A 57,671-nucleotide genomic window follows, 5' to 3' on the forward strand; every position below is an offset into this window, starting at 1 on the left:
GATCGTGTCGGACTCGGGGCATAACGGAGGGTACAGCCTACTTAAGCCATTCACAGAGGCTCCATTGTTTTTCAACACAGAGGAACAGAAGGCCTTAACCCACGCGGCTCTCTTCGCTGCGGAATCGTCAGGCTATCCCTATGGGGAGGAGCTGAGCCGTGCGGTTACGAAGCTGCGCACCTATACGAGCGTGGAGCAGCTGGACGAGATTAATCGGTATATGGACGGCTTCGATGTCATCTCGCCAAGGGTCGATCCTCAGCATGATGCGACGCTGGCTCAGCTGGAGCAGGCCGTTGCGAGAGGACAGACGAGCATCATCGGGTACCTGAAGGAGCGGGATACGATCATTAGGGAGAGGTTGATTGATCCTTATGGTATGGTCTATTGGAAGGGGAAGTGGTATGTCGTCGCACACTGCCACGGGAGAGAAGCCATGAGGAGCTTCCGAGTCGATCGTATACATGGGGTGGCCATGACGGAGGATGTGTTCACCCGGCCAGTAGGCTTCTCTGCGAAGGAGCATCTGCTCAGCAGTCTGCTGGACAACCTGTCCCGCGGTGGAACTGGGAAGCGGGTAACGGTGTGCCTTGAGGGGCATCGGGAGGTTATGGATTCCATTAGTGAACATTGGCTCATCGGACAGTCCGTGGAGGAGAAGACGGAGGACAGCCTGCGGTTCACGCTAATGGAGGAGCATCTGTACGTCATGATTCCTCATTATCTGATGACCTATGGCCGCTCGATTCGGGTGGTGGAGCCGGCTCTCTTAATTGAGCGAATGATTGAGATGACAGGCCGTATCCGCGGCCACTATGAGCAGTCGCTGGCCGCTGCTCGGGAGCGGGAGCAGGAGCAGAAGCAGAAGCGAGTGTAAGACATGTTAAGAGGCCATTCGACAACAATCGTAACGACAGACTGGAGACCTTCGTAGGATTGCTTAACGAAGGTCTCTTTTGTTACATTAATCCATAATTCTCTTGATTTACACAATCTATATCGAATCTTGACGTCGCACTGACACTTGGTTGCTACCTTGGAACAGGATGGATGACTGGATTCAAGCGCTGTCCGTTCCGTTGCCATTCAGAGAGGAGATGATGGAATGAGTCGAAGTCGTTATTCCTTAATTCAGAGGCAGCTGTCTATGCTGCTTGCAATCGTCCTGTTGTCGAGCGGTGCTTGGGGAACTGGCAGCATGTCGGTGCAAGCGTCGCCAAGCCAAGATAACGTCATTATCTCGCAAGTGTACGGTGGAGGAGGCAATTCAGGGGCTCCTCTCCAGAATGACTTCATAGAGCTCTACAATCCTACTAACGCAGACATCATTCTGGATAACTGGTCTATTCAATATGCATCTGCTGCTGCAACAGCTTGGACTGCAACTGCGACGACGGTAATGACTCTATCGGGAACCATCAAGGCCGGGAAGCATTATCTAGCTCAATTAGCAGCTGGAACGAACACGGCTCCAGCTCTCCCAATTCCTGACGCAATAGGAGGGATCACACTTGGGAGTTCAAGCGGCAAGGTTCGCTTGCTGAACGCCTCCTCCGCTGTTGTCGATCTCGTCGGCTATGGAACAGCGAACGAGTTCGAGACAGCAGCAGTCGCTGCACTTACGAACTCTACTGCTGCGATTCGCCAAGGGAATGCGGCAGGGGATCGTGCAGCGGATACCGACAACAACCAAGCCGACTTCCAGACGGGAGCGCCACAGCCCCGCAATTCTTCCTACGGAATGGCTGTTGAGCCGGTACAAGCACTGCCAGCCGCGGGAGCGGTTGCTTCGGGAACAGAGATCACATTAGCCTCTAATACCGTAGGTGCTAGTGTCTATTACCGTGTAGATCCGGCTGCTCCGTTCGAGCTATACTCTACTCCTATAACGGTAACTGCAGCAACGTCGATTGAAGCCTATGCTTCTAAGAGCGGTCTAGCAGACAGCGCCAAGAATACGTTCAGCTACACGCTCGCAGGCGCACCTGTCCTCGTTCCAATCGGAGACGCACGTGAGCTTGCTGTGAACGAGACTGCACTTATCCAGGGAATCGTCACCTACCGGGAGAATACCGGTGCTTATGACAATCTGTATATCCAGGACGGAACGGCCGGCATCGTCGTTCGGGCGAGCAATGGCAGCCTGAATGCAGCGCCTGGTGACAAGATTGAAGCCTATGGTCCAATCACCGTCTACAACGGCCTAGTCCAGCTGGAAGTGAACAAGTCCGGCTTCACAGGCGGCTATCTGAATGTCGTTCAACCGGCACTCCCTCTACCAGCACCGGTGGACCTCACCTCGAATGACTTCGTGCCTGGTACAGGTGGATCGAAGGGTTCCGGCGGGCAATATGAAGGCCGTCTCATCGCTGTCAATAACATCACGGTGACAAGAGGCAGCGGAAGCACCTTCTATGCCGAGGATGCAGCAGGCAAGGAGATTACGATCTACGCCAGATATGCACAGAACGCCTTCACGGTTGGCAGCTCCTATGAGCGGGTGATCGGAGTCATGACGTATCACACGACCTATGGCCTCGAGCTAATGCCGCGCAGCAGCTCGGACATCCTGCAGAACTTGCTATCCGTGCAGGCAAGCGTACCGCCGGGTGGGATCGTCCAAGGCGAAGCGGTTGGGCTGACGACACCAGTCGCGGGAGGAACCATCTACTATACGCTGGACGGGTCTGAGCCGACGGTAAGCAGCACTTTGTACAGCCAGCCGATCCCCGTGAATGCTAACTTGACTATCAAGGCGATTGTCGTCGCTGGAGGAGCAGCAAGCAGTGTGTATTCCTTCACATATCAAGTGCTTCAGCAGGTGGACGGCGTCTCCATCCATGAGCTTCAAGGCGCAAGTCACCAGTCCCTCTACAAGGGCAGCGCCGTGAGCAATGTTGACGGAATTGTAACGTCCATTGTGAATGCGGACAGCTTCTATCTTCAGGAGCCGGATGCGAGTGCGGATAATCTGGCAGCAACCTCGGAAGCGATTCTAGTTAACAGGACGAATCACAATGTGAAGGTCGGTGACCTCGTTAAGGCTGCGGGCAAGGTGAATGAATATACAGGCAGCGCCGCGGATCTGACCGTTACCCGTATCGATGCCAGCACCGTGGAGGTTGTATCCAGCAATCAGCCGCTACCGGCTCCGATCGTACTGGGCAAGAGTGGCAGAGTCATTCCACGGATTATTGATACGGATAACCTGGCTACCTACAACCCGGATGTGGATGCGATTGACTTCTTCGAGAGCTTGGAAGGGATGCGCGTGCAAGTGAGCAATGCCGTCATTACCGGTCCATACTCGGATGCCCCAGGATTGTCTGTTGCGATCGATAATGCTCCGAACAATGCCGTACGTACGCCAGCAGGAGGGGTTATCCTAACGGCAGATGTCCTGGACAAGCCCTTCGAGAGCAGCCTTAATCCCTTGATAATCTACATCAACCGCAAGCCCTCCGTCGCCGTCAAGACGGGCGATCTGCTGAACGGTACAATTGATGGGGTAATGACCTATACACAAGGCTATTACAAGCTGAATCCGGACGGCGCGCTTCCGGCGGTTACGGATGGCAAGCTAGCGCAGACGGTGTCCTCCATCGTCAAGGCGGATGATAAGCTGACGCTGGCTACCTTCAACGTGGAGAACTTCCATGCGAGCCAGACGGATAAGGCAGCGAAGATCGCTGCCATTATGGTGACGAACCTGAAGTCACCCGATATTATTGGCTTGATGGAAGTACAGGACAACAACGGCGAGACGAATAACGGAACGACGGATGCGGCGGGCAGCTTCCAGACGTTGATCGATGCCATTAAGGCGAAGAACGGTCCTACTTACGCCTATACTGATATCGCTCCCCAGAATAACCAGGATGGCGGGGCGCCAGGCGGCAACATTCGTGTCGGCTTCCTGTACAACACGGATCGCGTCACGTTGAAGGCTGGCAAGAGCAAGGGCGATGCGGTTACTCCTGTAGTCGTAGAGTCGAACGGAAGCCTGTCGCTGAATCCGGGCAGAATCGATCCTCAGAACGAGGCGTTTAATTCTTCGCGCAAGCATCTCGCGGCGGAGTTTGTTTTCCAAGGGGAAGAAGTGGTTGTGGTGGCGAATCACTTCAACTCCAAGGGCGGCGATCTGAAGCCATGGGGAAGCACACACCCGGTTACGCGGAGCAGCGAAGTACAGCGCGCGAAGCAAGCGGCGATCGTGAATGGATTCGTTCAGTCGCTGCTGGCGAAGGACAGCCGTCGCAACGTGGTGGTGCTTGGTGACTTGAATGACTTCCAGTTCTCCGCTACGCTTCACACCTTGAAGGGCAATCAATTGACTAACCTGGTAGACAAGCTTCCAGAGAATGCCCGCTATTCCTATGTATACGACGGCAACTCCCAGACGCTGGATCATATTGTGGTGGACAAGCAGCTGGCCGACTATGCTCAGATTGAAGTCGTCCATGTGAATGCGGACTTCGCGGAAGAGCATGGCCGCGTCAGCGACCATGATCCTCTGCTTGCCCAGCTGGATCTGGGGCAGAAGAAGGAAGACAACACCGCAGCAGCCTTCAATCTGCGCGTGCTGCATTCGAATGACACCCATGCCCATCTGGACACAGCACCCAAGAGAATTACCGCCATTAAGGAGCAGAGAACGAGCTCTTCCTTGCTGCTTGATGCAGGCGATGTGTTCTCCGGCACGCTCTACTTCAATCAATACCAAGGGCTAGCTGATGCATGGTTCATGAACTATGCGGGTTATGATGCGATGACGTTCGGCAACCATGAATTCGATATGGGGAGTCCGGTGCTGAAGCCGTTCATTCAGGCCGCGAACTTCCCGTTCGTCAGCAGCAATGCGAACTTCACAGGGGATGCCTCCCTTGCTCCACTGTTCAAGAGCATAGTAGGGGAGCCAGGTGATGTGAAGCAGATCTACCCTGCCCTCATCAAGGAAGTGAATGGACAGAAGGTCGGCCTCATCGGACTTACAACGGAAGATACGGCATCTCTGGCATCTCCAGGGGCGGTGACCTTCAACAGCTACAAGACGAGCGCGGAAGCAGCCGTCAAGCTGTTGAAGGATAAGGGCGTGAACAAGATTATCGCACTCTCACACTTAGGTTATAGCGTGGACAAGCAGCTGGCTGATGAAGTGAGCGGCATCGATATTATTGTAGGCGGGCACTCGCATACCCAGCTGCTTCAGCCCGATGTTCGGCATGAATCGATGGAGCCTACGGTCATCGTTCAGACAGGGGAATACGGCAACTTCCTTGGCCAGCTTGACGTGACGTTCAATCCGGCTGGCGTGCTGACGAAGTGGCAGGGACAGCTCATTGATGTGCTTCCTAAGGCAGATGATTCGGGTGCGGCCGTTCAGCTCGCGAAGTATAAGCTGCCTCTGGATGAACTGAAGAAGACCGTCGTCGGCAAGACGAGCGTTGATCTAGACGGCGAGCGGAACAATGTGAGGAAGAAGGAGACGAACCTCGGCAACCTCATCGCAGACGGCATGCTGAAGAAGGCGCGAAGCCTCGTGAATATGGCAGGAGTCGAGGGATACGTAACGATTCAGAACGGCGGTGGGATCAGAGCGTCTATCCTGAAGCAGGCGCCAGGCAAGACGGACGGGGACATTACCCTTGGGGAAGTCATGACCGTCATGCCGTTCGGCAACAATCTAACCGCGCTGAAGATGACTGGAGCAGAGATTGTTGCAGCTCTGGAGAATGGCGTCAGCGGCGTGGAGTCCGGCCAGGGCAGATTCCCGCAAGTATCCGGCATGCGATTCACTTATGACTCCTCGAAGAAGCCGGAGATTGTGGATGTGGCAACTTCGAAGATTACCCAAGCAGGGGAGCGGATTGTGAAGGTGGAGATGAAGCAGCCGGATGGCAGTTACCGGCTAATTAAGCCAGATGCCTACTACTTCGTAGCAACGAATTCCTTCATGGCCGATGGCAAGGACTTCTATTTATCCATGAAGCAAGCGAAGAATGACGGCCGCCTGTATGAGCTTAATCTCGTAGACTACGAGGTGTTCAACGAGTATCTGAAGAGCTTCACGACGGTCAATATTGGCGTGGAAGGCCGGATCACCGATCTGAAGAGCAGCCAGCCCCCGACGTCGACACCGGGACCTGTGTCACCGGGTGGAACAACACCAACACCTTCGCCGACGCCATCACCGACTCCGTCGCCGAAGCCGACACCGAAGCCAACGCCTAAGCCGACACTTGGCGGCGATGGCGACGGGCCGAAGGACATCGTGAAGCACTGGGCAGCGGAATATATTAAGCTGGCCCTCGAGATCGGCTTCATCAAGGGATACGGAGACGATACGTTCCGACCTGACAAGCCTGCAACGCGGGCAGAGTTCATCACAATGATAGGACGCTTGCTGGTGGATGAGGAGGAAGAAGAGTCGGAGACCGAATTCACCGACAGCACGGACATCCCGGTCTGGGCCCGTTCCTTCGCTTCACAGCTAGCGGATCTGGGCATCATTAAGGGATACGAGGATGGGAAGCTCCGGCCTCAGGAGCTCGTCTCCCGCGAGGAGATGATCGTCATCCTCGTAAGGGCAATGGAGATGGAGATTGATCCGAAGGCGAAGCCAACCTTCTCGGATGCGGCCCAGATCTCTGAGTGGGCACTCCCTTATGTCGCAGCAGCACAAGAGGCAGGACTCATTCAAGGCAGAGGGAACAACACCTTCCACCCGAAGGGGGAGGCTACACGGGCTGAGATTGTAAAGGTTATACTTCTTGCTATAGAAGAGCAGCAATAGCTATAGAAGCAGTAGGGAACAGGGCGATGCCGGATGCGGTATCGCCTTGTTCTATGATCGCCTCCAGCACGCATCAATTGTCACCCTCCTCCCCCTATGTCATAATAGGGACATTATTGGGAATTGATGGAGGTTCAATCAGGTGAGAAGATTCAGGTTAACAAGTGAATGGGTTCTAGTCGCAGCAGCAGCCGTTATCATGTTCATCATTCTATTCATGAAGCCGCTAGTTGGCGTGGCGGACAATGGAGACTTCCTACGGGTTATGATTACCGGGGGCATCAACTATATGGACGATGGGGAGTCGTTCCAGGATCGCTACTTCGGCTTCTTCCACTCCAAGTATGCTTATGTTCCGTTCTCAACAGGAGGCTATGTGTCCTCCCAGATTATTTTCATCGTATTGGCAGGGTTAATTGGGCGAGTCGTTCACCCCGAGTTCTTCGACATTCGGCTGCTCTCGGCGCTGTCTGCCTTGCTCATGCTGTCTGCGCTCTATGTCATCATGAGATACAACAAGTCGAAGTCTATGATCATTAATCTCGTATTCCTTGCAGTCTTATTGTTCATATTCCTGGACGTAGCGTATATGGCGTACTTCAACTCCTTCTTCGGTGAGGCGATTACGCTCATCTTCATGCTCCTCACGTTCGCTCTTGCTCTTGCTATTGTGAGATCAGATGGTGAACCATCCATGAAGCTGCTCACCCTGTTCTACGTCTCGGCACTATTCCTCATTGGTACGAAGCTGCAGAATTCGCCGATCGGCCTGCTGCTACTCGTCGTTGGACTCCGATTCTGGACCCTTAGACAGGACCGGGTATGGCGCAAGCGAATCGTGGTCTGGTCTTCCGTCCTGCTGCTGTTCACCGTCGGCATGTATGTCGCCGCTCCGAAGGAGCTGAAGCATATTAACCTGTACCAGACGGTGTTCTATGGCATACTGAAGGATTCTCCACATGTGGATAAGGATCTGAAGGAGCTTGGTCTGCCGCAGGAGCTGAAGGCGAATGCGGGGACGAACTTCTTCCAAGGGGATACGGTGTACAAGCAGAATGATCCTCTCATCCAGAAGTATGTGTACAACAGGCTAGGTCACAAGGATGTGGGGCTGTATTACTTGAAGCATCCGTCGCGCTTGCTGCAGAAGATGGAGCGGGCCGCGGCGAACGGCATGAGCATTAGGGCCTATTACTTAGGCAATTATGAGAAGGCGGAAGGGAAGAAGTCAGGAGCCTTGTCCTTCGCGTACAGCGGCTGGAGCGAGTTCAAGAATACGAAGCTGCCGAAGAGCTTGGCATTCCTTGCTGTCGTGTACGCAGCTTACTATGCCGTGCTTGCTGCCGAATATGTCCGCCGCAAGGCAGATGCAAGGCGTCAGGTCATGCTGGAGATCTTCGCAGCCATTGGATTGATTGGCATCTTCGCCTTCCTCATTCCGCTCATTGGGGACGGAGAGGCGGACCTAGGTAAGCACTTGTTCCTGTTCAATGTCTGCTTCGATATGATGCTGGTGAGCGGTGTTATCTACGTCACTTCCAAGGTTGTCCAGCTTATCCAACATGCAACTAACAGGCGAGCTGCAGCTTCCAGGCAGTAGGGAACCATTTATCCACAGAGTTGTACACATTACCAACAGGGTATTTAGCCTTATTTTCAACGTTTATACGATAGTTATACACATACCCACAGGGTGGTTTATCCACATTATTTTACGAAATGTTCACAAGCTGTGGTTCGCATACTCCAAATATCCTGTTGACTCTAACGTAACGTCATCCTCTAGGATGAATGTAAGAGGTGATCAAGATGTACCGAATTAATGAGGTGGCGAAGCTGGCAGGGGTAAGCGTCCGGACGCTGCACCACTATGACAGCATCGGGCTGCTCGAGCCGGCTGAGGTGAAGGACAACGGCTACCGGCTGTACAGCGATGAGGACTTAAGCAAGCTCCAGCATATTCTGTTCTTCAAGGAGCTGGACTTCCCCCTGACTCGAATCAAGGAGATCGTAAGCGACCCCGGGTTCGATCAGAAGCGTGCGCTGCACAGTCACAAGGAACTGCTGCTGGAGAAGCTGAGGCGGCTGGAGCGTATCATTCAGTCGGTGGATCTCACCCTTACATCCCTTGAAGGAGGAACAACGATGGACAATAAGGATAAGTTCGAGCCGTTCGATATGAAGAGAATCGAAGAGCACCAGCAGAAGTATGAGCAGGAGACGAAGGAGAAGTACGGGAATACAGACGCGTACAAGGAATCAGCAAGACGCACAGCTGGCTACAAGGAAGAGGATTGGAAGAGAATCCATGACCGCAATGAGGAGCTGTATCGCCAGCTCATTGCGGCAATGCCCAAGGGGCCCGAGGATGAAGAGGTGCAGCAGATAGTTGGAGCTATGCGCCAGCATATTACCGACAACTTCTACGAGTGCTCCACCGAGATCTGGCGCGGGCTAGGGGAGATGTATGTGGCGGACCCAAGGTTCACCGCGAACATCGATAAGGTTCAGGAGGGGCTCGCCAGCTTCCTGCGCGATGCCATCGTCATCTATTGCGACCGGCTGGAAGGAAAGTAAGCCTGAAGCTTGAACACCTTTTCCAATGACCAGATGGTCTAGGAAAGGGTGTTTTTTGTTGTTTTTCAACATGTTATAATGGGGGCTTGGGGAAGGGAATGATGGATCATGTGGCTTACATACTCCTTGCTGGCTGCGGTCGTGTTCGGACTGCGCGGCATTCTATATCATTGGACGAGTCAGCAGCGAATTAATCGGAATCTGCTCCTGTGCGGAGCGTTCTTCATCGGAGCGGTCATCGGGCTGGCAGCGACAATACTCACCGGACAGCCTTGGCATGCCAATGCGCTCATTGGTATCCAGATGGGGCTGTTCTCCTTCGGGGCGAATGCGAGTATGTTCAAGGGCTTCGCCGTGGGCAAGGTATCGATTGTCGCCATCCTGACGGCGCTGCCTGCTGTATTCGTCGTTGCAGCGGCCTTCGTGCTGTGGGGAGAGCAGCCGACGCTGCTGCAGGGGCTTGCCTTCCTGGTCATTCTCGGCGGTGTGCTGCTGGTCCGCTACTCGAATGACATTACCTGGAGCAATATGCAGGGTGCAGGCTGGGCGATGCTGGCAACGGTGCTCTTCGCCTGCAATGACTTGTCAGGCAAGTACTCTACGATAATTAACGGTCCGCTGTTCCCGACGTTATTCTTCATGTTCCTTACTGGAGCGGTATGCTTCGGAGGCTGGTACGTGTATGATCGCCGTCATCACTCAGAAGTTGTGCATAACTGGTCTGTACGGCGTACCTTCCTGACCGGAATGGGCGTAGGGACAACCAACGTGCTCGGCATGGTGCTGCTGCTGAATGCGTTCGAGCTGGGTACGACAGGGCTCGTCTCTGCCGTCGCCGCTTCGAGTGTCATCGTCGTGCTGCTCTATACCCGCTTCGCCATTAAGGAGCCATTCACCGTTCCGGAGACGGCTGGTATCATCACGGCCTTCGTCGGTATTCTCATGATGAGGCTGTTCGGGCATTAAATGTTGTATAATAACGTTGCTAATACGTAATATGACACAATATCTATCCGCTCTACATATACCATTCCTGCTCACTGGGATGTTAAGGGGTGCCATGCTTATGAGTAATCAGCCTATTATTCGCTTCGATGGAGTGTCGAAGCAATATGACAATGATCCCCCTGTCCTGCAAGGGGTCTCCTTCGAGATTGAACGGGGCAAGTTCTATACGCTGCTCGGACCGTCCGGTTGCGGCAAGACGACGATCCTCCGTATGATTGCAGGCTTCACGGAGCCATCGCATGGGGATATCTACTTCAACGGCAAGCGAATTAATAATGTGCCTGCGAATCAGAGACAAGTGAACACGGTATTCCAGGACTATGCGCTGTTCCCGCATCTGAACGTGTTCGAGAATGTCGCCTTCGGCTTGCGGATTAAGAAGATGAAGAGCGCGGATATTACAGCGAAGGTCACCGAAGCGCTGCGCTTCGTCAACCTGGCGGGCTATGAGTCCCGTGAGATTACAGAGATGTCTGGCGGTCAGCGCCAGCGGGTGGCTATTGCCCGGGCAATCGTCAACGAGCCGGAGATCCTGCTGCTCGATGAGCCCTTGTCAGCGCTGGACCTGAAGCTTCGAACCGAGATGCAGTACGAGCTGCGCGAGCTGCAGCGCCGCCTGGGCATTACGTTCATCTTCGTAACGCATGACCAGGAAGAGGCGCTCGCGATGTCCGACGAGATATTCGTACTGAACAAGGGCGTCATCGAGCAGAGCGGAACGCCCATCGACATCTACGATGAGCCGATCAACCGGTTCGTCGCTGACTTCATCGGCGAGTCGAACATTGTCAGCGGGCAGATGCAGGAGGACTTCCTCGTCGCGTTCGCAGGCAAGAGCTTCGAATGTGTCGATGCGGGCCTGAGGCATGGCGAACCCGTTGAGATTGTGATCAGGCCGGAGGATCTGGAGATTGTCCCGCTCGATCAGGGCAAGCTGCAGGTTAGAGCAGATTCGCAGCTGTTCCGCGGGGTCCATTATGAGATCTCCTGCTACGATGAGGCGGGGAATGAATGGCTGGTCCATTCGACGAAGCGAGTGACGGTTGGGGAGCGGATTGGGCTCTTCTTCGACCCGGAAGCTATTCATGTCATGAGGTTCGGAGAGACGGAAGAGGAGTTCGACAAGCGTCTGGAGGCTTATGCCGAGCAAGAGGATGGCCGGGATGAATAGCACCGCTGCCCGCACACGCAATGTATACCTGATCCCGTATATGCTCTGGATTGTGCTGTTCGTCATTGCACCAATCGTGCTGATTGTCTATTACTCGTTCTTCGATGTGGAGGGGAACTTCACGCTAGGGAACTACGTGAAGTTCTTCACACCGACGTATATGCGGATGACGCTGAGCTCATTCTGGTACGCGTTCCTAATTACGGCCTTCTCACTGCTGATTGCTTATCCGACGGCCTATCTGCTGACCAAGACGAAGCATAAGCAGCTGTGGCTGCTGCTCATTATATTGCCAAGCTGGATTAACCTGTTGTTGAAAGCTTACGCATTCCTCGGCATCTTCGGCACCTACGGCTTCGTGAACAGCTTCTTCGAGCTGGTCGGCATCGGGAACAAGCAGATCCTGTTCACCGACTTCAGCTTCGTCTTCGTGTCGGTCTACATCTTCATCCCGTTCATGATTCTGCCGATCTTCAACGCGCTCGAAGAGCTGAATCCCTCGCTTGTGTACGCCGCACGGGATCTTGGCGCTTCGCCGTGGACTGCGTTCCGGCGGGTCATCTTCCCGCTGACGCTGAGCGGAGTGAAGTCTGGCTGTCAAGCGGTCTTCATCCCGGCGCTGTCGCTGTTCATGATTACAAGGCTCATCGCCGGCAACCGGGTCATTACGCTGGGTACGGCAATCGAGCAGCATTTCCTCGTGACGCAGGACTGGGGGATGGGTGCGACGATTGCGGTGTTCCTCATTATCGCGATGGCTATTATTATGGTGCTCACGGGCAATCGGAAGAGGGGGATGAAGCGTGAAGCAGGGCATTAATGAGGGCAGAAGCATGGAACAACGGCTGTCGAGCCCATTCAGATTATCGAATCTGTCTAACCTCTATCTGGTCGCCGTCTTCGCCATCCTGTACGCTCCGATTGTGTACCTGATGGTGTACTCGTTCAACAGCGGCGGCACGATGACCGGCTTCGACGGCTTCACGCTGGAGTGGTACGGCGAGGTATTCGCAGATACACGGCTGCTTATTATTGTATTGAATACGTTCGTCATTGCGCTGCTGTCTGCCGCGATCTCGACGGTGCTTGGAGTTGTTGGCGCGCTGGCGATTCAGCAGGTGCGGAGGAGGCGGCCGCAGAATACGCTGCTGACGCTGAACAATGTCCTTATTGTGAGCCCGGATGTTATTATCGGCGCTTCGTTTTTGATTTTTTTCACCATGCTGGGCATTAAGCTCGGGTTCACGTCGGTGCTGCTGTCGCATATCGCGTTCAGTGTTCCGATCGTCGTCATCATGGTGCTGCCTAAGCTGGAGGAGATGAGCTCGACGCTGCTCGATGCGGCGCGTGATCTCGGGGCTAGCCGCACGGACGTGCTGACGAAGGTGGTGCTGCCGTACATCAAGCCGGGCATCTTCGCGGGCTTCTTCATGGCGCTGACCTATTCCCTGGATGACTTCGCGGTGACATTCTTCGTGACGGGCAACGGCTTCTCCACGCTGTCTGTCGAGATCTACTCGCGGGCCCGTCAGGGCATCTCGCTGTCGATCAATGCGCTGTCGACGCTGATCTTCCTTTTCACGGTCGTGCTCGTCATCGGCTATTACTTCATTAATCGGCGTGCGGCACGGACCCCTGGAATGGAGGCAAGACCATGAAGCAGCTCGTGCGGATGTTCGTTGTTGTGGTGGTGGTTGCGGTTGGGCTCATGTATCTGACTGCTTACTTGAATTCATCTCAGGGTTACACAGGCGGCAATACGCTGACCATCTACAATTGGGGAGATTATATCGACCCCGAACTCATTGCGGAGTTCGAGGAGGAGACCGGCATCAAGGTCATCTACCAGACGTTCGACTCCAATGAGGCGATGCTGACGAAGATTGAGCAGGGAGGCACGACGTTCGATATCAGTATCCCTTCAGAATATGCCATTAGCAAAATGAAAGAAGAAGGGCTGCTCGTGCCGCTCGACAAGTCGAAGCTTCCGAACCTGAAGCATATCGACCCGGCGTTCTTGAACCTGTCGTTCGATGAAGGAAACGAGTATTCCATCCCTTACTTCTGGGGAACGGTAGGCGTCGTGTTCAATCCTGATATGGTAGACGGATTGACATTCAATAGCTGGGAGGATCTATGGGATCCGCGGCTTCGGAACAAGATTCTGCTGCTGGATGGTGCTCGTGAGGTGATGGGGATGGGGCTCAATTCGCTCGGCTACTCGCTTAATGATACCGAGGAGTCGCATCTGCAGGAGGCGAAGAGGAAGCTGAATCGATTGACGCCTAACGTCAAGGCGATTGTCGGCGATGAGATCAAGATGCTGCTTGCGGGTGAAGAGGCAGCGGTTGGGCTGGTATGGTCTGGCGATGCGTCGGAGATTATGGGGGAGAACGAGAAGCTGGACTACGTGGTGCCTAGCGAAGGCTCGAACCTGTGGTTCGACAATATGGTTATTCCTCGGACGGCAAGGAATATCGAGGGCGCGCATCTGTTCATGAACTTCATGCTAGACCCTGAGGTTGCAGCGCGCAATGCAGAGTACGTCGGCTATTCGACGCCGAATGCGAAGGCGCTGGAGTTCCTGCCGGAGGAGATCTCCGGTGACGAGCGGTTCTACCCGAGCCGCGAGCTGACGGGCAAGCTCGAGGTGTACGAGAACCTAGGCAAGCGGATGCTCGCGCACTACAACGAGCTGTTCCTCGAGTTCAAGATGCACCGGAAGTAGGGAATTTCACGTTCACCTCATATCCTCTGCCCACACTTCTACCAGCTCGGCTCGGCTGACATCTCTATTCAGTATCCATTCATCTTCCTCAACGCCTGTATACGGATCAACGGGTACAGCCTAAAGCTACCACGCTGCCGAGACGTCATCACGCCGGACACGTGCCGCAATTGTTACTCCTCGTAAATGATAAGCCGGACGGTATGGCGGTGCACCTGCAACCTCACCAGAGCAGAGTTGATCTCATCCAGCGTCAGATTCCTAACACATTTCTTAAGCCATGACTTGGTATTTACTGGAAATTTTGAGCTAAATTAATAAACAAAAAGCGAAGGTCCACATTAAGGGAGCTTCGCTTTTTGTTTAGTTCACTTAATTAAAGGCACTATCCTTGTAAATTTGAAAGTGGTGTATCATAGTCATAAACATATTGCGCAATTCCAAGGGTAGGAAGGGTGTTATAGAATGCAGCACATGCATAGGTTGAACCTGAACCTCCGGAAATTAAACCGATTGCTGCGTTATCTGTTGTTCTAAAAACAATTCCGCCACTGTCTCCTACTGTACTAAAATCAGTACCGGAGACACGAATTCCGCCCGTGACACTAACAATAACATTATTAGATGTAGTAAAATCTGTATATAACCTCATGTTATAATTATAATTAACCTCGGCGATTGTACCAATTTTAAATCCAGTTGTTGCTCCCACTTTTGCTATCTGTGTACCAACTTGAGGAGTTGCATATGCTTTGATCTTTGAAACTGTATCTGCTTGAGCATGACTATACCATTGTGCATTTAGGGCTAAAGAAGTATTTGTAAGTTTGATAAGACCGATATCTTTATCTTTCCCATCTTGTAACGCTTGGCTATAATGCTGCCAACCAATCCAATTATATTCATTTGAATCCAATTTTCCATTACTATTTGAGTCAAGACCACCATCAGCATACCCACTGCCACCTGTGGTACTTGCATTTGAATGTGGGAAAAGTACACAATGCCCCGCTGTAACCATAAAGGCTTGACTGCTTTTAGTACCCATTAAGCCAGATGTGCAATAACTGGTAGTTTTATATGTACCAGAAGATGGACTTGATTTTTCAGTTGCACTAGTATCTGGAAGAATTTTAATCCCTGCACTTAAAGTTTTAAAGGGATAGTCCACTGCATATTGAGGATTTACTAACGGTTCTGCAGGCATAAAGTTAAACACATCTCCGTAAGTATTGACCAATTGATCTTTCTCTTCAGTAGACAGATCAGCACGAATATTAATCACTTCATTTGCAGTATTTATACCCGTGGAAACGTTCTGTTTATCCTTTAATTGTCTAAAAACAGCGTCATTAATACTGGCTAAATCTTTAAAAGCGTGCTTAGCTTCCTTGAACTTAATTTTAGTCCCCAGCTTATCAGACAATTCCTTTTTTAACTCTTTAATTTCCTTTAGATTATCATTTGAAACTAGAAATACAACTTGCTCATTTTCGTTATCAATGTAGAATGTTGCTTGATCATTTAGAGCTGCATAATCTGGAACTTCAATTTGCAATTCTTTAGTTCCATTGTTTACCGTACGATTTGTCTTGAAGACTTTCATGACTTCCTGATCAATTACAGGGGTAACCTGGGCTTGAAAATTTTCAACTCTTGTATTAACGTCCTCATTTGCGCTTGTCTTTTGGCCGGGAAGATACAAGCTTCCTAAAACTAAAGTAGACGTTAGTCCCATCAATAATGCTTTTCTTGGTTGCAAGTTATTCTCTCCTCACTCATAGTTGAATAATACATACTATAATCTACCTTATGATGAAAAGACTTGTACAGTAAATAAATGTTAAAAATTGATTTTTTAAAATTTTTAGTTAACACCATTTAAAACCCGCAACTTTATATGTTCTCCTACGTCTAATATGTGGTAAGTCTCATTAGGATGACCTGCTATATCGTTTACATTCAATTAATGAGATACGAGAATTACAACAAGAGGAGGAATATTACATGTTTAAAGCAGCGGTAATTGGTGGATTATTTTGCTCCGTGGTAATTTTTGGGCATTTTAATATCCATTCAACGAAAGTTAATGCAAACGAGACTGAATTTAAAAAAAATCAAGAACTTCAATCACAAGTAACTCCAATAATAGATGGAGAGATAATAAAATTCTTTAAAGAGAATAAGACAATTAACAACGTAGGAACTAACGTTCCTAACTACGAAGAATTTAGTAATTTTGCAACGATATACTATGATAATGAAAAGTCCCAAGTTGTATTTAATGTTATAAAAAACACTTCTGAAATGAAACAAATAGAGATTGATCTAACAGATAAGTTGGGTTCAAAAGTAAAGTTTACTAATGCAAAGCATAGCTTTAAAGAATTGGAGGAGATCAACACAGAAATATTCGAAAAGTTAAAAAATAGAGGAGACGTATCTACTGGAATTGATACTAAAAATGAAGTTGTAAATATTCATGCAAACCTAAGTATTGCAGAAGAAAAAGAGTTAGTTGATCTATATGGTGATACTATAAATATATTGCCGTCTGATGGGATTATAGAAACTAGGTAACCCTCTTACGCGCCTTTGTGCGGTCGTTGTTAACGGGGAACGTTAGTTGAATTACAACTGCGGCAGTCTAAGGCTTTATTTTTCAAGTCTTGGCCTGCCGCTGTTTCTTTATGGATCAGTCTAATACTTATTTTGTAAATGCTGAAGATCCTTCAATTCAAAAACCGCGGTAATTCAACGACTTCAGTCCAATACTTTAACTTCAACTGACAGCAACACTGATTTTAGGGAACAAAAAAGTCGCGTATGGCGCCCGATCTTTATTGGCGGTTCTTGTAAGAACAAGGGATGTTCCCGGCGGTTACCCCTAGTCATCCCTTCCCAATGCGTATACACCTATTTGAGAACAGGATTAACAAAGGCTGCGCCTTTACCTTTCTCTAGCTCAAATGCGATCTTTAACTTTTTCACGCTCTTAACTTCAACTTTGACCTTGACAACATCCCCGGCCTTCGTCTGTACGCTTCGGTACAGTTCCTTATCGTCTCCAAAAATAATCAACGCGCATGAAGTATCGCGATCCTTATACTTGTCATCAATACCGAACTCACCTGCTAACACATCATATTTGCCCTCCAGATTGTAATCCACCTCATAAAGTTTCCCACCGGACCAATCAGCGCTAAAGTAAATGCCTGTACTGTAGATTTTGCCAGATAGTGCCGTTTGCATCGGCTTAGTAGCATTATAAACCTCTATATAATTGTCTGCTCTCGCATAATATAAAGCAGTTAGAGGGGTTTCGTTGGGGTTTTTGCCAATGTAGACGCTGTTAGCAGTCCCATCCCAAGTTACACTGCTTTAATTTTCTTCGATACTGGCTCAGCAAACACCGTAGTTACTGAATCGTGCTACCTTCCCGCAGAGCCAAGCCCAGTTCATTGAAGTGTATTCGGATCGTGTCGAGATTGAACGAGTGGCGTTCAACGCGGATTCTGGTTCAACTTATGTTGGCGGAGTGTGGCAAGGGGGCGGCAATGCTCCTTACAGCAGCGCGGGATCGCTGGCAGGCGATCGCTGGGTAATTAGCTTAGATGGCAGCACGATAGAGGAGATTAAGTATAACTTCGTCTATACGAACGCACAGCGTAACAAGGCTGCGCCTCAATTCCCCGCCGAAGCTCAAGTTAAGGTGACGTTAGGGGAGGATAACGTTCCGCAGCTGGCCTTACGGCAAGCCCAAGACGATCAATCCATGCACCATTATAAGATCAAGGTGTTGAACGCACGTACGAGCGCGGTTGAGAAATCGTATAACGTATTATCGGAATACTATGTGTCACCTACGCCTAATCAATTGAGTTTTCCTATGGATGGTCTGAAGGAGGCAACGAGTTACATCCTTACCGTAACGGCGGTGGACGCTTATGGTAACAGAAGCGATAAGGTTCAAACGAACTTCAGAACAGGCGGTACGGAACCGGAATTAAAGCCTATCGACCCGAGAACATGTGGAAAGGCCTCGTATCCGATATGAAATTCGACGACAGCCTGAACGAGTCAGCGGCAGACTCTCAAGGAATGGCGGCTATGGCCGGCAGTGTATCCTACATGGAAGGCAAGGTTGGGAGAGCGGTCAGTATCGGCGCAGGCAATGACAATTATATTGATCTGGGCAATAGACCGGATCTGAAGTTCGGGAACGACAGCTTCACCGTATCCTTCTGGCACGCAGGTAATCTGAAGGGCGATCAGACCATTATATCCAATAAAGATTGGAATTCTGAAGGGAATATCGGCTGGTACATCGGGCCAAGGGTTGCGAATGCGATGTCGTTGAACATGGGCAACGGCTCGGGGGGACGCATAGACATGGATGCCGCCAGCGTTGGAACCGAATGGCATCACTTCACAATATCCGTTGATCGTGCCGCAGGTTCAGCCCAGATCTATGTGGACGGGACCGAACAAGCATCTATCAGCCTCGCCCCAATAGGTACGTCAAGTATGGACACAGCGAATAACATCATCCTGGGGGCGGACGGCCGGAAAAAATACGGAGACGCGTCGGTGACGCTTGATGAACTGAAGATATGGAATCACTCGCTGTCAGACGAAGAAGCCGTGGCACTGTCCGATTCGTACAAGGCGGAGACTGTCTATTATACACATGAGCAACTATCGCCGAAGCAGAGGACTTCACTTCCTCTATTCAGAACACGGCAGGCTTGTCATTAACGCCTCCAGTCCTGAATGAATTGACGGTCCGCCTGGCCGAAGCCAAGGTACTTGACGCTGACGGCGAGGTGAAGGCAATCGACCAAGCTTATATTAATCTTATGTGGGCACTGAAGTCCGCACAGGAATCCGTCATCTATACCTTTATCCCAAAATCGTCCTTTGCCATTGAATCGTACAGCTCTTATGACGATTATGAGGGTAATATGCCGCAGTACATTCTGGATGGGCTGCCTTCAACCATCTGGCATACGAAGTGGCTGCAGCCCGTACCTGACTTCCCGCATTGGATCATCATTGACATGCAAGAGACCTTCAAGCTCAGCGGTATTCAGAGAATGAGCCGGCTTAATCATAACGCAAAGGAATTCCCAAAACCATTCGAGCTTTACGCTTCGGATAACCTGGCCGACTTGAGCGACCCGAATTACCTCGGCGACGAGACGAACCGGGCAGCGGGGACCTTCGGACAGACATGGTCCGGGTCGGTCTACCGTGACTTCGCCAAACTGAACAAGCCGGTGACAGGCCGCTATGTCAAGCTCGTTATCAACAGCACGTATGGCACAGCCGGAACGTTCACCAGCATGAGTGAAGTTGATCTCACCGGTGAAGCTGTTCGACCAGAGCTAAGCGGGAACGTATCATTCGCCTTCGACGGCAATACGGACTCTGATCTGTCTGTCACCGAGAAGGGAACCCTTCACTATGCTGAAGGCCGAATTGGACAAGCCCTTCAATTCCAATCGACGAGCGAAGCGACTGCGCCGTACATCGACTTCGGCCAGACGGACCAGTTGAGATTCGGAGAGAATCAGGACTTCTCCGTGGCGTTCTGGGTGAAGACTCCTGGCGTTAACGCTGACCCTGCCATTATATCGAATAAAGACTGGGCAAGCGGAGGCAATATTGGCTGGTATATCGGGTTGAACGGGACGAATTTCCTATGGAACTACCGTACATCCGGAAGCACCCGCCAAGACATCTCCATCCCGATCGGGGACAACGTGTGGCATCATGTCGCCATTACGCATGATCGTGATGGCTACGCCAGAATCTATAAGGATGGCAAGCTTACCCAAGAAAAATCCATTAGCAATAGCAAAGGTACAATCGATACGAGCTATACGACAAAAATCGGAGTCGACGGAAAAGGGACGTTATGGGGGAACCGATTCGACGCCTTGCTTGACGATATGCATATTATCGGGAAGCCATTACGGCAGATGCGGTACAAGAGCTGTATAAGAAGGCGCCAAGAGCTAGTTAACGTTACACCGCTGGAAGCAACGAATAAGTCGTTCACTTCTCAGAGCAGTAACCCTAAGGTGGCGGACGTACAGAATCAGAACGGAACGTTAATCACTCAGGCGAATGAGACGGGAACAACCACCATATCCGTGACGTCAGAGGATGGGAGTCATGTCGCGGAAGCTATCCTTACGGTTGAGAATTTGATTGATGTGAATGCAGATGGGCTTCTGACCAAGGAAGATATGGAGTTAACCGGGAAGCTGAGCGGCTCCAAGCTGGCCGATCAGAGATGGGAGGAAGCGAAGAAGGCGGATCTTAATCTGGATGGCAAAGTCAATGGCCTCGATGTCCAGATCATTCATGCCGAGTTGAAGAAGTTCGACAAATATCCGTTATTCAAGCATGTATTCGTCATTGGCTTGATGGTGCAGGCAGCTTTGTCCAGCAAGCCAACGCGCCGCGCATGAATTTTTCGCGAGGGTGCTGTCACTTATGAAGCGAAAACAGAAGTCCAGTGGTCCTTCCTGGGGGGCAATGCTTCACGGGGTATGCTACATTACGCACAAGGAAGATAACGGTACACTAGGCAATCCGTTTGCGGAGAATGCTCCATATCCATCGTTCATGAAGCTGTTGAAGCAAGAGCGTCCAGCATCGACAACAGCGGCGCTTCTCAATTGGAACCCCATCTACCACGGTCTGATTGAGCGCTCGGCTGAAGCCTACTTCGACACGGCTGGCGATGATGCCATTACGCAGAAAGCGGTAAATTATATCCAAACAAAAGGGAAGGAAACGCAAGTAACGCTCATCCACTTGGATGAACTCGATGGGGCGGGTCATAGTACCGACTACGGCAGTGAAGCCTATTACAAGCAATATGAGAAAACAGACAAGAACGTAGGGATTATTCTGGATGCCATCCGCGACGCTGGATTAATGGAAGACAGTCTTATTATAATGACGACCGATCATGGCGGCCATAACTATACGCATGGAACAGCAGTTCCAAGGGATACGACGATCTTCTGGGCCGCTCGCGGCAAGGGTATCAACCCAGGAACCATGCTCACGTCTCCTGTGCAGATTAAGGATACGGCAGCGGTCATTGTTAATGCGCTTCGTCTAGAAACACCGGCCGCGTATGAAGGCCAGATTCCGAACGGGCTGTATCAAGGGAAGAAAGGCAAAGATGACAAATAGGCAGCCATTCCTTTCTATGTAAAACAAGCTCCCGGGAATTCCGGGAGCTTGTTATTTTGAGAGAAAAAAATCAAACAATTACTCTTCCCCGTCATTCGGCTCCGGGCGATCCGGCAGCTGGCTCACGTAGCTGTCGCTCAGATGGAGCAGCTCCAGCGCACGATTGAACTCATCTTCCGTGGATGCGGAGGCTTCGGTGATGTCGCTTCCGGACAGCGTATAGTGCTTGCCGTCCTCGAAGCCGCTGCCTGGCAGGAACAGCTCTTCGTTGTTCACGAATGAGCCTGTAGGCAGGTAATAACGCTGCGGCAGCAGATTGTATTGCTTCTGATTGAGCAAGTCCTGCCCGAAGTGAATCTGATCCTTCATCGATACGCCGAGCAGGTTAGCCAGCGTCGGCAGAATATCGACCTGACCGCCAAGCTGCTTGAATTCGGCAGCTGTCGTTACGCCCTGTCCCGCAATAACGAATGGCACGTTAATCATGTCTCTCTCCAGATAAGTGCGGCCGAAGATCTCCTCCAGCAGTACACGATCGTCCTCGTCAAGCGAGAAGACCGGCAGTCCGCGGTGATCCCCATAGAACATCAGGATACTGTCCTCCAGCAGCCCTCTCTTCTCCAGGTCAGCCAGGAATAATCCAAGGCAATAATCCGCATAATTCTGAGATTGAATATAATTGCCAACATAAGTGTCAACATACCGCTCTGGCAAGGTCATCTTGTACTTCTCTTCCGGCAGCTTGAACGGGTTATGAGCCGACATCGAGATGACATGAGCGTAGAACGGCTGCTCCTTCGCATCCATTCTCTGAAGCTCTTCCGCAGTCTTGCTGTACAGCACTTCGTCGGAAGGCCCGAACCACAGCTCATCATTGCCTTCGCCGTAGAAGGACTTGTCATAATATCGATTGAAGCCTAGACCATCGTACAGCTCCCCACGGTTCCAGAAGTCCACTTCATTCGTATGGAAGGTAGCCGTATCATAACCGTACTTCTCCAGTAATCTCGCGATGCTCGGCAGCTCCTTCTTCGCATAGATCTGTGTAGCCGGGCCGTTAGGTGGTACGTAGAAGGAAGTGTTCACCACGAACTCCGCATCCGACGTATTCCCCTGCCCAACCTGCTGATAGAAGCGTGGGAAGTAATAGTTGCTATGAGCGAGCTTGTTCATAACCGGCGTAATCTCTTGACCGTCAATCTTCAGATCAATTAAGAAGTTCTGGAATGACTCCATCTGCAAGATAATGACATTCTTACCCTTCGCCTTACCGAACATAACCGGTGCAGCTGGTTCCTTAATTCCCTTCACTCCGTTAATGGAGGATTGGGTAATGAGATTTTTCTCAATAGGTGTATTCTCATTGTTCGCCAGCAGACTGTAAGCTTCGTAGTTCAGAATGCCCATCTGCTCCGCCTTCACCGTCTCATTAATACTCCCTGTATGGGGCAGAATATTGAGCATGCAGGCGAATAGGGCAACAGAGAATACTGCGGCAACCGTCTTGCGGCTCGTCCTTGCAGCGAAGGCGAGCTTCCACCCTACGGCAATTTTACGGCGCAGCAGCACATAAGCGAGAATCAGGATGTCCATATAGATCAGCAGATATTTCGGATGGATGACGGAGAAGATGCTTTTCTTAACCGCCCCGACCTGATTGGCTTGCTCGAGAACATGATAGGTTGGAATAATGCCGAAGTGCCTGTAATACACAATCAAGGTGAAAAACAAAATCGTAATTAACAAATTCACAATGAGATACATCAGCAATTTGTTTTTTGTAGAGAACCATTCAATTACACAGAACACAATTAAAATAATCGGCAGCTCCTTCAGCCAGATCGTCCAGAACGAGCCTTCCTCGAATAGAACGGTCCAGGTAAGGTAGCTTTTCACTAACATAATCAGGGAGAAGACCAAGATTGACTTGGTACTCCACTTCCGGGGCAAACTAAGAGCCATATACGATCTTCCTCTCCGTACGTCTAACAGCAGTGCTGAGACCATATTTGCATACCTCTTACGCTTCCATCCACTCATCGAGCCTGCTTGTTAGACTAGTTATCATCTTCGCCATCTCATGAGGAGTCTTCGTCATTCCCGTCTCGAACCAATGCTGGATCATGCCAAGATTGGCGGAGAACATATATGCAATGAGGTAATCACGCGAGATGGGCGACTCCGGGTGCTGCTCTTGAACAGATGTCTTGTTATAGAAGGTACTCTGCAAGTAATGCTTAAGCTTATACAGGTACGCGGGATCGCCCTTAGGCCCTAGCAGCATACTGAAAAACCGCCGGTGCTGTACAAGGTACTCGAATACTCCAATCAACACGGGATGCGGCTCTCCATCCTTGAGCAATGAATCCTCCATAGACAGCTCTGCGGATAGATTGAGCAGGCCTTGCATCATCTCTTCCTTGCTCTCTTCGAGCAGATGATCCATGTCACGGTAATGCAGGTAGAAGGTTCCGCGGTTGAGTCCAGCCTTCTCTGTCAGATCACGGACCGTTATTCCTTCGAAGCCATTCTCCTCGATCAGCTCAATTAGCGCATGGCCAAGCAGCTGCTTGGTGCGCACGATTCTACGATCTATTACAGGGTTCAATCTCGTTCAACACCTCTCATAACTAGCAAGGGCTGCTACTCTATCTCATCTATTTAATAGACATATCGAACATTAATGAACACAACGTTGATTTTATAACATTATGTAAAGACAAAGCAACCCCTAGAAGATGGCGATTCCAGCCATATGCTAGAACTCGTCCCCCCCCATTGGTAAAAAAATCACTCCTTCATGATCTGCCTCCGCAGAGGGAATACTATGGGCACGGAAGACAGTGAAGGAGGCGATAGGCGACATGAATCAAGCACTAATTACCGCATTAGTTGCGGTGGGGGCTGCTCAATTGCTGAAGGTTCCGATTCAGTATGCGAACACGAAGGAATGGAAGCCGGACAAGCTAGTGGGGACAGGCGGCATGCCAAGCTCACATTCCAGCGGCGTAGCGGCGTTAGCTTCTTATACCGCACTTAAGTACGGCATCCGAACACCAGAGTTCGCGATAGCCTCTATGCTTGGCATCATCGTCATGTACGATGCGATGAACATACGTAGGCATGCAGGGGAGATTGCGATGCAGGTCAATGACCTGGACGTCGATGTGGAGAAGCTGGCCGGCGGACAGCCAGGTATCTATCACGTCCGGCGCAAGGAGAAGCTGAAGGAGTCGCTTGGTCATCAGCCTGCTGAGGTTGCGGCGGGGGCAATACTAGGTGCAGCCATCGGAGCAGCAAGCGCGCTTGCGGTGAAGTCTGGCTACTCATGAGGTTCAGCTATTAATGAAGGGATTCTCGCAAGGCGGCAGGCTCCTCTGAACGGTACTTCGGGGGAGCTTATTCATACGCGGATATTCGGTGATAAGCGAAGAGAGTGATCTATGCTAGAATAGAAGCATTCATCGAATCTACTAACAGGAGACCAGTCACCATGCATCGCAAAAACTTCTACACCCTCCTAGGCACCCAGACGATGGCGAATGCCGCGGACATTATGTACATAACGGCTCTGGTTGCGTTAGTTCTATACCAGACCGATTCGGTCGTATCAGCGGTTCTTGTTCCTCTATTAAGAGTAGGCGCGCAGATGATAACCAGCTTCTTGGCACCGCTGCTGCTGGAGAGATTCCAGCTTCCCTACCTATTGTTCATGTCGCAGGCAGGTCAGGTCGCCCTATTCGGTGTGCTTGGTGTCTACTTGTGGACGCTTCCCACCGGCGAAGCGCCTCAGCTAGTGATCGTGCTCGGTCTCGTATTCGCGATGTCGCTGCTAGACGGATGGACTACGCCTGCGAGGAATGCGCTGGTGCCGAGAGTGGCAGGGCGTGATGAGCTGGTGAAGGCGAATACGCTCATCTCTATCAGCGACCGAATCGTTCAGTTCGCTGGCTGGGGAGTGAGCGGGCTGCTCCTTGCGCTGCTAGGCTCATCCACGATGCTGCTGCTCGCTGGCAGCTTCTATGTGTTATCTCTGGGCTTCACGCTGCTGCTGCACGATCCGCTTGAGCACAGCGGACATTACCTCCGGCATCCGAAGACGCAAGTAGGCATTGAGCAGGGAGCGGAGGCTGTGCACAAGCCAGCTGCTTCAGACTCCCCAGACGCTTCTTCGGTGTCCGCCGCTTCAGAGATACCAGCTGGCTCACCGGGCTCATCAGGCACGCCGGGTAACAGACTGCATCTGCTGCAGGAAGGCTTCAAGCGCATACGCTTGTCGCGCCGCCTAACAACACTCACATTCATGGATGTTGTCGATATGCTGGGAGGCTCCGTGTGGGTCGGAGCCTTCACCTTAGCTTATGTTCAGCAGGTGCTGCACCGGGGTGAGGAATGGTGGGGGTTTATTAATGGGGCTTATTTTGCCGGAACGCTGGCTGGGGGAATGTTGGTCCTTGCTTATATGGGCCGGATCCAGACGAGACTGTTCCCCGCTATGCTGCTAGGGATGGGGGCTTACGCCGTGCTTACAGCGTTATACGCCTTCAATGTATCCCCGGCTGTGGCGCTCATCATCATCATACTGACCGGCCCGGCAACCGAGCTGTCTGCGATCACGCGCCGGACGCTCGTCCAAGAGAGTGTGAGTGATGCAGAGCTTCCTAAGGTACTGTCCGCGCAGAACACGGTTCTGAATCTCGTCTTCTGTCTATCCCTGCTCCTGCTCGGCTGGGTTGCAGACCGGTTCGGCGTCGTGCCAGCCTATCTCGTTACAGCGGCGCTGTCGGGCAGTGCGGTGTTGTTCGGTTACATGCGTCGAGAGGCGTTTCGTCGCCCTGGACCTAGCCTTGAAGAATATTAGTAATCCATGATGTAGTGAGCTTTCTAAGGAGGGTGAAGATGTATGGTTCTAGAAGCGAAGGGCTATAATACCTCTGAGGGAGTGACCTTGGAGGTGATTGGGGGCAAGTGGAAGTGCTTCATTCTGTTCCACATGATGAATGGAAATGGCTAATATCTTATATCTGTTGATAGTTATATATTGATCATGCTATGATTATACTTAATTAAGGGAACGGTGCTGGTACACCGCTCCCAGCGCAGGTAGCCGCTTTTAAGGGCGGTGGCTTGGCAATATGGGCTAGAAGAGTAGACCGTCACCCCATCGACTAGGGCGGTCTACTTTTTGTTTAAGTAGGTGAGCAGAGCTAGGATGAACATTCCGAACAAGAACATCAGTTGGAGTGCATCCTTAATCTCGATCACAGGCATCACCTCCTCTCAGGAGGCAAGCCTACCGCCCTTACAGCCAATCTATCAACGCGTACACAAATTATATCAGAATTATGCTTGTGAATACTAGGTTTTTGTTATTGCCTATAGTCATCATTTTGCTCTATATGCTTACACTAGAACCTCTAACAATCAGCTTCGAAGGCAAGATGATGCGCCTCGTATCCTCTCTCTCTCCGGCAATACGGGCAACCAGCAGCTCAACCGCTATAGCTCCGAAGTCGTAAGACGGCTGGGCTGCCACCGTCAGGAACGGGTCGATGACGTAGTCGGAAGCCATATCGTCGAAGCAGACGACGGAGAAGTCGCCGGGTATGCTGAACCCCCGATCGCGAAGTGACCTCACAGCGGCAAGAGCAATCGTATTATTTGCTGCAAAAATCCCCGTAGGCCGATCCGTTCCCAGCTGAGCAATCTTATCCATCGCCTCGCTCGCATTCGACTCCTTGAAGCCAATCTCAGAGACCAGCTCTTCATCATAAGCGATCCCAGCCAGAATGAGCGCTTCCTTGTACCCCTCCAGCCGCTGACGCGCCGTTGAAGTATTCAATGATCCATTAAGGAACGCAATTCGTCGATGCCCGAGCTCCAACAGATGCTCCGTCAGCTTGCGAGCTCCTTCCTTGCTGTCTCCTAGAACCGTATCCGTCTCAATACCGGGAACGTCCCGGTCAATGAGCACGAAGGGAATGCGGTGCTGCTGCAGCTGCTGGAGCTGGCCTGCGGACTGATCGCCTACCGGCGCAATAATAACCCCATCGACTCTTGCGCCCCTCACGGCATGAATGTTGTCCTTCTCCTTGTCCGCATCCTCGTCGCTATTCGAGAACAGCAGCTGATACCCCAGTCGTCTAGCCGCATCTTCAGCCCCTCTGGCCATCGTCGTGTAGAAGGGATTCGTAATATCCGTGATGAGCAGCGAGAGCAGCTTCGTCTGCTGCAGCACCAGACTGCGGGCGGTCGAATTCGGCACGTACTGCATCTCCTGCATGATGGTCTGAACGCGCTTCCTCGTCTTGTCGCTAATTCGCCCCGTATGATTGATAACCCTGGAGACCGTCATCGCCGAACAGCCTGCCGCCTTCGCAATATCGTAGATTGTGACCATTCCTATCTCCTCATCTCCATCGCACAGATCACTGCCAACCTCTATAAGCCTTCATTGTATATAAAATAAAACCAACGAGCAACCTCAAAACTCCTCTTGTTGAGATATCGATATCTCTGCTCGACCTTCATTGTGATAAAGGAAAATTATGTTGTGATATTCAGTATGACCCCCTATAATGGGGTTATCGATAACTCTATTCTTGAATACGCTTACCACCTGACTGGAAATCATTCTATTCCACCTTACCAAGGAGAGCTGAGACATGACACTTGCACTAGAAGAATACAGATGGAAGCAAGCCTTCCCTAAGATTGGCATTCGCCCTACGATTGACGGCCGCCGCAAGGGCGTTCGTGAATCGCTCGAGGTGCAGACGATGAATATGGCCAGGTCCGTCGCTCATCTGCTTGGCGAGCATCTGCGTTACCCGAATGGCCAGCAAGTGGAGTTCGTCATCGCGGATACATGCATCGGCGGTGTCGCCGAGGCAGCCGCTGCAGCGGAGAAGTTCAAGAGGGAGGGCGTAGGCATCTCCATTACCGTCACGCCATGCTGGTGCTACGGCACGGAGACGATGGATATGGATCCGTCTGTCCCTAAGGCGGTATGGGGCTTCAACGGAACGGAGCGACCGGGTGCGGTCTATCTGGCAGCCGTACTGGCCGGCCATGCACAGAAGGGGCTTCCGGCGTTCGGCATCTACGGCAAGGATGTGCAGGACTCGGGGGATACGTCGATTCCAGAGGATGTGCAGGAGAAGCTGATTCGATTCGCCAGGGCGGGTCTAGCGGTTGCGCTCATTCGGGGCAAGTCTTACTTGTCCATCGGTTCGGTCTCCATGGGGATCGCCGGCTCCATCGTGAACGACGAGTTCTTCCAGGACTATCTAGGCATGCGTAATGAGTATGTGGATATGACGGAGCTCGTCCGCCGGTTGGAGGAGGAGATCTACGACAAGGAGGAGTTCGAGCGTGCGCTGGAGTGGGTGAAGGGGAACTGTCCAGAGGGCCCGGATAACAACCCTGCAGACATCCAGACTTCGCGTGAACGCAAGGATCAGGACTGGGAGACGGTGGTCAAGATGACACTGATGACGCGTGATCTCATGGTTGGGAACCCGCGTCTGGAGGAGCTCGGCTTCGGCGAAGAGGCGCTGGGCCATCAGGCTATTTTGTCCGGGTTCCAGGGGCAGCGGGCTTGGACGGATCATTTTCCCAACGGGGACTTCATGGAAGCTATCCTGAATACGTCGTTCGACTGGAACGGGCGCCGCGCTCCTTACTTGGTTGCTACGGAGAATGACGCGCTCAACGGTGTGGTGATGCTGTTAGGCAATCTGCTGACGAATACGGCGCAGATCTTCGCGGATGTGCGGACGTATTGGAGTCCGGATGCGGTGAAGCGGGTAACGGGACATACGCTGGAGGGGCATGCGGCGCAAGGCATTCTGCACTTGATTAATTCAGGCCCAGCAGCGCTGGATGGAACGGGAGAGCAGAGTCGTGACGGCAAGCCTGCGCTGAAGCCGCATTGGGAGATTACAGAGGAGGAAGTTCAGAAGTGTCTGGACGCGACCTCCTGGAGGCCGGCTTCGGTGGAGTACTTCCGCGGCGGAGGTTATTCGACGGACTTCCTGACACGGGGCGGTATGCCGGTCACGATGTCCCGTCTCAATCTGGTGAAGGGGCTTGGTCCGGTGCTGCAGATCGCGGAAGGGTATACGGTGGATCTGCCAGCGGATGTGCATGACACGTTGGATAAGCGCACGGACTCTACTTGGCCGACAACCTGGTTCGCGCCGACGCTGACGGGCAAGGGAGCATTCACGGATGTCTACTCTGTCATGGATAACTGGGGCTCGAACCACGGCTCCATCTCGTACGGCCATATTGGAGCAGACCTAATTACCCTTGCTTCCATGCTTCGCATTCCGGTAGCGATGCACAACGTGGCCGAGGAAGGCCTGTTCCGTCCGCGCGTGTGGAGCTCGTTCGGTACGGAGTCCGCCGAAGGAGCTGACTTCCGCGCATGCGCAGCCTTCGGCCCGCTGTACCGGTAGAGCAGCTAAGGCGACTTCGCGTGCGAGTGAGCGGCAGGAGAGCGCCGAAGCGGCGGGAAGGCGCGGTTCGCGAGCGGTTGGGTAGCGCGGGCTAGCGGCTGGTGTATACCAGCGGCACGCGCTGGCAGGGTTAGCTTGAGGCGGGCATTCCCGCCTTACAGTTATGGGGATATGCAGTCCCAGTAATTTGTATGTTTTAAATGCTAACACGGAAAATACGCGCTAAAGTACCCGCGAGCGGGGCAGCAGGAGGAGTTAAGACGGAAAATCCGTCTTAACGGGGGAAATGGGGGCCTGTTGGACGGCAAGAACGGACTTTAACATGGGAAATCCGTGCTAAAGCACCCGCGAGCGGGGCGGCAGGTGGAGTTAAGACGGAAAATCCGTCTTAACGGGGGAAATGGGGTCCTGTTGGACGGCAAGAACGGACTTTAACATGGGAAATCCGCGCTAAAGCACCCTCGAGCGGGGCAGCAGGAGGAGTTAAGACGGAAAATCCGTCTTAACGGGGATATTATGTGGCCCCTCACACGTAGCACGCTTCTGAACAATGGGAAAGAACAAAAGACAGGAGGATGATAAGCTATTATGCAACAAGCAGAGGTGAAGCTCAGGCTTGAGCTAACGAAGTATGCTCGTAAGATTGTAGACATGGGGTTAGTGGTGGGGCCGGGAGGCAACATCAGCGCGCGGCATGAGGACATCATGTACATCTCGCCAAGCGGCTTCGCATTCGAGGATATTGAGCCGGACCAGTGGGTTCCCGTATCCATCTCAACAGGTGACATCTTAGACAACACGCACCGGCCTTCATCCGAGGTGCTCATGCACCTGTATGGCTACCGGGTGAACGAGGCTGTTACCGCGATGGTCCACACGCACCCTGCTCATTGTATTGCGTTCACCCTGGTGGAGCAGCACCTGCCGATGATGTTCCCGGACCAAGCAGCGCTGGTTGGTGAGATTGGATTCGTCGACTATGTGGTACCAACCACTCATGTGCTGGCAGATGCCGTTGCAGCGAAGATCACTGCTCACAACTCGCTGCTCCTCGGTAATCATGGTCTTGTCACTGTTGGCAAAAACCTCCGCGAAGCGTTCTACCGTACGCAAGTGGTGGAGGAGAGTGCGAAGATCTACCTGCTTGCCAAGAGCGTTGGTACTCCGAAGCTGCTTACTGTGGATGAGTACAAGGAGATTCAGGGACTAGAGAGTGAAGCGTATCGCGTGAACCTGCTTCAGCAATTATAGAGCCCGCACCACACCAGAGGACAGTCCCGCTAGCAGAGGGGGCTGTCCTCTGTTCCATAAATAAATCGTTGACAGAGGCAAGCAGCTACCTTATTATTCTGACTAAACATACTATAATACTATAGTTTATATTCTTGTTGACCGTATCGACGGAAACAAATTGAACACGGCTAATGGCCGGTGTTTGGTATGTTTCCGTTTTTTTTTTTCATACAAAGCAAACTAAATCAACAAGACAGTGGGGGAGAACAACATGAAGAACACGATTAAGTACAGAACTAAGAGCAAGGTGCTGGTTACAGCTCTGACGGTAGCGGTAGCTGTCCTCTTAGGAGCATGCGGTGCCAACGATACGGCTAACAACGGCGCTAATGGTGCAGGCAAGACGAAAGATGCATCCCCTAGCCCTCAGACGGAGCAGACGCCGTCGAAGGCAATTACGGTTAAGATCGGCACGGTCCCTGCCTTATCTCCTCAGAATGTAGCGAAGGACAAAGGGTTCGTGGAGGAAGAATTCGCGAAGCTGGGGGCCAAGGCAGAGTGGACGGCATTCCAGACGGGACCAGAGATATTCGAAGCCATTGCGGGGAACCATCTGGACTTCGGTCAGACGGGTAACATTCCTGTACTCAGTGCTCAAGTGAATAAGGTGCCGTTCAAGCAGATCTCAGTCTCAGGAGATGGCAAGACGAACAACAATATTATTGTGCCGAAGGGCAGCGAAGCGAAGTCGATTAGCGATCTCAAGGGGAAGAAGATTGCCGTTGCCAAGGGGAGCGTGCCGTACAACGTCCTAGTTCGAGCAATCGAAGTGGCGGGGCTCAAAATCACCGACTTCACAATCGTTCAGGTGCTTCCTGCTGAAGCACGACCTGCCTTCGAGGCTGGCCAAGTGGACGCCTGGGCGATATGGGAGCCATTCGTATCCACGCAGGTGATTAAGAATGGTGCTCGTGTCCTCGTCAGCGGAGAAGATCTGGGCCTTATTAATCCTAACTTCAACGTCGTGCACAGCGAATTCGCCGAGGAGCATCCGGAGCTCGTCACCGCTTATCTGAAGGCGCTTGAGCGTGCAAGAATCTGGCAGGAGGAGAACCAGGAGGAGACCGTTCAGATCTATGTCAAGCAGATGAAGCTGGACGAGGAAGTGCTTAAGGCCGTCGTTGCCAAGATCAAGCCGCTCAATTCACTCATTACGGATGAGATTATTGAGGCTCAGAGGAACACGGCAGCTAAGCTTCATGAGCTCGGCGTGTTGAAGGAGCTGGTCGATCCTGCTCAAGCAGCCGACAACCGCTACTTGGAGGAAGCTCTTAAGAAGTAAGGAATCGGTGACTGCTGCTACAAGAGTTATGCATCTAGAGAGGATGGAAGCGGATTGAGAGAGAACAAGCGCTACATGCGCCTTGGCGCATTCGTCATGGGTGCGGGGCAGCACTTCGCTGGATGGCGCCATCCAGAGGCAGAGGCCTCCAGCACGGAACAGCTTGCGTACTACAAGAGACTGGCTCAGACAGCCGAGAGAGGGAAGTTCGATCTGCTCTTCCTGGCTGATGTGCTGGCAGTGGGCGCGAGTGACGTGGCATACAATGCACACAATCTGCGGCCGGACCCGCTTATGCTGTTGTCCGCACTGTCAGCGGTCACTGAACGCATCGGATTAGCCGCTACGGTAAGCACAACCTATAATGATCCCTTCCATGTCGCTCGGAAGTTCGCTACATTGGACCATCTTAGCGGTGGGAGAGCGGCCTGGAACGTTGTGACCTCGAACAATGGCGATGAAGCCTTCAACTTCAGCAAGACAGAGCATCTCCAGCATGGCTTAAGATATGAACGGTGCCGGGATTTTGTCGAAGTCGTGAAGGGATTATGGGACAGCTGGGAGGATGGCGCGGTCCTTGCTGATGCTGCTACCGGAATTTATGCGGACTCGGCGAAGGTTCATGAGCTGAGGCATGATACGAAGCATTATCAAGTGAGAGGACCTCTGAATGTATCTCGGCCCCCTCAAGGGCATCCTGTTATTATTCAAGCTGGCTCCTCCGAGGCTGGCAAGAGGCTGGCCGCAGAGACGGCGGAGGTTATCTTCACAGCTTGGCAGACCCTCCAGCAAGCACAAGCCTTCTACCAAGAAGTGAAGGGATTAGTGGCGGAGTATGGCAGATCTCCAGATGAGCTGGCGATTATGCCCGGCGTATTCCCGATTATAGGAAGAACGGAGCAGGAGGCTGAGGAGAAGGCAGAGCAGCTCAAGAAGCTTATTCAGCCCGAAGCGGGAGTGGCGCTGCTCTCCTTCCTCATCAGCTTCGACTTGTCTCCCTACCCGGTCGACGGTCCGCTTCCTGAACTTCCGGACTTAGCAGAGGTTAATGGCACGAAGAGCCGATTCCAGCTGCTGAAGGAGCTCGCTGAGCGGGAGAGCTTAACGATACGCGGGTTATACGAGCGGGTGGCAGGAGGCCGGGGGCATCGCCAGATTATGGGGACTCCTGCTCAGATTGCTGATCAACTGGAAGAGTGGTACCGCGAGGGAGGAGCTGATGGCTTCAATATTATGCCTCCGTACCTGCCAGGCGGCTTAGAGGAGTTCGTTGACTTGGTTATTCCAGAGCTTCAGCAACGCGGGCTTGTCCGCATGCAATATGAGGGAGCTACATTGCGTCATCACCTCGGTCTGAAGAGACCGTCGAATCGATTCGCTAGGTGAATGGGTTGAGATTATAGCTGACATTTTACTACGAATAGTTATATGCTATATAATCGTAATTGAGACTGAACATAAGTGTCAGGTACTTATATGAGAAAAGTGGAGGGATTCAAAGATGAGTCTAGAAGTGAAGCAATCTGATGTGTTCAACGTCATTGCAGAACGTCATGCTGTCAAGGAATATCAACCGGGTCTGACCTTGCCGAAGGAACACCTGGAGCAAATTCTTCAAGCAGGCGCAGATGCACCTTCTTCATGGAATCTGCAGCATTGGAAATTCCTCGTCATTGAGGATCAAGCCTATAAAGATAAGCTTCTTCCGATCGCTTACGGTCAGAAGCAGATCGCTGAGAGCTCTGTAACGATTGCCGTACTAGGCGACCTGGAGGCGAACCGCAACGTAGAAGCGGTGTTCGGACCTGCAGTTGCAGGCGGCTTCCTGAAGCAAGAAGTGAAGGATGCGCTGGCTTCCCAGATCGAAGGTGCTTACCAGTACCCGCAAGTCGCTCGTGACGAAGCGATCCGCAACGGCTCCCTGGCTTCCATGAACATTATGCTGGCAGCTAAGGCGCTTGGCTACGACACTTGCCCGATGGGCGGCTTCGACAGCGCGCGCTTCGTTCAAGAGTTCAATGTGCCTGAGCGTTATGTACCGGTCATGCTGATTACGGTAGGAACAGCGGCTAAGCCTGCACGCGGCAGCGGCAGACTTCCGTTAGATCAACTAACGGTGTCGAATACATTTTAATCGACAGATAAGGACGTAAGCAATATAAGGAGGAGCCTCAAGTCGCTGACTTGGGGCTTTTTCATATTCTGAGCGGGGACCAGGGCGAGCCAGCTGTGGAGGCTGCAGCGCCACAAGCTGGCGCTAATGTGCAGGGCGAACCAGCTGGGTAGGCTGCAGCGCCAAGAATGTGGCGCTAATGCTCCCAACTAGCCTTGGCCGGAGTACCCATAGCAGTGACACTGGACGACAACATTCCTCGGCATATGCAGGTGTCAATCATGAGTCTGTAATCACAGCTTGACGTGGGGTAGGCATCACGGACTAAGGCTTTGTTTATAATTATGGTAATATTTACTTATTTATGTTAACGGAATCCATACTTGGAAGGTGAATCAGCTCTCCGAGGCGAATTGAATGGATGCTGCGATGGTTAAGTGAACGGCAGCAATACCAATTCTTATTGGAGGGAAATTCATGAATAACGGCAAGACCGTCTTCCTGCTTAAGAGTGATGCCCAAGGTGCCTATGATGGCTCGGTGCAAGGAATCTCAATTGTTCAATCGGTAGGAACGAAGCTGCTGGAGAGAGAGACGGGGTTCCAGCTGGAGAGAGGCTTCATCGAACTGGAGAATAATAAGGAGCTGCAGCAGCTGCAGGCGTTCACGATTGAAGCTGCGGTACAGCCTAGCAGTGTGGGGACCGACCGCCAGAATATTGTGGAGGGACAGACTCCTTCCCTAGCGCTGTTCATTGAGAAGGACGGCCGAGTGGTTGGGTCCGTGCATACGGCAGCGGGCTGGGTGGGAATAGACAGCGGAAGTACTCTTGTTAAGGCGAACCAGCTCGTGCACATTCGCTGGGTGCGCGAGGGGTCTGGCCAGTCTACCTTGGAGCTGGACGGCCAAGCCGTCAGCACGAAGATTGTTGCTGGCCCTATTGTGAATACTGGCAACCTGGGGCTGAAGATAGGAGCCTGGATTGACGGCAAGCGATTCCCCTTCCAGGGACGAATCTCCCAGCTTCAGATTCAGAGTGGTGCCGTGAACAGCCAATCGATCCTGAAGAAGCAGCAGGATGAGATTAGAATCGCTCAATCTGTGAAGGTGGCAACCGGCATTCAGAATGTGAAGGTGAATCTCATTCCGGATGCCAGCCGTGCCAGACTTCAGCCAATTAAGGACATTATGAATGCAGCAGGAGTAGACAAGCTGTCTGATCTGGACACGCTGAAGATTGTGAACAAGACGGTGATTACCCCAGGGAAGATTATTGTTGCACCTCGCCGCAGCGCATCCCCGGGAATTAACTGGGGACTTATTGCCAAGGAGCTGGCAACCTCTGTGAACGCAGGAGTGAAGCGTGAGAAGCTCGCCCAATATCTGGTCAACCGGAACAGCACCGTGACGCTGAAGAAGTTCCAGACCGTCACTGCATCCACGACGGCAACACCGCGCAGACCTGAGATTGGGGTTAATCGGCCTGTATCCAGACCTCAGATTAACTTAAGCTCCATCTCATCATCCGCTCCCCTGCGCCGAGAGGTAAGGCCGAACGTAGCTAGTCTGTTCACGTCGCCAAGTGCTGGTGTCCGCGGAGGAATATCTCTGAATGACGGAGGCATATTCGGCAAGCTGGAAGCCAATATCCCTCGCCACTGGCCTGGCACAGCAGGTGAAGGAGTTCATCTGTACACCTTGAAGTCTATTCCTATTCATAGCGCAGTACTCATTGCTAATACCCTTGACTTGACGAATACGGAGCTTGTCATTGAACCGAATGTAACGACCTTCTACATCATTGCTGAGAAGGTCATCTGCGGTGACAATGCGAAGATTACTTGGCGGCGTCCAGGCGGGACTACTCCTGCTCGTCCAGACAATCCGGATCTGAATGGCCGAGGGTGGTCTGGTGTGCATACGAAGCCGGATTCACGCGATGGATTGAATGGGGAGGACGGACGCGGCGGCGAGCCGGGCATTGATGGATCTAAGGGAGCCACTGCGCCGAACTTGGAGCTGTGGGTCAGAGATATGAGCGCCGTGCCGAATATTGATCTCAACGGGGAAGAAGGACGTAAGGGCGGCAGAGGCCAGCGAGGCGGACGCGGCGGTGACGGAGCGAATGGTCATACCGGCGAGCGGATCTGGTTCTTCGGCTGGCATTGCAGCGCAGACCCTGGAGACGGAGGAGAGGGTGGAGACGGAGGAGACGGCGGTCGCGGCGGCAGAGGCGGCAACGGAGGGACAAGTGGCAACATTACGATCGGAGTCCTTGACGGGACGCTGGAGTCGACCGTAACGAGCCGTGCCTTCAAGTTGAAAAACCAAGGAGGCACTCGTGGCCGCGGAGGAGACGGCGGCGCCGGAGGCTTCGGAGGAAACGGCGGAAGAAGTGGAGTTGGAGAGACCTGCAAGGATGCGCGCGACGGCCGCGCGGGCGCCCAAGGCCAGCCGGGACGGCAAGGCAATGATGGTGCTTACGAGGGCATCGACGGAAGCATTCAGTTCTATGAATTTTCCGAGGATGCTTGGGAAGCCTTACTGACACGTCCCTGGCTGTCGGAGATTACGCCTGCTCAAGGTGCGCCTGGCGATAAGATTACACTCCGCGGCAGTCAATTCACCTCAAGTGATCGTGTCGTGTTCGGCGGAGCGGTGCTGGTACCTGCTGCGAATGCGGATGAGAGCTTATCGATCTCCATTCCTGCAGACAGCGATGGGGGAGACAAGACGGTCTATGTCCGCCGAGATGATGGAACGGAGAGCAACCGGTTGACGGTCCGTGTGAAGCCGCAGCTTGACGCCTTCACTGCGGCTATCGTGCCGGGAGCCTCTGTTGTACTGACAGGCAAGGCCTTCCTCCCTGGAGCATCCGTCTTAATTAATGGGGCAGCGAACCCTGCGGCGGTAGAGAACCGTAATCGCCTGTCCTTCTCGGTGCCTGGAACAGGAGGGGGAGGAAGCAGCGGGGGATTCGCGAACCTGCAGGTGCGCAATCCGGACGGTCTAGTGAGCAACATGCGAACGGTTAGCACAGCAAGTGTGTTGGAGATTCCCTTCAAGTTCGGCACGCATGATCTTCCTTTCGAGAACTTCAGCGACGGCATCCCAAGCTGGGGAACCTACCAAGATACCTTCGGTGCAGCTGAGATCTGGCATGAACTGCTCGACCCTGTCTTCGGACATCCTGTGCTCACATCCGCATATTACTTCTTCTACGAGCACTTCCTGAAGGGTGAGGACAACGGCGGGCTTGCTACCGGATTCTGTACGTCAATGGCCAGTCTCGTCGCGGATAACCTGTGGCAAGGCCGTAATGATACGCACACGTTGACGAAGGCCGCACTTCACAAGCAATTCACGGCCATTCATGGCAAGCTGCTCAGCCGCGAGACGTTGATTCACTTCCATGATCAAGGACGTGAAGGCGTTCTGCGCGTGGAGAAGACCTACCGTGAGATTGAAGCTACCTTCCTGCGAGGGGTCGATCGGAACAATGCACCTCTGCTGTTCTTCATCCCGTCAGGGGCTGTGTGGGACAGTGGATATGTAGACAAGCTAGGGTCCTCCCACTGCGTTATGCCTTATCGGTTCGTCTATCCTCCTGGTCATCCGGGGCCGCAGCTCACACCGGACGGCACGAGCACGATTACGGATCTCAATGGCGTCGAGATGTTCGTATGGGATTGCAATAACCCGAGCTCAGCGGATTGCAAGCTTCGCTTCACCCGTGTGGGTGGAGTTATTCAATACGAGTTCTTCTCGAACTCGGCGACACCGACCTTCCGCAGCCAAGATGGCATTACGCTCGGCATGATGACGAACGGCCAATATCTGCTCGCGGATCATGACCTGCCGTTCAGCGGCCATCTGGGTCTAACAAGGTTCGTCATTGACTTCCTGCTGTCGCCAGCGGACCTGCAGATTACAGATGAGGAAGGACGGAGCACAGGCCGCTTCGGCAGCCAGATTAAGTCGGAGATCCCGGGCAGTCTGCCGTGCTACTTGATGAAGGGAGCCTATCTGCTGCCGGAGAATGAAGCGCTAACCCGCAAGATCGTCGGTACCGGAAGCGGAACGTATACGTATAATTCCATCCTGCCTAACGGGCTCTCTATCGTTATTGAGGGAGTATCTACTGCAGCAGGGCAACAGGACGTGTTAACGACGAATGCCGATTATACCCAGCTTCGCTTCACACCAGGCGCGGATAAAAATGTGACAATGACGCTGGCTCGTCAAGTCGATGATGAGGTGCGGGCCATAGCAATTGCCGGAATCGGCGGAGGTCCTGCGGCGGATGTAGATATTACGATATCTCCAGAGCTGTCTCTCGTTCGAGTGGGCAACCGCAGCGGAGCGAAGAGTATCGAGGTGAAGGCGTTCACCGTTGATAAGCTGACGAACCAGCCGCTGAATAAGGGAATCTCCGGAGTAAACCTTGCGACGAAGCATGATTTGCTCGTTGCGGTACCGGACTGGAAGCAGCTGGACGTGAACGTGCAGACGATAAGCTTCGAGTAGAGTAGGTGGAATGGCACCAGTGCGCGGATAGATACCAAGGTGGACTGAGATGAGTGAACAGGCGGTCTCTAATATGGAGGCCGCCTGTTTTTATGTGCGGAAGATGGAGCGGACTGAGAGGCGTATCACTGTAACGCGGATTATCCGTGTTAAGCCAGTTGGAGTGGAGGCCGGAGGAGGGTTTAACGCGGATTGTCCTCGTTAAGTGCTTAGCATGTTATGTCGATTGGATGCTGCAGTGTCCGGAGGAGGCTCGAATACGTGCTAGCCTCCCGCAGCGCGGCCTGTCATTCACAGGAAGTGACTGCCCATATAGAGAGCAACTCCCCAGATGATGCAGGCAGACACCTTGTTCATTCTCGCGAGGAAGATGCCGGCGGCATAGCGCTTACCGACTTGACGTCCTGCGAAGGCAAGGCCGAAGAACCATACCCAAGAGACGAATACAAGGGTGAGTGTGTAGATCCACTTCTCAGAGCCGTCGTAGCTTAGCGAATTGGTGCCGATTACCCCCACTGTATCCAGTATGGCATGCGGATTAAGCAGAGAGATGGATGCGGTGAACAGCACTTGCCTGCGAGGATCAGCAGAATGGCTCTCTTCTCCAGTGCTCGGCTTACTCTTCCATAGCACCCACCCCATGTACAGCAGGAACAAGCAGCCAGCTCCATAGAGAATAGATTGCAGCCATGTGAAGTTCAGCACAACGAGGGACAGCCCCATTACGGCGAATAATATGAGGACGGTATCGCAGAGTGAAGCGGTCAATATGACCGGGAGCGCTCTCCGGTAGGAGGGCTGAGTGGCGCCTGTGTTGAATACGAACACATTCTGTACCCCTAGCGGCAGGATGAGGCCGAAGCCAAGTATGAGTCCATGAATAATGATAAGCAGCATAAGATGATTTCTCCCAACTTGATGTCAGATACTCCTATTATTATAGTCGATATGGCGGCCCTGTCTCCCTCCTAATGACTGTCCTCCCACCCAACCGAATGCTATATACTATAGTTGAACAGCAAGGGGAAGGGGCAGAAGCAAGCGCAGCGGGAGGTCGAGACGGATGCGAGGGAAGGATGTCCTGCGGGTGAATGGTTGAGCGATTCTGAACGCACAGTTATTCAAGAGTTGTGAAGGTTAACAGCGCATATAATGAGAACAACATTATGAATGCTATTAAGAACAACGACAGCACCAAGGACACGATGGCCGGCTTGCTCTTATGCAATCTCCTTACAGAGATTGTGCTGGTGACAGTGCTTACGATAAGTAGAAGTATAGATATATTACTATTCACAACAATAAAAAGAACACTTAAAGCTATCAAAATATAAGATATTCTCAGTAAACTTATCATAGTCGCCTCCTTAAATGAGCCCCTATTATATCATACTAGTTAGAGATGGACTCCATCTGACAAGTCCCTCTCTAGTTAGTGCATGTGCTGCTTCTTACTCTGAATCTCCAACAGTCGGCTCTTCTGATCCTTCAGCTTCATATCTGTTAGCCGACCTTCCTTGTAAGTCATGTAGCGGATTAGCTCTCCAGCTCCGAACTCAATGATCCACTGACCTCCTTCTTGGAAAAGATAGCTCCGAGTCACACTAGTCTCTCGGTCGACACCGTATAAAAGTGCAGCACTCTCATCCAATACGGCATACTCGAAATAATCCCGCTCAGCATTCCAACGATGCAGCTCCACATACGGAGGCACGGAATCTACAAGATTCCCGACTAATTCCTCCCGTCCATCTCCATCCAGATCAATCTGTGCTACCTGATGGTCCTGGAAGTCGAACAGCTCATAGCGATATGTCTGCGCATTGTACTTCACTAGATGTATATGGTTCGGCTCAGAGGCAAGCGATCCTGTTACTTGAACTTCACCATCTCCCGTCCAATCAGAGCTCTGCACATCTACCTTATCAATCCCCTCACTGCCTACCACTCCAATAGGATAGAGCAGCTTACCGTCTTGCAGGTACGCATGAATAACATTCTTCTTCTCCAGCTCGGCATACAGTCTCAAGTTCAGCGGCCGCTGAACAGCGGTCAGCTTCACAGGGACGGTCTTCTCCAGGATCTTAGCCGCTTCGGCCACTGCTGGCTTCATCGCTGTCAATTCTGCCTTCAATCCAGGGTGAAAAACAACCTCAACCGCTTGCCTAGCCGAGCTGTCCTCTTGCGATGATGGATGGTCAAGCTCGCTGATGAGCCAAGGCCCAGCCAAGGCAAGGATTAGAACGGTCAGACTCGCCGCGACAAGCGGCCATCGTCTCATTCGCCTGTGGCGACCCAACTGAAGCTCCTGATCTAACTGTGCAGCACGCCTACGAATCTGGTCGGCCAGCCTATCCGAGAAGTGCCGCTGCTTGAGCGGATCGGTGCGTAGAGATGGCTCCCAGGGAGCTCGTTCATTGGCCATGCAAGGTCGCCTCCTTCGCTAATTGAGCACTTATTCTCGCTCTCGCTCGCCACAATCTCGACTTCACCGTTCCTACGGACAGGCCGAGAATGGCCGCAATCTCCTTCACTTCCAGCTGGTGCCTCGCGTAGAGCAGCATTACCTCTCTGAACTTCACAGGAAGCTTGAATACAGCCGCCCACACTTCGTTAGCCGCTTCTTGCTCCAGGTAGAGCTGCTCCGCGGAGGGACCGCTATCCTTGGACTGGAAGGTGGTTGTTAGTATCATTCTTCTCCACACAGCCGACCTTAAGTAGTTGTAGCTGATATTCCTCGTAATCCTGAGCAGCCATGTCTTAGCCGACGATTCCCCTCGGAAGGAAGCCGCATGACGATATGCCTGCAGGAACACATCCTGAGCAATGTCATCTGACAGCTCCCTGCGCTTCGTAATCATATAGGCGTAGTTCCACACGTCTTGCCCATAATAGCTCATCAACCTATCCAGCGATAGCGAATCGAGCTGCCTCAAGTGCTTGATGTAATCGTCTGCCAACCTCAATCACCTCTATACTTATACTGACACATGAGCAGCCCGTGAGGTTCCACAACTGTGAAAAAAATGAAAAAAACAAACTGGCTAACGCCTCTCTATTACGTTAGACTAGCAGAAAAACGTAGCTAAGGGTGATGGAAGTGACCTCTGAGTTGGACAGGCAAGTACGGCTAATCTGCGAGAGCTACAACAAGCTGCTAGGGAGAAGGCTGCTGGACGAACAAGGAGAGCATCTCTCCTTGTCGCAGCAGCTTGACCAATCCGCTATCATTGTGCTGTCGCACGGAACGGAAGCGGACCCCATCCTCAATTATGGCAATCAAGCTGCGCTTGCGTTGTGGGAGATGGGTTGGAGCGAGTTCACACGTATGCCTTCCCGGCAGACAGCTGAACCTATGATTCAGGAGGAACGGGACAGGTTCATGCAGCAGGTAGCGGAGCAGGGATATGTGGAAGGGTACACCGGCATCCGCATCTCGGCCAGCGGACGCAGGTTCCGAATTATGGACGCTGTTGTCTGGAACTTGACGGACGAGCAGGGAGCGTACTGCGGGCAAGCCGCTGCATTCGAACAATGGGAGGATGTAGAGTAAATGTTGCACAGCAGGAATGGATAGTTGGAGCCAATCGAGAGGTTACCGAGGCGGTTCTTGTGATATAATGGCAAGTGAGGTGATATTCATGTTATACGAATTGGAGACCGATGAGCGATTCGAGCTGTGGGATGGTGAGAAGCAGTTGATGACACCTAGCGGAACAGATCATGAGTATATTCTATCTAATCTTAATGCATTGTTGCATTCGTTCGTGAAGGCCAATAATATAGGCAAAATATATGCAAACAATACGGCTCTCTACCTTCATGGAGATGTGACCTGCCGAGACTATCGGTTAGGGGATCTATCCATCGTTCATAGAGACCGTCTGGATATTGTGCAAGCTAGAGGCATCTATGGTCCGCCCGATCTCGTGGTCGAGATTGTATCGCCTGGCAAGAAGAATGCGGAGCGTGATCTCGTTGAGAAGTACGCGATATATGAGCGTTATGGCGTGCAAGAATACTGGATCGTCACCCCATACCTAGAGGAGATTAAGCTGTATTCCTTGCAAGATGGCAAGTATAGCCTGATACCATCATCTCAAGTTCTCCAAGGCATAGAGCTTAACCACGAGGATATCTTCGAGTGAAAAAAATACAAAGCCGCTGTTCGAGAACCTTCGAGCAGCGGCTTTTTCACACCTAGAGGCCTTAGTCCAGCGAAGCCAGCTTAATCTCCACCCGGTCGATAGCTACGGTGTTCATATAGTTCTTGCCCCAAGCGTACATGGAGTCGAGGATTGGCATGAGGCTCTCTCCGAGCTCGGTCAGCGAGTACTCCACCTTCGGCGGAACGACAGGGTACACCTCGCGATGCACGATGAGATCCTCCTCCAGCTCACGAAGCTGGCTGACCAGCATTCGCTGTGTAATGTCCGGAATGAGCGACTTCAGCTCGCCGAACCGCTTCGTACCGCTCTTGCCGAGATGCCACAGGATAAGCATCTTCCACTTGCCCCCGATGACCGAGAGCGTCAGCTCCTTCTCGCAATTGAACGTCCTCACATTCTGTTCTTCCATTCCCATCACCTCTACCCCCTATTATAGCTGACAGTATACTTTGAGACACTAGGTAAGATCAAAGTGCGTACTACCCACATCCGCCATCCAGCGCTATACTAACCCCAGTGCAAGAGGAGCTTGCACTTATCTCAACCACTCATTCTAACTTAGGAGGAATTATAATAATGGAATTGCAACTGGCACTGGATCTAGTAGACATTAAGGGCGCGAAGCAAGTAGTGAAGGAAGTAGAAGCTTACATCGATATCGTGGAGATCGGCACACCTGTCGTCATCAATGAGGGGCTGCACGCGGTAAGAGCAATTAAGGAAGCGTTCCCCAACCTTCAAGTACTAGCCGATCTGAAAATCATGGACGCCGGAGGCTACGAAATCATGAAGGCATCCGAAGCGGGTGCTGATATCATTACGGTGCTTGGCGCGACGGACGATTCCACAATTAAGGGTGCGGTGGAGGAAGCTCGCAAGCAGGGCAAGCGCATCCTCGTTGACATGATTAACGTGAAGGACATTGAGACTCGCGCGGCACAGATCGATGCGCTGGGCGTGGATTATATCTGCGTACACACAGGCTATGACCTACAGGCCGAGGGCCGCAACTCCTTCGAAGAGCTGCAGACGATTAAGCGCGTTGTGAAGAATGCCAAGACAGCTGTAGCCGGCGGCATCAAGCTAAGCACGCTGCCAGAGGTCATCAAGGCTCAGCCTGACCTCGTCATCGTAGGCGGCGGAATTACGGGTCAAGACGACAAGCAAGCCGTCGCTGCCCAGATGCAGAAGCTGATCAAGGGCGCTTAAGGACAAGCCGCCGATGAATAAAACAGGAACGCTATCGTATGCGGAGCAAGTGGCGCAGGAGCTGTCTCGTACAGCCGCTGGCATATCGGCAGCTGAGCTGGAGGAGCTGGCTGAGCGCATTGCGGGTGCTGGGCGGATTTTCGTAGCGGGGGCTGGACGATCAGGTCTCGTCGCCAAGGCGTTCGCGATGCGGCTCATGCAGCTGGGGCTCGACAGCCATATTGTAGGAGATACCGTCACGCCAAGCGCCGGTCCAGAGGACTTGCTCTTGATCGGGTCCGGCTCGGGCGAGACGAAGGGGCTTATCTCCATTGCGGAGAAGGCTGCCAAGCTCGGCACCGCTGTCGCTGCGGTAACGACCGCTCCTCAGTCCACGATTGGCAAGCTAGCGAGCGTAGTTGTCACTCTTCCTGGTGCTTCCAAGGAGCAGGGAGAGGGCAGCTACCGGACGATTCAGCCGATGGGCACGCTGTATGAGCAGACGCTGCTTGTGTTCTACGATGCGGTCGTGCTGCAGTTAATGGATAAGCTGGCGATGACGACCGAGGCGATGCTGGAGCGTCATGCTAATCTCGAGTAGCAGGTTATTAGGTGGAGAAGAAGCCATCCCCAGGAGCGGAACGCTCGTACAAGGGATGGCTTCTTCATGCGTTGCTATTATTATTGGAGGAACGAGGAGAGGAGGAGGAGGGCGGTCATCAGCAGCATGAACCCGATGAAGCAGTACCCGAACACCCGCAGCGGCTTAGGCAGCTGCTCCCATATTACCCGCCTAGGCGGTCCGCCACCCTCAATATTCTGCATCGCTCTCAACTGCTCATCAACATAATGGTCATTAATTCCGTGTACCACCTGCTCCGACGGCTGCGTCTCATGCATATCTTCCTGACGGCTCAATCGTAACTCCTCCCTCAACTTCCAGATTCTTGTATAAGTAGTATAACGCGATTGGGACGGAATAGTTGCTTTTGTATTTGTCCTTTCCTAAGGTACGACGGTACGGTCGATACCCCTCTTTTTCTCCTTTTGGTCACTTGTTATTTAGATCTCAAGTGAACTCGAAGCTCTGCAGTGAGATAGCCAATTAAGAAAGTGACAATTACGACTATTTGTAATAAAGTAGTGTCCTTTTTGCTTAAGCCTAGCGCGATGAACTGATCGGAGAGCCACAGGGAACTGATCAAATAAACAATGAAAAATACGTAAAATGGAATCAGGTCAATAAATTTTTTTCTCATATATGAACGTTCCTCCTATATCATTCAGCCGTATATTTAACTTACTGGAGGGTTCTGAGACTTGTATTGAACTTCAACATATTGTCAATAAAGTGCCTGGCCTACGAAGTACAGCCCGCCGAACAGACTGCCTCCTATAATCATGGAACATACAATAGCGGTAATAGACTCCTTCATGTACAAGATCCTCTCCTGGTAGTAGATTACTAGCTTTGGATGTGCTTCCAATCTATGTAACGCATCAAGATGTAGATAGTTGCGACGCTCTGGCTAAAAAATAAATAAGCAGCGCATCCTCATGAGGGGTGCGCTGCTTCGTTGGTGGTGCTTATAAGTGGGCTTCCTGCACATGCTCATCATGCGAGCGTGCTCTCCTTGCAGTCGAGACAGGGGTAGAGGACGACCTTGGGGTCGCACACCTTAGGACCGAATAGACCCAGGAAGCGGCGGCGTCCCGCGCAATCGTGAACGATATATTCCCCTCGGCGCTCGCGTTCCACTTGTTCATATTGACGGTACTGATGCAGCTTTTCTGCAATGTAATCATTCATAACCATCTCTTCATCCTCCTTGGCCGCCTTGGTTGCGGCTCATTTCTTATCTTCATTATGCAGTCGTGAATAGGGGATAAAAAGAGTATAATCTCCAGTAAAGAGTTCCCCTTTTTTACAATCGGGCAGCAGGAGGAGGTACACATAGATGCAATCCTATGAACGATACTTGGAGCTACATACGAGGTTCGCAAGAGCTGAAGAGCCAGGCATCGCGGCTGAGGTGTCGCTTGACGAATTATCCTCGGTGCTGCATTGTACGCAGCGCAATGTGAAGCTTATTATTCGAAGGCTGGAAGAGGAAGGACTTATACACTGGCAAGCTGGCAGAGGCAGAGGCAATCGGTCGCAGCTCACCTTCTTAATGGATCGGGAGAAGCTGCTGCTCGAACTGTCCGAACAGCTCGCTACGAAGGGTGAGTACAAGAACGCCTTCGAGCTGCTGCAGGCGTACGGCGAAGGGACGTCGTCACGAACGCGGTTCGTGGAGTGGCTGAACGGACACTTCGGCTACCGTTCGGTGCTTCATCATGACAGCCAGTCTGATATGCTTCGTCTTCCCGTGTACCGCCCGATCCTTACACTTGACCCAGGCGAGCTGTATTATGCGTTCAGCGCGCACCTTGTCAAGCAGCTGTTCGACGGCTTAGTCCAATATGACCAGGTGAAGCAGGAAGTGGTATCTGGTCTCGCTCACGCTTGGGAACAGGAGGAGGACGGCAAGGTGTGGACCTTCCATCTTCGGAAGGGTATCTTGTTCCACCACGGCCGAGAGCTTGTGGCTGAGGATGTCGTCTACTCTCTGGAGCGCCTGCGCGCGAGTAAGGCATCCAGCTGGTTCGTTCGGACGCTGGATCATGCAGAGGCGATCGGTCGACGGACGGTGAAGCTGACCTTGAATCGCTCCAACTGGCTGCTGCCCCGGTTCCTATGCGCGCCAGGTATGGTAATCGTCCCGCATGATCTTGTGGAGGGCGACCCAGAGTTCTGGAAGCATCCAGTGGGGACTGGGCCGTTCCGGCTGGCAGAATGGACGGAAGACCGCTTCACCCTTGAAGCGAATTCCACCTATTATCAGGGCAGAGCCCATCTGGATGGCGTGGTCATTGTGACGATGCCCGCAGATACATCCTTCTACTCCAAGAGCTGGCAGCAGCTGCTGTATGATCATGATCCGAGCGAGAGTGAGCCGGTTCAGGATTGGCAGGTCAAGGAAGACTTGTGCAATGGCTGCAGTCTGCTTACTTGGAATATGGGGAAGCAAGGACCGCAGCAATCGGCTGCTTTACGCAAGGCGTTCGATCTGCTGGTCGATCGGACCCGGTTGATTGAGATGCTGGGGGAGGATCGGAAGTATCCTGCGCGGGGTTTTCAACCTGTGGGGTTAGAGCTGCTGGAGCAACGGATTCATCCTCAGCCTGAAGCGGCCGCGGTACTGCTTAAGGAGGCGGGCTATGCAGGGGAGACGATTCGAATAGGCACCTACGGGCTGCACGAGCATGATGCCAGATGGCTGCAGGGGGAGCTGGCCTCCTACGGAGTTGCCATTGAAGTGGTAGCGAAGACATGGGAATCGATTCGTCAGCCGGAAGTGCTCGGAAGTGTGGATGCTCTGCTGTATTGCGTCGTATTCGCCGAGGATGAGGTCTGTATGATTGAGACGTATGAGCAGACAGGCAACTTCCTGAAGGAGCTGCTAAGTCCGGAATTGCTTGGCTGGGTGAGGGGGAAGATTGACGAGGTGCTGGGAAGCAAGAGTAACGAAGAGCGGTGGAAGCATCTGCGCGACATCGAGAGCAAGCTTCGGGAGGAGACCCATGTCATCTTCCTCGTGCACAAGAAGGTTGACACGTTCTATCATCCTTCCATTAAGGGTGTTGGCGTGAATTCGCTCGGCTGGATTGACTTCCGGGAAGTGTGGATGGCTTAAGAGCGGTTGTTGTCTGCAAAAAATAAACCTTGACCATCCGCTTGAAATGCGGTAATTTGGTCTACAATTATAGCATATCGAGCGTTGACCAAGGAGCTCGTGCGCATCAGCTGTCTAGAGAGGGGACCCCCGGCTGCAAGGTCTCCCGGCCCTGGCGTACGATTCCTGCCTTGCAAGCTTGAACCGGGTTAAGCCGTTATCCGCTTGAGAGATGAGGTTGATGCGCAGCCAGTGCTGCGTGCGGCTTCGTCTAATTAGGGTGGTACCACGACGCATTCGTCCCTGACGGATGCGTTTTTTTGTGTTTTTAATTGACAATGGGGAATAGACAGGGGAGTTGTTCAGTATGCGTCAGAAAACAATGTTAGCACCAACGCTGCGTGAAGCGCCGTCGGATGCCGAGGCGATCAGTCATCAATTGCTGCTGCGGGGAGGGTTCATCCGTCAGCTTGCTGCTGGAATCTACACGTATCTGCCGCTCGGACTGCGCGTGCTGCGCAAGGTGGAGGCAATCGTTCGAGAGGAGATGGACCGCACGGGCGCGCAAGAGCTGCTCATGCCGGCTATGCAGAATGCGGAGCTGTGGCAGGAATCCGGCCGGTATGAGGTATATGGACCGGAGCTGATTCGGCTTAAGGACCGCCATCAGAGGGAGTTCGTGCTCGGGCCGACTCATGAGGAGGTCATTACGACGCTCGTTCGAGATGAGGTGACCTCCTATCGCAAGCTGCCGATGACGCTGTATCAGATTCAGACGAAGTTCCGCGATGAGCGTCGTCCAAGGTATGGCTTGCTGCGCGGGCGCGAATTCCTCATGAAGGATGCCTATTCCTTCGATGTGAGCTGGGAGGGGCTGGCTCAGTCCTATGAGGGAGCTTACGGGGCTTATTCGCGGATTTTCGAGAGGTGCGGGCTGCGGTTCCGGGCGGTGGAAGCGGATGCAGGATCGATTGGCGGAGAAGGCGGCACACATGAATTCATGGCGCTGGCCGACATTGGCGAGGATACGATCGTAAGCTGCAAGAGCTGCGAGTATGCGGCGAACCTGGAGAAGGCGGAGAGTGCGCCGATTGAGGCAAGCATGAAGAGCAGAGTGGGGAGTTTGGCGAGTGAGGGGAACGTGAAGAGTGAGGCAGCGATGAGCAGATTGCATACACCTGGGGCTAAGAGCATTGGGGAGCTGGTGAGCTTGCTGGGCGTAGGCGCGGACGGCTTCGTCAAGACGCTGATCTACAACGTGGATGGAGCGGCAGTTGCTGTGCTTGTTCGAGGGGACCATGAGGTGAATGAGATCAAGCTGGCAGGGCTGCTCGGGGCAGCGAATGTGGAGCTGGCGGATGCAGGAATGACGGAAGCAGCGACAGGTGCGCCAGTCGGATTCGCGGGACCGGTCGGTCTAAGCGGCGGCGTTCGAATAGTAATTGATCGTGATGCTGCGTCGATGGCCAGCTGTATCGCGGGGGCGAATGAAGTGGACTATCATGTGCAGGATGTCGTGTATGGACATGACTTCACAGCCAATATTGTGGGAGATGTACGCAATGTCGCGGAGGGCGATCGCTGCGTTCGGTGCGGAGGAGAGCTCGCATGGGATAAGGGCATTGAAGTCGGGCATGTGTTCAAGCTCGGGACGAAGTACAGCGACAAGCTTGGAGCTAAGTACTTGGATGCCGGCGGAGTGCAGCGGCCGATGATTATGGGCTGCTATGGCATCGGCGTCTCGCGCGTGCTGTCGGCCGTGGCGGAGCAGCATTATGATGAAGGCGGCATCCGCTGGCCAATGGCGATTGCTCCTTATCAGGTACACATCCTCGTGGTGAATGGGAAGAACGAGGAGCAGGTGGAAGTGGCCGAGCAGCTCTATGCTGAGTTGTTGGCCGCGGGTGTGGAGGTGCTGCTCGACGACCGCGATGAGCGGGTCGGCGTTAAGTTCAAGGATGCCGACCTCATCGGCATCCCGCTGCGGGTGACCGTCGGCAAGCAAGCTGCCGAGGGTAAGGTGGAGCTGAAGGAGCGGGGAGCGGCGGAAGTAGTGGTGATGAGCTTGGAGGATGCTATAGCTATAACGAGCAAGTGGAAGGTCGATTAGGTGCAATAATGCACCTAAGTGAAGGTGGAGCCCCGGCGAGCGGGCCAAGACCCCGACCAGTGGGCGAACGAGGTGCAATAATGCACCTGAATGATGGCCCAGCCCCGGCTGGCAGGCCAACGAGGTGCAAAAATGCACCTGAATGATGGCCCAGCCCCGGCTGGCAGGCCAACGAGGTGCAAAAATGCACCTGAATGATGGCCCAGCCCCGGCGAGCGGGCCAACGAGGTGCAAAAATGCACCTGAATGATGGCCCAGCCCCGACTGGCAGGCCAATCAAGATGGCTGGCTAAGAGGGAGTTGCCTAACCGGAACGACAGAACGTGCTCCCGCAGCAGCTGCCCGAGAGGCGTTAGTCCGAGCAAAAGAGGCGAGTAGTGCCTCCGCAGCTGCCTGCAGCTTAGGCGAATCAGCCTGAGCCCAAACTGCCTGGCCATAAGGGAATTGTTGGAACTCCGCTTATCACAGGGACATATGATAGGTAGTGATTGTCAACTTAGGCTGGTGCAAGGAGGATTCGCGGTTATGCCATTCGTAACGAGGTATACGACAACGGCTAATGGAGCCATTACGTTCACAGGCAATACGATGGGGCTCAGCAAGGAGACGAATGTCAACAAGCCCGGCATTCAGCATGCCATAGGGGCATTCATCACGACCAATACGACGCTTAGAGACGGAACCTATCCTCTGGGTACGACTTCAAGCTATCTGCTCAATAGCTCTTCGGCTGTGCTGCAGATGCCGGCGGGAAGTACGGTGCTGTACGCTGAATTAATCTGGGGCGGCAGCTATGTGGTCACAGGTGAGACGGTCGCAACCGCCATTAACAATAATATTACGTTCGCTACACCTGTCACCAGCGCCTCCATCACACCCGCAGCTGCAACCAGCTTCACCATCACAGCGACAGGCTATTACATTCGTTCAGCCGATGTAACGGCTCTCGTGCAAGCGGGAGGAGCGGGCACCTATACGGCTGCGGGCATTCCAGGCACGCAGAGCGATACAGACAACTCCGCGAACCATGCGGGGTGGACGCTTGCGGTCGTCTACCAGAACGGATCGCTTCCATCACGGAACATGACAGTATTCGTCGGCAACGAGGTCGTCAACAGCACAACCTCCACTAGTACAGCTACGGTCAGCGGGTTCGCGACTCCTCCGAGCGGGACACTGAAGGGCAGGCTCATGGTCAGCGCGCAGGAGGGGGATGCGACGATTACGGGGGATCAGATGCAGTTCGGTCCGACTTCGGCGACACTTACTGCGATATCTGGTCCGAACAATCCGGTTAACAACTTCTTCTGTTCACAGATTAATGATGACACCGGTGCTCTCAACACGCTCGGTACGTTCGGTACTTCCAATGCCACACCGGGAACGAATATCGTCGGGGGACGCCAAGGGTGGGATATTACGAACGTTGACGTGTCGGCAAGGCTGATTAACAATCAGACCTCTGCGGTCATCCGAGGTACTACAACTGGGGACGTCTATGTCATTAACGGGCTTGGGCTCCAGGTGGACGTGAACGCGCCAATCATCTCCCTCACGAAGAGTGCCTCCCCTGCGACGGCCTTCTTAGGAGATACGATCACCTACACGCTTATTCTCAAAAACACCGGAACTGCATCCGCGAACAGTGCCGTCATTCAGAGCACATCTACACCAGGGACCTCATTCGTCACAGGCAGCGTGACGATTAACGGCTCCCCAAGCCCAGCAGCTAACCCATTCAGTGGGATTGCGCTTGGAACGATATCCAATGGACAGACTTACACGATTGTCTACCGGACGACTGTAACCTCAAGACCGGCAAGCCCTCCATCGTTCAGCGACCAGGCTTCTGTCTCCTACACCTTCCAGAGTGTATCGGGCGGGGCTACCTTCAATGGAACAGCAACCTCGGGAACTGCGATAGTCGCAGCAGGCAACTTCCCTCCATCTACGAGCAACATCTCTGCGACCATTGCGGAGGATACGGTCTACAGCGGAGCGGTTACCGGCTCTGACCCAGAGGGATATTCACTGTCCTACACGCTAACCTCTGCTCCTTCACGGGGTACAACCGTATTGAATCCCAATGGAACCTTCACTTATACTCCGGCACCTAACTTCTTCGGCACCGACTCCTTCTCTGTAACGGTTAGCGATGGAGCGGGCGGCACGGCTGTCTCAACGATTGTAATTACCGTCACCCCGGTGAATGATTCGCCAGTTGCACAGGATGTGAATGCTTCTACTCCGGAAGACACGCCTGCGGGCGGCCAGATTATAGCGTCAGACACGGATGGAGACCCTCTAACCTATACGCTCACCACCCCTCCAAGCCATGGCACGGTTGTTGTCAATGCCGACGGTTCCTATCTCTATACCCCGAGTCTGAACTACAACGGACTGGACACCTTCACGGTCACGGTAAGTGATGGTGCAGGCGGGAGCGATACCGCGCTTGTCACTATAACGGTCACCCCCGTGAATGATCTCCCGGTCACGTCCGATGTGAGCCAGACAACTCCGGAGGATACGCCGATCAGCGGAGCCGTCCTCGCAACGGATGTCGACGGGGACTCGCTTACGTTCACGGTGTTGACCCAGCCGACGCATGGGACAGTCGCTCTGAATGCGAATGGCACTTATGTGTATACCCCTGGCCTGAATTTCTTCGGGACGGATTCATTCACAGTTCAAGTAAGCGACGGTCAAGGCGGTACAGCCATTGCCAGCGTGACCATTACGGTTACGCCAGTCAATGATGCTCCTGTAGCCAATGACCGAACGGATACGACGGCCGAGGACACACCGCTGAACGGTCAGATTGTCGCCACCGATAGCGACGGTGATTCGCTCACTTATACGATTACATCACAGCCGCTTAATGGTTCAGTAACGATAGATGGAACAGGCGCCTATGTGTATACGCCGAATTTGAACTATAACGGCACCGATACGTTTGCGGTTACCGTTAGCGATGGCAACGGAGGAAGCGACGTTGCTAACGTCACGGTTATTATTACGCCGGTTAACGATGCCCCGGTGGCAGGCAGCTTCAGCGAGACGACTCTGGAGGATACGCCTCTAAGCGGAGTGGTTACGGCTGCGGATGTGGATGGGGATGTGCTTGTTTATACGATTTTCACCCCGCCTACGTATGGTACGGTTGTCATGAATGCGGATGGCACCTATGTGTACACGCCAAGCCTGAACTTCTTCGGTCCGGATTCCTTCACGGTGCTGGTGGATGATGGGAATGGCGGCACGGCAATCGCCAGTGTGACGATTACGGTTACCCCGGTGAACGATCCTCCGGTCGCAGCGGATGTGACCGATATTACGGCGGAGGACACTCCTTCACAAGGGCAGATCATTGCAACCGACTCGGATGGGGATGCGCTCACGTACGTGGTATCCACTCCGCCAGCGAATGGAGCGGTGACTGTAGCTGCGGATGGGTCCTATGTATATACGCCAAGCCTGAACTTCAACGGAGTGGATTCCTTCGTCGTTACGGTCAGTGATACCGGTGGACTATCAGATACCGCCGTCGTGACGATTACGGTAACGCCAGTGAACGATCCTCCTGCAGCCCCTGATGTCAATCAGACGGTGGCTGAAGATACGGCTGCATCGGGTGCGGTCATTGCAACGGATGTCGATGGCGACGTGCTGACGTTCAGCCTGCTCTCCCCGGCTGCCAATGGCACCGCGGTCGTGAACGCGGACGGGACGTATGTGTACACACCGAACGTGAACTTCACCGGTGTGGATTCATTCGATGTGCTGGTCAGTGACGGGAACGGAGGAACCGCATCGTCTACCGTGACGATTACGGTAACGCCTGTGAATGATGCCCCGGTTACGGCGGATGTGGCAGATACGACACCAGAGGATACGGCGTCGAATGGGCAGATTGTCGCTTCCGACCCGGATGGAGATTCCCTCACTTATACAGTGACGGCTCCACCGAGTAACGGTACGGTCATCGTGAACCTGGACGGCTCCTACATCTATGCGCCTGCTGCTGACTTCAATGGCGTTGATGTATTCACCGTCACGGTTGCAGATGGGAATGGCGGCAGTGCGGTCTCCACGGTTACCGTCACGGTCACTCCGGTGAACGATCCTCCTGTCGCACCGAATTCCTTCGCAACGACGCCGGAGGACACGGCTGTTGCAGGGGCGGTCGCAGCAACGGATGTGGATGGCGACACACTCGTCTACAGCCTGCTAACCGCACCTACACATGGTACTGCCGTCGTGAATGGGGATGGGACGTATACGTACACGCCCGACCTGGACTTCGCCGGGACCGATTCGTTCACGGTGCTTGTGGATGACGGCAACGGGGGTACGGCTATTGGCAGTGTAACGATTACGGTCACTTCAATTAATGATGTGCCTGTGGCAGGAGACGTAACGGATACAACACCGGAGGATACCCCTTCCAATGGTCAGATTGTCGCAGTGGATCAGGACGGAGACATCCTCACTTACACGGTGACAACACCTCCCCATAATGGGACGGCGACCGTTAATACAGACGGCTCTTATGTGTATAGCCCTGCACCTGACTTCAACGGGGTAGATACGTTCATCGTCACAGTGAGTGATGGGAATGGAGGCTCGGATACGGCGACGGTAACCATTAGCGTCACACCGGTGAATGATGCTCCCGTCGCTAACGATAGCAGCGTGTCAACACTTGAGGACACTCCGGTGAACGGAGCCGTTACGGCAACGGATGTGGATGGGGATGTGCTAACTTACACGCTGCTTACGACCCCTGCTCACGGAATTGTTAGTGTAAGTGCAGATGGCACCTATGTCTACACGCCGAATACGAACTTCTACGGTGCAGATTCCTTCACCGTGCTAGTCAGCGACGGCAATGGCGGGGAAGATATTGCCGGTGTGAGCATTACGGTTACGCCAGTGAATGATGCCCCTGTGGCCCAGGATGTGACAGACACCACTGCGGAGGACATCCCGTCGAACGGCCAGATTGTAGCAACGGATGTCGATGGTGATGCGCTCACTTATGCCGTAACGACAACGCCTGCGAACGGCACGGCCAGCGTAGCAGCAGACGGCTCTTACGTCTATACGCCGAGCTTGAACTACAACGGGACGGACAGCTTCGTCGTGACAGTCAGTGATGGAGCAGGAGGATCAGACACGGCTATCGTGACCATCACGGTCACTCCGGTGAATGATTCGCCCGTTGCTCTAGACAGCAGCGTCACTACACCGGAGGATACCGTGTTGGCAGGGACATTGACTGCGACGGATGTAGAAGGAGACTCTCTCACCTACAGCTTGAACACCAATCCTGCGAACGGTACGGCTGTCGTTAATGCTGACGGCAGCTACTCGTATACGCCGAACCTTGACTTCTATGGCATGGATTCCTTCACCGTACTTGTAGCAGACGGCAATGGCGGCTCTGACATTGCCAGCGTCATGATTACCGTCACCCCGGTCAATGATGCTCCGGCTGCTAATGATGCAGCGGGCACTACGCCAGAGGATCGGCCGCTGAGCGGTCAGGTCATAGCCGTGGATGCGGATGGAGATATCCTCACTTATACGATCACCACAGTTCCTCTTAACGGAACGGCGACGATAGCTGGAGACGGGTCTTATGTCTATACGCCGAACTTGAACTTCAACGGCACAGATTCATTCGTGGTGACCGTCAGTGACGGCAACGGCGGTACGGATACGGCGACGGTATCCATCACCGTGACCCCAGTGAATGATATCCCCGTTGCTGTGGATGCCAGCGGGTCAACTCCTGAGGATACACCGCTGAATGGCGCCGTTACGGCAACCGACGTGGATGGGGATACTCTGACCTTCACGCTCCTTACCGCACCAACGAATGGTACGGCTGTCGTGAATCCCGATGGTACGTATCTATATACGCCTAATGCGAACTTCCATGGTAATGAATCCTTCACGGTGCTGGTAAGCGACGGCAACGGAGGAACCGATATCGCTGGCGTTAGTATTACGGTGACTTCCGTGAATGATGCGCCTGTGGCGCTCGATGTTGCCGATACAACGGCCGAGGATGTTCCATCGAACGGTCAGATTATTGCAACCGATGCGGACGGCGATTCACTCACGTATACGGTAACGACTCCGGCAGCTAACGGAACGGCAGCTGTAGCGGCTGATGGCTCCTATGTGTATACGCCTAATGCGAACTTCAACGGCACGGACAGCTTCGTGGTGACGGTGGACGATGGAGTTGGAGGGACCGACACATCTACGGTGACGATTGTGGTCACTCCGGTCAATGACGCACCGGTTGCCGTGGACAGCATCGAGACTACGCCAGAGGATACAGCCTTCGCAGGGACTGTCACTGCCACGGATGTGGATGGAGATACCTTAACCTTCAGTACCCTCACGTCACCTTCGAATGGGGTGCTGGCCCTGAACGGTGACGGCACTTATGTGTATACGCCGAATGTGGACTTCCACGGTACGGATTCCTTCACCGTGCTTGTCAGCGACGGTAATGGAGGACAGGATATCGCATCGGTGACGATGACGGTCACGCCGGTGAACGATGCACCCGTTGCACTGGATGCTACCGACACGACGGCCGAGGATGTGCCTTCGAATGGACAGATTACCGCGACGGACTCAGATGGCGATGCACTAACCTATGTGCTCACGACAGCTCCGCTTAACGGGACAGCCACAGTGAATGCAGACGGATCGTACGTCTATACGCCTAACCTGAGCTTCAATGGTACGGACAGCTTCATTGTCACCGTCGATGACGGCAATGGAGGGACAGATACCTCTACGGTCACCATTACGGTCACGCCAGTCAACGATGCACCCGTTGCTCCAGACAGCAATGTATCTACGCCGGAGGATACTCCGCTTGCTGCAGCAGTCACGGCAACAGATGTGGATGGCGATCTCCTCACTTATAGTGTCCTGACGACTCCGTCGAACGGTGTGTTGGTACTGAATGGAGATGGGACGTATACGTACACGCCTAATGGCAACTTCCACGGGGCGGACTCCTTCACCTACACGGTAAGCGATGGTAACGGAGGGACAGACACGGGATCCGTATTCCTGACGGTGACACCGGTGAATGATGCGCCAGTAGCGCCTGATTATACAATCGGAACACGGCAAGAGAGGGCAGTGACTGGCAACTACCAGGCTGCCGATGCAGATGGGGATGTCCTTGTCTATACGATTGAGGCAGGCAGCGAGCCTGTGAGTGGGACGGCAGTTATTACTGCCGCTGGAACGTACACGTATACGCCTAATGCAGGATTCGC

General features: G+C 52.9%; 41 protein-coding genes and 1 pseudogene (2 of these 42 running past the window's edge). 30 read left to right on the forward strand and 12 right to left on the reverse strand.

The annotated features are described in order from the left end of the window. The 9 genes from ACFO9Q_RS18660 to ACFO9Q_RS18700 form a co-directional block, all read left to right on the forward strand. On the forward strand, window positions 1–877 hold the 3' portion of the coding sequence (locus ACFO9Q_RS18660; protein WP_379184887.1) for a helix-turn-helix transcriptional regulator. Its footprint begins 146 nt before the window's first position; the window shows 877 of its 1,023 coding nt (coding positions 147–1,023); its start codon lies beyond the left edge, outside the window; the stop codon is at window positions 875–877. Window positions 878–1,105: 228 nt separating this feature from the next. Further along, window positions 1,106–6,793 carry an S-layer homology domain-containing protein gene (locus tag ACFO9Q_RS18665; RefSeq protein WP_379184889.1) on the forward strand — a complete coding sequence of 1,896 codons (5,688 nt, stop codon included), beginning with the start codon at window positions 1,106–1,108 and terminating at the stop codon, window positions 6,791–6,793. Between the two features lie 142 nt (window positions 6,794–6,935). After that, window positions 6,936–8,393, forward strand: coding sequence for a hypothetical protein (locus tag ACFO9Q_RS18670; RefSeq protein WP_379184891.1), 1,458 nt, complete (start codon window positions 6,936–6,938; stop codon window positions 8,391–8,393). 209 nt (window positions 8,394–8,602) lie between these two features. Continuing rightward, on the forward strand, window positions 8,603–9,370 hold the full coding sequence (locus tag ACFO9Q_RS18675) for a MerR family transcriptional regulator (protein ID WP_379184893.1): 768 nt from the start codon (window positions 8,603–8,605) through the stop codon (window positions 9,368–9,370). Between the two features lie 108 nt (window positions 9,371–9,478). Continuing rightward, window positions 9,479–10,336, forward strand: a complete 858-nt coding sequence (locus ACFO9Q_RS18680) for an EamA family transporter (RefSeq protein ID WP_379184895.1) — start codon at window positions 9,479–9,481, stop codon at window positions 10,334–10,336. Window positions 10,337–10,436: 100 nt separating this feature from the next. Beyond that, a complete protein-coding gene (locus ACFO9Q_RS18685; RefSeq protein ID WP_379184897.1) occupies window positions 10,437–11,549 on the forward strand; it encodes an ABC transporter ATP-binding protein in 1,113 nt (370 codons plus the stop codon). Beyond that, the gene (locus ACFO9Q_RS18690; protein WP_379184899.1) at window positions 11,542–12,369 is read left to right on the forward strand and encodes an ABC transporter permease; all 828 of its coding nucleotides are present in this window, start codon (window positions 11,542–11,544) and stop codon (window positions 12,367–12,369) included. The genes ACFO9Q_RS18685 and ACFO9Q_RS18690 overlap by 8 nt, the downstream gene beginning before the upstream one ends. A 13-nt stretch (window positions 12,370–12,382) precedes the next feature. Beyond that, window positions 12,383–13,207: an ABC transporter permease gene (locus tag ACFO9Q_RS18695; RefSeq protein WP_379185019.1), complete on the forward strand. Its 825-nt coding sequence runs from the start codon at window positions 12,383–12,385 to the stop codon at window positions 13,205–13,207. Beyond that, window positions 13,204–14,277, forward strand: coding sequence for an ABC transporter substrate-binding protein (locus ACFO9Q_RS18700; protein ID WP_379184901.1), 1,074 nt, complete (start codon window positions 13,204–13,206; stop codon window positions 14,275–14,277). The genes ACFO9Q_RS18695 and ACFO9Q_RS18700 overlap by 4 nt, the downstream gene beginning before the upstream one ends. A gap of 385 nt (window positions 14,278–14,662) precedes the next feature. Here the strand turns inward: ACFO9Q_RS18700 and ACFO9Q_RS18705 are convergent, their stop codons facing one another. Further along, window positions 14,663–16,039, reverse strand: coding sequence for a S1 family peptidase (locus ACFO9Q_RS18705; protein WP_379184903.1), 1,377 nt, complete (start codon window positions 16,037–16,039; stop codon window positions 14,663–14,665). Between the two features lie 245 nt (window positions 16,040–16,284). On the opposite strand from ACFO9Q_RS18705, the gene ACFO9Q_RS18710 reads away from it, so the two are divergent. Beyond that, on the forward strand, window positions 16,285–16,857 hold the full coding sequence (locus tag ACFO9Q_RS18710) for a hypothetical protein (RefSeq protein WP_379184905.1): 573 nt from the start codon (window positions 16,285–16,287) through the stop codon (window positions 16,855–16,857). 336 nt (window positions 16,858–17,193) lie between these two features. On the opposite strand, the gene ACFO9Q_RS18715 is transcribed toward ACFO9Q_RS18710, so the two are convergent. Then, a complete protein-coding gene (locus ACFO9Q_RS18715; RefSeq protein ID WP_379184907.1) occupies window positions 17,194–17,529 on the reverse strand; it encodes an NPCBM/NEW2 domain-containing protein in 336 nt (111 codons plus the stop codon). Between the two features lie 244 nt (window positions 17,530–17,773). Between ACFO9Q_RS18715 and ACFO9Q_RS18720 the strand changes: the two genes are divergently transcribed. Genes ACFO9Q_RS18720 through ACFO9Q_RS18735 form a run of 4 tightly spaced genes read left to right on the forward strand, consistent with a single transcriptional unit; the run spans window position 17,774 to window position 21,492 of the window. After that, a complete protein-coding gene (locus ACFO9Q_RS18720) occupies window positions 17,774–18,334 on the forward strand; it encodes a hypothetical protein (RefSeq protein ID WP_379184909.1) in 561 nt (186 codons plus the stop codon). Beyond that, complete coding sequence (locus ACFO9Q_RS18725) at window positions 18,331–19,035, forward strand: LamG domain-containing protein (protein WP_379184911.1); 705 nt, start codon at window positions 18,331–18,333, stop codon at window positions 19,033–19,035. Before ACFO9Q_RS18720 ends, ACFO9Q_RS18725 begins: the two co-directional genes overlap by 4 nt. Beyond that, on the forward strand, window positions 19,026–20,756 hold the full coding sequence (locus ACFO9Q_RS18730; RefSeq protein WP_379184913.1) for a LamG-like jellyroll fold domain-containing protein: 1,731 nt from the start codon (window positions 19,026–19,028) through the stop codon (window positions 20,754–20,756). The genes ACFO9Q_RS18725 and ACFO9Q_RS18730 overlap by 10 nt, the downstream gene beginning before the upstream one ends. Window positions 20,757–20,781: 25 nt before the next feature. Next, window positions 20,782–21,492: an alkaline phosphatase family protein gene (locus ACFO9Q_RS18735; RefSeq protein ID WP_379184915.1), complete on the forward strand. Its 711-nt coding sequence runs from the start codon at window positions 20,782–20,784 to the stop codon at window positions 21,490–21,492. A gap of 78 nt (window positions 21,493–21,570) precedes the next feature. Here ACFO9Q_RS18735 and ACFO9Q_RS18740 read toward each other — a convergent pair whose 3' ends face one another. Both ACFO9Q_RS18740 and ACFO9Q_RS18745 read right to left on the reverse strand, forming a co-directional pair. Then, a complete protein-coding gene (locus ACFO9Q_RS18740) occupies window positions 21,571–23,454 on the reverse strand; it encodes an LTA synthase family protein (protein WP_379184917.1) in 1,884 nt (627 codons plus the stop codon). A 58-nt stretch (window positions 23,455–23,512) separates the two neighbouring features. After that, window positions 23,513–24,100: a TetR/AcrR family transcriptional regulator gene (locus ACFO9Q_RS18745; protein WP_379184919.1), complete on the reverse strand. Its 588-nt coding sequence runs from the start codon at window positions 24,098–24,100 to the stop codon at window positions 23,513–23,515. Between the two features lie 256 nt (window positions 24,101–24,356). Here ACFO9Q_RS18745 and ACFO9Q_RS18750 point away from each other — a divergent pair, with 256 nt between their 5' ends. The 3 genes and pseudogenes from ACFO9Q_RS18750 to ACFO9Q_RS18760 form a co-directional block, all read left to right on the forward strand. Next, a complete protein-coding gene (locus ACFO9Q_RS18750; RefSeq protein ID WP_379184922.1) occupies window positions 24,357–24,824 on the forward strand; it encodes a divergent PAP2 family protein in 468 nt (155 codons plus the stop codon). A 161-nt stretch (window positions 24,825–24,985) separates the two neighbouring features. After that, complete coding sequence (locus tag ACFO9Q_RS18755; protein WP_379184924.1) at window positions 24,986–26,353, forward strand: MFS transporter; 1,368 nt, start codon at window positions 24,986–24,988, stop codon at window positions 26,351–26,353. Between the two features lie 42 nt (window positions 26,354–26,395). Continuing rightward, a pseudogene (locus tag ACFO9Q_RS18760) lies at window positions 26,396–26,497 on the forward strand (transcriptional regulator); the annotation flags it as partial. A 173-nt stretch (window positions 26,498–26,670) separates the two neighbouring features. On the opposite strand, the gene ACFO9Q_RS18765 reads toward ACFO9Q_RS18760, so the two are convergent. Next, window positions 26,671–26,763 carry a putative holin-like toxin gene (locus ACFO9Q_RS18765; RefSeq protein ID WP_379184926.1) on the reverse strand — a complete coding sequence of 31 codons (93 nt, stop codon included), beginning with the start codon at window positions 26,761–26,763 and terminating at the stop codon, window positions 26,671–26,673. A 124-nt stretch (window positions 26,764–26,887) separates the two neighbouring features. Beyond that, window positions 26,888–27,892, reverse strand: a complete 1,005-nt coding sequence (locus ACFO9Q_RS18770; protein WP_379184928.1) for a LacI family DNA-binding transcriptional regulator — start codon at window positions 27,890–27,892, stop codon at window positions 26,888–26,890. 265 nt (window positions 27,893–28,157) lie between these two features. Here ACFO9Q_RS18770 and ACFO9Q_RS18775 point away from each other — a divergent pair, with 265 nt between their 5' ends. The 6 genes from ACFO9Q_RS18775 (at window position 28,158) to ACFO9Q_RS18800 (ending at window position 39,169) form a co-directional block, all read left to right on the forward strand. Then, window positions 28,158–29,954 carry an L-fucose isomerase gene (locus ACFO9Q_RS18775; RefSeq protein ID WP_379184930.1) on the forward strand — a complete coding sequence of 599 codons (1,797 nt, stop codon included), beginning with the start codon at window positions 28,158–28,160 and terminating at the stop codon, window positions 29,952–29,954. Window positions 29,955–30,542: 588 nt separating this feature from the next. After that, a complete protein-coding gene (locus ACFO9Q_RS18780; protein WP_379184932.1) occupies window positions 30,543–31,205 on the forward strand; it encodes a class II aldolase/adducin family protein in 663 nt (220 codons plus the stop codon). 253 nt (window positions 31,206–31,458) lie between these two features. After that, a complete protein-coding gene (locus ACFO9Q_RS18785) occupies window positions 31,459–32,529 on the forward strand; it encodes an aliphatic sulfonate ABC transporter substrate-binding protein (protein WP_379184934.1) in 1,071 nt (356 codons plus the stop codon). Between the two features lie 75 nt (window positions 32,530–32,604). Continuing rightward, window positions 32,605–33,915 (forward strand): LLM class flavin-dependent oxidoreductase, encoded by a 1,311-nt coding sequence (locus ACFO9Q_RS18790; protein WP_379185021.1) that lies wholly within the window; start codon window positions 32,605–32,607, stop codon window positions 33,913–33,915. 115 nt (window positions 33,916–34,030) lie between these two features. Then, on the forward strand, window positions 34,031–34,663 hold the full coding sequence (locus ACFO9Q_RS18795; RefSeq protein WP_379184936.1) for a nitroreductase family protein: 633 nt from the start codon (window positions 34,031–34,033) through the stop codon (window positions 34,661–34,663). Window positions 34,664–35,119: 456 nt separating this feature from the next. Continuing rightward, the gene (locus ACFO9Q_RS18800) at window positions 35,120–39,169 is read left to right on the forward strand and encodes a LamG-like jellyroll fold domain-containing protein (protein WP_379184938.1); all 4,050 of its coding nucleotides are present in this window, start codon (window positions 35,120–35,122) and stop codon (window positions 39,167–39,169) included. A gap of 291 nt (window positions 39,170–39,460) precedes the next feature. Here the strand turns inward: ACFO9Q_RS18800 and ACFO9Q_RS18805 are convergent, their stop codons facing one another. The 3 genes from ACFO9Q_RS18805 to ACFO9Q_RS18815 all read right to left on the reverse strand — a co-directional run bounded on the left by ACFO9Q_RS18805 (window position 39,461) and on the right by ACFO9Q_RS18815 (window position 42,129). Further along, window positions 39,461–40,066 (reverse strand): LysE/ArgO family amino acid transporter, encoded by a 606-nt coding sequence (locus ACFO9Q_RS18805; RefSeq protein WP_379184940.1) that lies wholly within the window; start codon window positions 40,064–40,066, stop codon window positions 39,461–39,463. A 535-nt stretch (window positions 40,067–40,601) separates the two neighbouring features. Further along, a complete protein-coding gene (locus ACFO9Q_RS18810; protein ID WP_379184942.1) occupies window positions 40,602–41,594 on the reverse strand; it encodes a hypothetical protein in 993 nt (330 codons plus the stop codon). Further along, window positions 41,584–42,129, reverse strand: a complete 546-nt coding sequence (locus ACFO9Q_RS18815) for an RNA polymerase sigma factor (protein WP_379184944.1) — start codon at window positions 42,127–42,129, stop codon at window positions 41,584–41,586. The genes ACFO9Q_RS18810 and ACFO9Q_RS18815 overlap by 11 nt, the downstream gene beginning before the upstream one ends. Window positions 42,130–42,281: 152 nt before the next feature. On the opposite strand from ACFO9Q_RS18815, the gene ACFO9Q_RS18820 reads away from it, so the two are divergent. Together ACFO9Q_RS18820 and ACFO9Q_RS18825 are read left to right on the forward strand one after the other, a co-directional pair. Next, the gene (locus tag ACFO9Q_RS18820) at window positions 42,282–42,722 is read left to right on the forward strand and encodes an MEKHLA domain-containing protein (RefSeq protein ID WP_379184946.1); all 441 of its coding nucleotides are present in this window, start codon (window positions 42,282–42,284) and stop codon (window positions 42,720–42,722) included. Window positions 42,723–42,810: 88 nt separating this feature from the next. Further along, complete coding sequence (locus ACFO9Q_RS18825; protein ID WP_379184948.1) at window positions 42,811–43,317, forward strand: Uma2 family endonuclease; 507 nt, start codon at window positions 42,811–42,813, stop codon at window positions 43,315–43,317. A gap of 61 nt (window positions 43,318–43,378) precedes the next feature. Here ACFO9Q_RS18825 and ACFO9Q_RS18830 read toward each other — a convergent pair whose 3' ends face one another. Then, window positions 43,379–43,747 (reverse strand): winged helix-turn-helix transcriptional regulator, encoded by a 369-nt coding sequence (locus ACFO9Q_RS18830; protein ID WP_379185023.1) that lies wholly within the window; start codon window positions 43,745–43,747, stop codon window positions 43,379–43,381. Window positions 43,748–43,914: 167 nt separating this feature from the next. Here ACFO9Q_RS18830 and hxlA point away from each other — a divergent pair, with 167 nt between their 5' ends. Further along, window positions 43,915–44,547, forward strand: a complete 633-nt coding sequence (gene hxlA / locus ACFO9Q_RS18835; protein WP_379184950.1) for a 3-hexulose-6-phosphate synthase — start codon at window positions 43,915–43,917, stop codon at window positions 44,545–44,547. 13 nt (window positions 44,548–44,560) lie between these two features. After that, window positions 44,561–45,127, forward strand: a complete 567-nt coding sequence (gene hxlB, locus ACFO9Q_RS18840) for a 6-phospho-3-hexuloisomerase (protein WP_379184952.1) — start codon at window positions 44,561–44,563, stop codon at window positions 45,125–45,127. Window positions 45,128–45,207: 80 nt separating this feature from the next. Here hxlB and ACFO9Q_RS18845 read toward each other — a convergent pair whose 3' ends face one another. After that, the gene (locus ACFO9Q_RS18845; protein ID WP_379184954.1) at window positions 45,208–45,444 is read right to left on the reverse strand and encodes a hypothetical protein; all 237 of its coding nucleotides are present in this window, start codon (window positions 45,442–45,444) and stop codon (window positions 45,208–45,210) included. Between the two features lie 697 nt (window positions 45,445–46,141). Then, entirely contained in the window at window positions 46,142–46,342 is a 201-nt protein-coding gene (locus ACFO9Q_RS18850) for a hypothetical protein (RefSeq protein WP_379184956.1), read from the reverse strand. 142 nt (window positions 46,343–46,484) lie between these two features. Here ACFO9Q_RS18850 and ACFO9Q_RS18855 point away from each other — a divergent pair, with 142 nt between their 5' ends. From ACFO9Q_RS18855 to ACFO9Q_RS18865, 3 genes are all read left to right on the forward strand, one after another. Beyond that, a complete protein-coding gene (locus tag ACFO9Q_RS18855; protein WP_379184958.1) occupies window positions 46,485–48,266 on the forward strand; it encodes an ABC transporter substrate-binding protein in 1,782 nt (593 codons plus the stop codon). 346 nt (window positions 48,267–48,612) lie between these two features. Then, window positions 48,613–50,355, forward strand: coding sequence for a proline--tRNA ligase (locus ACFO9Q_RS18860; RefSeq protein WP_379184960.1), 1,743 nt, complete (start codon window positions 48,613–48,615; stop codon window positions 50,353–50,355). Between the two features lie 525 nt (window positions 50,356–50,880). Next, window positions 50,881–57,671, forward strand: the start of a protein-coding gene (locus ACFO9Q_RS18865) for a tandem-95 repeat protein (protein WP_379184962.1). Its footprint extends 7,828 nt past the window's final position; only the first 6,791 of its 14,619 coding nucleotides appear in the window; its start codon is at window positions 50,881–50,883; its stop codon lies beyond the right edge, outside the window.

The sequence above is a fragment of the Paenibacillus sp. GCM10023252 genome (assembly GCF_042653305.1).
In the GTDB taxonomy this organism is placed as follows: Bacteria; Bacillota; Bacilli; order Paenibacillales; family Paenibacillaceae; genus Pristimantibacillus.

Bases quoted from the DNA above. Each gene is read 5' to 3' on its own strand.
- ACFO9Q_RS18665 (WP_379184889.1), top strand. From the start codon at position 1,106: ATGAGTCGAAGTCGTTATTCCTTAATTCAGAGGCAGCTGTCTATGCTG.
- ACFO9Q_RS18675 (WP_379184893.1), top strand. From the start codon at position 8,603: ATGTACCGAATTAATGAGGTGGCGAAGCTGGCAGGGGTAAGCGTCCGG.
- ACFO9Q_RS18680 (WP_379184895.1), top strand. From the start codon at position 9,479: ATGTGGCTTACATACTCCTTGCTGGCTGCGGTCGTGTTCGGACTGCGC.
- ACFO9Q_RS18685 (WP_379184897.1), top strand. From the start codon at position 10,437: ATGAGTAATCAGCCTATTATTCGCTTCGATGGAGTGTCGAAGCAATAT.
- ACFO9Q_RS18690 (WP_379184899.1), top strand. From the start codon at position 11,542: ATGAATAGCACCGCTGCCCGCACACGCAATGTATACCTGATCCCGTAT.
- ACFO9Q_RS18695 (WP_379185019.1), top strand. From the start codon at position 12,383: ATGGAACAACGGCTGTCGAGCCCATTCAGATTATCGAATCTGTCTAAC.
- ACFO9Q_RS18700 (WP_379184901.1), top strand. From the start codon at position 13,204: ATGAAGCAGCTCGTGCGGATGTTCGTTGTTGTGGTGGTGGTTGCGGTT.
- ACFO9Q_RS18710 (WP_379184905.1), top strand. From the start codon at position 16,285: ATGTTTAAAGCAGCGGTAATTGGTGGATTATTTTGCTCCGTGGTAATT.
- ACFO9Q_RS18715 (WP_379184907.1), bottom strand. From the start codon at position 17,529: ATGCAAACGGCACTATCTGGCAAAATCTACAGTACAGGCATTTACTTT.
- ACFO9Q_RS18725 (WP_379184911.1), top strand. From the start codon at position 18,331: ATGAAATTCGACGACAGCCTGAACGAGTCAGCGGCAGACTCTCAAGGA.
- ACFO9Q_RS18735 (WP_379184915.1), top strand. From the start codon at position 20,782: ATGAAGCGAAAACAGAAGTCCAGTGGTCCTTCCTGGGGGGCAATGCTT.
- ACFO9Q_RS18740 (WP_379184917.1), bottom strand. From the start codon at position 23,454: ATGGCTCTTAGTTTGCCCCGGAAGTGGAGTACCAAGTCAATCTTGGTC.
- ACFO9Q_RS18750 (WP_379184922.1), top strand. From the start codon at position 24,357: ATGAATCAAGCACTAATTACCGCATTAGTTGCGGTGGGGGCTGCTCAA.
- ACFO9Q_RS18755 (WP_379184924.1), top strand. From the start codon at position 24,986: ATGCATCGCAAAAACTTCTACACCCTCCTAGGCACCCAGACGATGGCG.
- ACFO9Q_RS18765 (WP_379184926.1), bottom strand. From the start codon at position 26,763: ATGCCTGTGATCGAGATTAAGGATGCACTCCAACTGATGTTCTTGTTC.
- ACFO9Q_RS18770 (WP_379184928.1), bottom strand. From the start codon at position 27,892: ATGGTCACAATCTACGATATTGCGAAGGCGGCAGGCTGTTCGGCGATG.
- ACFO9Q_RS18775 (WP_379184930.1), top strand. From the start codon at position 28,158: ATGACACTTGCACTAGAAGAATACAGATGGAAGCAAGCCTTCCCTAAG.
- ACFO9Q_RS18780 (WP_379184932.1), top strand. From the start codon at position 30,543: ATGCAACAAGCAGAGGTGAAGCTCAGGCTTGAGCTAACGAAGTATGCT.
- ACFO9Q_RS18785 (WP_379184934.1), top strand. From the start codon at position 31,459: ATGAAGAACACGATTAAGTACAGAACTAAGAGCAAGGTGCTGGTTACA.
- ACFO9Q_RS18790 (WP_379185021.1), top strand. From the start codon at position 32,605: ATGCGCCTTGGCGCATTCGTCATGGGTGCGGGGCAGCACTTCGCTGGA.
- ACFO9Q_RS18795 (WP_379184936.1), top strand. From the start codon at position 34,031: ATGAGTCTAGAAGTGAAGCAATCTGATGTGTTCAACGTCATTGCAGAA.
- ACFO9Q_RS18800 (WP_379184938.1), top strand. From the start codon at position 35,120: ATGAATAACGGCAAGACCGTCTTCCTGCTTAAGAGTGATGCCCAAGGT.
- ACFO9Q_RS18805 (WP_379184940.1), bottom strand. From the start codon at position 40,066: ATGCTGCTTATCATTATTCATGGACTCATACTTGGCTTCGGCCTCATC.
- ACFO9Q_RS18810 (WP_379184942.1), bottom strand. From the start codon at position 41,594: ATGGCCAATGAACGAGCTCCCTGGGAGCCATCTCTACGCACCGATCCG.
- ACFO9Q_RS18825 (WP_379184948.1), top strand. From the start codon at position 42,811: ATGTTATACGAATTGGAGACCGATGAGCGATTCGAGCTGTGGGATGGT.
- ACFO9Q_RS18830 (WP_379185023.1), bottom strand. From the start codon at position 43,747: ATGGAAGAACAGAATGTGAGGACGTTCAATTGCGAGAAGGAGCTGACG.
- hxlA (WP_379184950.1), top strand. From the start codon at position 43,915: ATGGAATTGCAACTGGCACTGGATCTAGTAGACATTAAGGGCGCGAAG.
- hxlB (WP_379184952.1), top strand. From the start codon at position 44,561: ATGAATAAAACAGGAACGCTATCGTATGCGGAGCAAGTGGCGCAGGAG.
- ACFO9Q_RS18850 (WP_379184956.1), bottom strand. From the start codon at position 46,342: ATGGTTATGAATGATTACATTGCAGAAAAGCTGCATCAGTACCGTCAA.
- ACFO9Q_RS18855 (WP_379184958.1), top strand. From the start codon at position 46,485: ATGCAATCCTATGAACGATACTTGGAGCTACATACGAGGTTCGCAAGA.
- ACFO9Q_RS18860 (WP_379184960.1), top strand. From the start codon at position 48,613: ATGCGTCAGAAAACAATGTTAGCACCAACGCTGCGTGAAGCGCCGTCG.